42 protein-coding genes, 1 tRNA gene and 2 pseudogenes are annotated in these 42,375 nt (G+C 35.7%); 35 read left to right on the top strand and 10 right to left on the bottom strand.

Annotated features, from left to right (window positions below):
• Nucleotides 1-56 precede the first annotated feature (56 nt).
• The 21 genes from holA to LE180_RS00460 all read left to right on the top strand — a co-directional run bounded on the left by holA (nucleotide 57) and on the right by LE180_RS00460 (nucleotide 22,962).
• Complete coding sequence (holA, locus tag LE180_RS00560) at nucleotides 57-704, top strand: DNA polymerase III subunit delta (protein WP_374133550.1); 648 nt, start codon at nucleotides 57-59, stop codon at nucleotides 702-704.
• A 690-nt stretch (nucleotides 705-1,394) separates the two neighbouring features.
• Nucleotides 1,395-2,432 (top strand): heat-inducible transcriptional repressor HrcA, encoded by a 1,038-nt coding sequence (gene hrcA / locus LE180_RS00555; protein WP_374133548.1) that lies wholly within the window; start codon nucleotides 1,395-1,397, stop codon nucleotides 2,430-2,432.
• Between the two features lie 14 nt (nucleotides 2,433-2,446).
• Nucleotides 2,447-3,040: a nucleotide exchange factor GrpE gene (locus tag LE180_RS00550; protein ID WP_374133547.1), complete on the top strand. Its 594-nt coding sequence runs from the start codon at nucleotides 2,447-2,449 to the stop codon at nucleotides 3,038-3,040.
• Nucleotides 3,041-3,055: 15 nt separating this feature from the next.
• Nucleotides 3,056-4,924 carry a molecular chaperone DnaK gene (gene dnaK / locus LE180_RS00545; RefSeq protein ID WP_374133546.1) on the top strand — a complete coding sequence of 623 codons (1,869 nt, stop codon included), beginning with the start codon at nucleotides 3,056-3,058 and terminating at the stop codon, nucleotides 4,922-4,924.
• A gap of 528 nt (nucleotides 4,925-5,452) precedes the next feature.
• A complete protein-coding gene (gene dnaJ / locus LE180_RS00540) occupies nucleotides 5,453-6,589 on the top strand; it encodes a molecular chaperone DnaJ (protein ID WP_374133545.1) in 1,137 nt (378 codons plus the stop codon).
• Between the two features lie 171 nt (nucleotides 6,590-6,760).
• A complete protein-coding gene (locus tag LE180_RS00535) occupies nucleotides 6,761-8,611 on the top strand; it encodes a class I SAM-dependent DNA methyltransferase (protein ID WP_374133544.1) in 1,851 nt (616 codons plus the stop codon).
• Entirely contained in the window at nucleotides 8,601-9,605 is a 1,005-nt protein-coding gene (locus LE180_RS00530) for a restriction endonuclease subunit S (protein WP_374133543.1), read from the top strand. The genes LE180_RS00535 and LE180_RS00530 overlap by 11 nt, the downstream gene beginning before the upstream one ends.
• A gap of 124 nt (nucleotides 9,606-9,729) precedes the next feature.
• Entirely contained in the window at nucleotides 9,730-9,972 is a 243-nt protein-coding gene (locus tag LE180_RS00525; protein WP_374133542.1) for a pyridoxal-phosphate dependent enzyme, read from the top strand.
• A 36-nt stretch (nucleotides 9,973-10,008) separates the two neighbouring features.
• Nucleotides 10,009-10,239 (top strand): hypothetical protein, encoded by a 231-nt coding sequence (locus LE180_RS00520; RefSeq protein WP_374133541.1) that lies wholly within the window; start codon nucleotides 10,009-10,011, stop codon nucleotides 10,237-10,239.
• Between the two features lie 126 nt (nucleotides 10,240-10,365).
• On the top strand, nucleotides 10,366-11,694 hold the full coding sequence (locus LE180_RS00515; RefSeq protein WP_374133540.1) for a competence/damage-inducible protein A: 1,329 nt from the start codon (nucleotides 10,366-10,368) through the stop codon (nucleotides 11,692-11,694).
• Entirely contained in the window at nucleotides 11,691-15,221 is a 3,531-nt protein-coding gene (locus tag LE180_RS00510; protein WP_374133539.1) for a hypothetical protein, read from the top strand. The genes LE180_RS00515 and LE180_RS00510 overlap by 4 nt, the downstream gene beginning before the upstream one ends.
• Before the next feature lie 589 nt (nucleotides 15,222-15,810).
• The gene (locus LE180_RS00505) at nucleotides 15,811-16,521 is read left to right on the top strand and encodes a Bax inhibitor-1/YccA family protein (protein WP_374133538.1); all 711 of its coding nucleotides are present in this window, start codon (nucleotides 15,811-15,813) and stop codon (nucleotides 16,519-16,521) included.
• Between the two features lie 4 nt (nucleotides 16,522-16,525).
• Nucleotides 16,526-17,113 (top strand): ribosome biogenesis GTP-binding protein YihA/YsxC, encoded by a 588-nt coding sequence (yihA, locus tag LE180_RS00500; RefSeq protein WP_374133537.1) that lies wholly within the window; start codon nucleotides 16,526-16,528, stop codon nucleotides 17,111-17,113.
• A gap of 269 nt (nucleotides 17,114-17,382) precedes the next feature.
• Nucleotides 17,383-17,523, top strand: a complete 141-nt coding sequence (locus LE180_RS00495) for a hypothetical protein (RefSeq protein ID WP_374133536.1) — start codon at nucleotides 17,383-17,385, stop codon at nucleotides 17,521-17,523.
• A 199-nt stretch (nucleotides 17,524-17,722) separates the two neighbouring features.
• A complete protein-coding gene (locus LE180_RS00490; RefSeq protein ID WP_374133549.1) occupies nucleotides 17,723-17,944 on the top strand; it encodes a peptidylprolyl isomerase in 222 nt (73 codons plus the stop codon).
• A 211-nt stretch (nucleotides 17,945-18,155) separates the two neighbouring features.
• Nucleotides 18,156-19,247 carry a peptidylprolyl isomerase gene (locus LE180_RS00485; protein WP_374133535.1) on the top strand — a complete coding sequence of 364 codons (1,092 nt, stop codon included), beginning with the start codon at nucleotides 18,156-18,158 and terminating at the stop codon, nucleotides 19,245-19,247.
• A gap of 11 nt (nucleotides 19,248-19,258) precedes the next feature.
• On the top strand, nucleotides 19,259-20,209 hold the full coding sequence (gene pdxA, locus LE180_RS00480) for a 4-hydroxythreonine-4-phosphate dehydrogenase PdxA (RefSeq protein ID WP_374133534.1): 951 nt from the start codon (nucleotides 19,259-19,261) through the stop codon (nucleotides 20,207-20,209).
• Between the two features lie 279 nt (nucleotides 20,210-20,488).
• Complete coding sequence (gene rimI / locus LE180_RS00475) at nucleotides 20,489-20,914, top strand: ribosomal protein S18-alanine N-acetyltransferase (protein ID WP_374133533.1); 426 nt, start codon at nucleotides 20,489-20,491, stop codon at nucleotides 20,912-20,914.
• Nucleotides 20,915-22,003 carry a tetratricopeptide repeat protein gene (locus tag LE180_RS00470; RefSeq protein ID WP_374133532.1) on the top strand — a complete coding sequence of 363 codons (1,089 nt, stop codon included), beginning with the start codon at nucleotides 20,915-20,917 and terminating at the stop codon, nucleotides 22,001-22,003.
• Complete coding sequence (gene ispE, locus LE180_RS00465) at nucleotides 22,000-22,881, top strand: 4-(cytidine 5'-diphospho)-2-C-methyl-D-erythritol kinase (protein ID WP_374133531.1); 882 nt, start codon at nucleotides 22,000-22,002, stop codon at nucleotides 22,879-22,881. The genes LE180_RS00470 and ispE overlap by 4 nt, the downstream gene beginning before the upstream one ends.
• 10 nt (nucleotides 22,882-22,891) lie before the next feature.
• Nucleotides 22,892-22,962, top strand: a tRNA-Gln gene (locus tag LE180_RS00460).
• 421 nt (nucleotides 22,963-23,383) lie between these two features.
• Here the strand turns inward: LE180_RS00460 and LE180_RS00455 are convergent.
• Both LE180_RS00455 and LE180_RS00450 read right to left on the bottom strand, forming a co-directional pair.
• Nucleotides 23,384-23,823 (bottom strand): annotated as a pseudogene (locus tag LE180_RS00455) (TIR domain-containing protein).
• Between the two features lie 17 nt (nucleotides 23,824-23,840).
• Entirely contained in the window at nucleotides 23,841-24,173 is a 333-nt protein-coding gene (locus LE180_RS00450) for a hypothetical protein (RefSeq protein ID WP_374133530.1), read from the bottom strand.
• Between the two features lie 129 nt (nucleotides 24,174-24,302).
• Here LE180_RS00450 and LE180_RS00445 point away from each other — a divergent pair, with 129 nt between their 5' ends.
• The 7 genes and pseudogenes from LE180_RS00445 to LE180_RS00415 all read left to right on the top strand — a co-directional run.
• The gene (locus tag LE180_RS00445) at nucleotides 24,303-24,752 is read left to right on the top strand and encodes a restriction endonuclease subunit S (protein ID WP_374133529.1); all 450 of its coding nucleotides are present in this window, start codon (nucleotides 24,303-24,305) and stop codon (nucleotides 24,750-24,752) included.
• Between the two features lie 41 nt (nucleotides 24,753-24,793).
• Nucleotides 24,794-26,029 (top strand): hypothetical protein, encoded by a 1,236-nt coding sequence (locus LE180_RS00440; RefSeq protein WP_374133528.1) that lies wholly within the window; start codon nucleotides 24,794-24,796, stop codon nucleotides 26,027-26,029.
• A gap of 16 nt (nucleotides 26,030-26,045) precedes the next feature.
• A complete protein-coding gene (locus tag LE180_RS00435) occupies nucleotides 26,046-26,882 on the top strand; it encodes an ATP-binding protein (protein WP_374133527.1) in 837 nt (278 codons plus the stop codon).
• A 7-nt stretch (nucleotides 26,883-26,889) separates the two neighbouring features.
• The gene (locus LE180_RS00430) at nucleotides 26,890-28,272 is read left to right on the top strand and encodes a hypothetical protein (protein ID WP_374133526.1); all 1,383 of its coding nucleotides are present in this window, start codon (nucleotides 26,890-26,892) and stop codon (nucleotides 28,270-28,272) included.
• Between the two features lie 3 nt (nucleotides 28,273-28,275).
• Nucleotides 28,276-29,223 (top strand): Dam family site-specific DNA-(adenine-N6)-methyltransferase, encoded by a 948-nt coding sequence (locus tag LE180_RS00425; protein ID WP_374133525.1) that lies wholly within the window; start codon nucleotides 28,276-28,278, stop codon nucleotides 29,221-29,223.
• On the top strand, nucleotides 29,207-30,268 hold the full coding sequence (locus LE180_RS00420; protein WP_374133524.1) for a DNA adenine methylase: 1,062 nt from the start codon (nucleotides 29,207-29,209) through the stop codon (nucleotides 30,266-30,268). Before LE180_RS00425 ends, LE180_RS00420 begins: the two co-directional genes overlap by 17 nt.
• Nucleotides 30,269-30,569: 301 nt before the next feature.
• Nucleotides 30,570-30,797, top strand: a pseudogene (locus LE180_RS00415) (thermonuclease family protein); the annotation flags it as partial.
• A gap of 145 nt (nucleotides 30,798-30,942) precedes the next feature.
• Here the strand turns inward: LE180_RS00415 and trxB are convergent.
• The 4 genes from trxB to def all read right to left on the bottom strand — a co-directional run bounded on the left by trxB (nucleotide 30,943) and on the right by def (nucleotide 33,847).
• On the bottom strand, nucleotides 30,943-31,848 hold the full coding sequence (gene trxB, locus LE180_RS00410; protein WP_374133523.1) for a thioredoxin-disulfide reductase: 906 nt from the start codon (nucleotides 31,846-31,848) through the stop codon (nucleotides 30,943-30,945).
• Between the two features lie 208 nt (nucleotides 31,849-32,056).
• On the bottom strand, nucleotides 32,057-32,374 hold the full coding sequence (trxA, locus tag LE180_RS00405) for a thioredoxin (RefSeq protein ID WP_374133522.1): 318 nt from the start codon (nucleotides 32,372-32,374) through the stop codon (nucleotides 32,057-32,059).
• Nucleotides 32,375-32,402: 28 nt separating this feature from the next.
• Nucleotides 32,403-33,398 (bottom strand): methionyl-tRNA formyltransferase, encoded by a 996-nt coding sequence (fmt, locus tag LE180_RS00400; protein ID WP_374133521.1) that lies wholly within the window; start codon nucleotides 33,396-33,398, stop codon nucleotides 32,403-32,405.
• On the bottom strand, nucleotides 33,338-33,847 hold the full coding sequence (gene def, locus LE180_RS00395) for a peptide deformylase (RefSeq protein WP_374133520.1): 510 nt from the start codon (nucleotides 33,845-33,847) through the stop codon (nucleotides 33,338-33,340). Before def ends, fmt begins: the two co-directional genes overlap by 61 nt.
• Nucleotides 33,848-34,238: 391 nt before the next feature.
• Here def and LE180_RS00390 point away from each other — a divergent pair, with 391 nt between their 5' ends.
• From LE180_RS00390 to LE180_RS00365, 6 genes are all read left to right on the top strand, one after another.
• On the top strand, nucleotides 34,239-34,388 hold the full coding sequence (locus LE180_RS00390; RefSeq protein ID WP_374133519.1) for a hypothetical protein: 150 nt from the start codon (nucleotides 34,239-34,241) through the stop codon (nucleotides 34,386-34,388).
• Nucleotides 34,389-34,418: 30 nt separating this feature from the next.
• A complete protein-coding gene (locus LE180_RS00385; RefSeq protein ID WP_374133518.1) occupies nucleotides 34,419-34,550 on the top strand; it encodes a hypothetical protein in 132 nt (43 codons plus the stop codon).
• Nucleotides 34,551-34,654: 104 nt separating this feature from the next.
• The gene (locus tag LE180_RS00380; RefSeq protein WP_374133517.1) at nucleotides 34,655-36,274 is read left to right on the top strand and encodes a xylulokinase; all 1,620 of its coding nucleotides are present in this window, start codon (nucleotides 34,655-34,657) and stop codon (nucleotides 36,272-36,274) included.
• A gap of 42 nt (nucleotides 36,275-36,316) precedes the next feature.
• Entirely contained in the window at nucleotides 36,317-37,003 is a 687-nt protein-coding gene (locus tag LE180_RS00375; RefSeq protein WP_374133516.1) for an L-ribulose-5-phosphate 4-epimerase, read from the top strand.
• A 74-nt stretch (nucleotides 37,004-37,077) separates the two neighbouring features.
• On the top strand, nucleotides 37,078-38,589 hold the full coding sequence (gene araA / locus LE180_RS00370) for an L-arabinose isomerase (protein WP_374133515.1): 1,512 nt from the start codon (nucleotides 37,078-37,080) through the stop codon (nucleotides 38,587-38,589).
• 21 nt (nucleotides 38,590-38,610) lie between these two features.
• Nucleotides 38,611-39,981 (top strand): sugar porter family MFS transporter, encoded by a 1,371-nt coding sequence (locus tag LE180_RS00365; RefSeq protein WP_374133514.1) that lies wholly within the window; start codon nucleotides 38,611-38,613, stop codon nucleotides 39,979-39,981.
• Here LE180_RS00365 and LE180_RS00360 read toward each other — a convergent pair.
• A complete protein-coding gene (locus LE180_RS00360) occupies nucleotides 39,973-40,113 on the bottom strand; it encodes a hypothetical protein (RefSeq protein WP_374133513.1) in 141 nt (46 codons plus the stop codon). The two genes, LE180_RS00365 and LE180_RS00360, sit on opposite strands and share 9 nt — an antisense overlap.
• A gap of 64 nt (nucleotides 40,114-40,177) precedes the next feature.
• Between LE180_RS00360 and LE180_RS00355 the strand changes: the two genes are divergently transcribed.
• Complete coding sequence (locus tag LE180_RS00355) at nucleotides 40,178-40,357, top strand: YfbR-like 5'-deoxynucleotidase (protein ID WP_374133512.1); 180 nt, start codon at nucleotides 40,178-40,180, stop codon at nucleotides 40,355-40,357.
• 263 nt (nucleotides 40,358-40,620) lie between these two features.
• Here LE180_RS00355 and LE180_RS00350 read toward each other — a convergent pair whose 3' ends face one another.
• From LE180_RS00350 to LE180_RS00340, 3 genes are all read right to left on the bottom strand, one after another.
• Nucleotides 40,621-40,758, bottom strand: a complete 138-nt coding sequence (locus LE180_RS00350) for a hypothetical protein (protein WP_374133511.1) — start codon at nucleotides 40,756-40,758, stop codon at nucleotides 40,621-40,623.
• 87 nt (nucleotides 40,759-40,845) lie between these two features.
• Nucleotides 40,846-41,316 (bottom strand): hypothetical protein, encoded by a 471-nt coding sequence (locus tag LE180_RS00345; protein ID WP_374133510.1) that lies wholly within the window; start codon nucleotides 41,314-41,316, stop codon nucleotides 40,846-40,848.
• A 148-nt stretch (nucleotides 41,317-41,464) separates the two neighbouring features.
• Nucleotides 41,465-42,292: a hypothetical protein gene (locus tag LE180_RS00340; RefSeq protein WP_374133509.1), complete on the bottom strand. Its 828-nt coding sequence runs from the start codon at nucleotides 42,290-42,292 to the stop codon at nucleotides 41,465-41,467.
• Between the last annotated feature and the right edge of the window lie 83 nt (nucleotides 42,293-42,375).

Below are 42,375 nucleotides of genomic sequence, written 5' to 3'. Positions count from 1 at the left end.
ACTTCTATACAATGATAATTATAAAAAAGAAAAAATCTTAAAAAAAAAAGGAGTTAATAAATAAATGTATTTCTTCAAAAGAGTGCGTTTCAGTGGAATGTAGAAAACAATATGAAAGCGAAGTAAAAGACTTTATAAAAAATGAATTTGCTCAAAAAAGCAAGACAGCTTCTCAAGATGTAGTTGCAAGAATTATTGACGAAAATGGAACTGATTTGCTAAATATTGCAAATGAGATAGAAAAAGTATCGTTGTTTGTTGGGGAAAATAAAAAAAATATTACGCAGGAAGATTTAGAAAAAATTAGCGGATATACAAAAGAAGCAAATATATATTCTTTGTCTTCCGACATTGAAGCTAAAGATTTAAAAAAAGCGATGTTTGTTTTAGAAAAACTTTTAAACGAAGGTGAGGAAACTGTTATGATTCTTTCAGCAATTTCTTCAGCAGTAAGAAAAATGCTTAATGCAAAAAGCATGATTGAAGAGCAAAATATGTCCGCCTCTGAGGTTGCTTCATCGCTAAGAATACATAGTTTTTTTGCAAGAGCGTTTTTTACAAATCTTCAAAAACATAAAACAAAAACATTGAAAGAAAGTTTAAAAACAATATTAAATGCAGATATGGCAATCAAAACCGGAAGTGGTGACGCGATATCAGCTTTAGAAAAAGCTGTACTATTTATTTGCAAGACAAACGCATGAAAAATATATAAGAAGTTTGATCGAAACACCATGGTACGGAGTTAAATAAAAGAGTCTGATGGCTCCAAATGAAAGGTTCAAATAAAACCAGCAGGAAGATTTGTTTTGACGTTTGTTTTGTGTTGCGCTTTTGTTGGAGTTAGTAATGCGGGACAGAGAGTGGGCTGCAGGGACGCTGAAGTAGTGTGTCGCGAAGCTAGCAGGATCGATATAGAAGCTTACGAACTAGGTGCTCCCCTGGGGACGTTCATAGTTCTTCATTATTCTTCCTCTCTAGAAAAACAAGAGGGAGTTAAGAATACCAATAATCTAGGCGCAGGAACGCGAGAAAATTTGCGCCAAAGAAGAACCAGCAAAATAACTAACATTTGGTAAAGGGGGACATTCTGTGGTGGTTCGTCCTTTTTTGAGCCAACACAATGCGTCTCTACTAGAGCTAGTTAACTATCTCATTTTAGTCGTTTGAAGCGAAATCACCTATAAAGTCTATAAGATTCTTCGCAAGTTCTAAAATTGCCTAAAAAATGTGAAGGGAATGCGCTCAGCGGCAAGAATTTTTGGCGCTTTTGTTTTGTCTGACAAAAGTACGAAGAAAACTTGACATAAATTAATCTTAGTGCTACAATCTTAGCACTTCAGCAATATGAGTGCTAAGATTGATTGATTGCTGAATAACTTTTAAGAGGTAAAATGCGCCATATTGCATTGGAAGTTTTAAAAGAAAGAAAAGTTAAAATATTGAGCGCTGTCATACATCACTACATTAAAACAGGCAAGCCTGTAGGCTCGAATGTTCTGATAGAAGAGTGTGATATTTCTCTTTCCCCGGCTGCTGTTAGAAACTTAATGGCAGAACTTGAAGAAGAAGGGTACCTTACGCACCCGCACACTTCTGCAGGTAGAATACCCACGGACAAAGGTTATCGATATTATGTGGATAATCTTGTAAAGTTGCAGGGCTTCGCTGTAGAAGAAGAAGAAAGAATAAGAAAAGAGTATGAACAAAAACATAATGAGATAGAAGGATTGCTTTCCGAAACCTCTCGTATTTTGTCGGGTCTTTCTCGATACACAGGTTTTGTTATGACCCCTAAAACACAGTACGATGAGATAAGAAATATTGAACTTATGCAAATTGCTAAAGAAGAACTTTTAATCGTATTGCTGACCGAAAGCGGTATGATAAAACATAAGCGAATAGAAGCTTTTCTTACTCAAGGTCAGCTTAGTAGGCTAAAAAATTTTTTAAATGAAAAATTAAGAGGCGTGTCAGTTGCTCAGGCAAATAAAAGAATTGTTTCAGAAATAAGAGATTTTAGGCAAAATGAAAATGAAATTTTGAAAACAGTGAAAAAAATAAGTGACGTATTCTACAATATGCGAGATGATATTTATATAGACGGTACGTCTAATGTAGTCGCAATTCCGGATTTTAATGACTTTGAACCTCTGAAATCGCTTATAAGATTTAATGAAGATAAAGAAAAATTTATAGAGATAATAAATAAAGATTTTGACGATAACGGTGTAAATGTAAAAATAGGTTCAGAAAATACTTTGGCGGAACTTAAAGATTTAAGTATGGTAACGACGGTTTATAAAAACGGTGAACGTGTCGTTGGAGTTTTGGGTATTATAGGACCAAAACGTATGGAATATCAGAAGATGATGCTGCTTGTAAGCCGCGTTTCTGAAATATTAAACAAATTTTTTAAGGATAAAGAGTGATAAGGAGGAGCAATTTGAAAAACGAAAAGCGTGAAGTTGAAAATGAGCGGGAACAGAAGTCTCAAGAATGTGATAGTTGTGATTGTGATATCGCGAGAGACGAAAAAATATCTGAGCTTGAAATTTTGAAACAGTCTATCGAAGATCAAAAAAAATTAGCTCAAGATTATTACGACCAGCTTGTAAGACTTAAAGCTGATTTTGAAAATTACAGAAGACGATCCGAAAAAGAAAAGAAAGACTGTTTGGATTGGGGAAAAGAAAAAATTCTTGTAAAACAAATTAGTATTGACGATGTGTTGCAACAGGCTTTAGAGAGCGCGAAAGCAGGGAATAATATAGAGAGCATAATAGTTGGTCTTGAAATGATAAGCAAAGAATTTTCAAAGATGTTAAAAGAAGAAGGGGTTGAAGAGATACAGTGCGAAAAATTTGATCCTAATATGTGCGAAGCTTTAGACTACTCTGAAAGCGAAGAGGAAGATGGTAAAGTTTTGGAGATTTATCAAAAGGGGTATAAAATGAATGGCAAATTGATAAGAGTTGCAAAAGTTAAGGTATCAAAGAATAGTAAAGACAAGGTTGGAACTGAAATTAAAAATAATTAACACAGGAGGAAGTATATGGCAAAAATTATTGGTATCGATTTAGGGACATCAAATTCCGCAGCAGCCATTATGGAAGGCGGAAAAACCACTCTTATTCCTTCAGCTGAAGGCACAACGCTGGGAGGCAAAGCATTCCCTTCTTATGTTGCATTTACAAAGGATGGTCAGCTTTTAGTCGGCGAGCCTGCAAGGAGACAGGCAGTAACAAATCCGGAAGGTACAATAAGCGCTTTCAAAAGAAAGATGGGGACAGATTATAAATATAATATAAACGGTAAAGAGTTTACTCCACAGCAGCTTTCGGCTTTTATTCTTCAAAAGATTAAAAGAGACGCAGAAGCCTATTTGGGAGAAACGATAACAAAAGCTGTTATTACAGTTCCTGCGTATTTTAATGATAATCAGAGACAAGCTACAAAAGACGCCGGCGCAATTGCAGGTCTTGAAGTCGTAAGACTTGTTAACGAGCCTACGGCGGCTTCTCTTGCTTACGGTATAGATAAAGTTGGTTCGGAACAGAAAATATTGGTTTTTGATCTTGGCGGCGGGACCCTTGATGTAACCATTATGGAGATGGGAGCGGAAGGCACATTTGAAGTTCTCTCAACTTCCGGAGATACGCAACTTGGCGGAACCGATATGGACAATGCTCTAATCGATTATATAGCTGATGAATTTAAAAAGACAAACGGTATAGACTTACGCAAAGATAAAATGGCTGTTCAGCGTCTAAAAGAAGCTGCTGAAAAAGCAAAGATTGAACTTTCAAACGTTTTGGAAACCGACATAAATCTCCCGTTTATCACGGCAGATGCATCAGGTCCTAAACATTTGACTATGAAATTTACAAGAGCGACTCTTGAAAACCTTGTAAGATCCATCGTTGAAAGATGTAAAACATCAATAGATCAGGCTATAAGCGACGCGAAACTTACGGCTGAGACAGTTACAAAAATCATTTTGGTCGGCGGACCTACAAGAATGCCTATCGTTCAGAAATTTGTTGAAGATCATGTAAGCAAGAAAGTAGAACGCGGAATAGATCCTATGGAATGCGTATGTTTTGGAGCGGCGGTTCAGGCGGCGGTATTAACCGGAGATGTTAAAGACATTCTTCTTTTGGATGTTACTCCGCTTACTCTCGGACTTGAAACTATGGGTGGCGTAAGGACCGCTTTAATAGACAGAAATACTACAGTTCCCGCTAAGCGTTCTCAAATATTTTCAACAGCGGCAGACAATCAACCCAGTGTTGAAATAAATGTTCTTCAAGGCGAGAGACCTATGGCAAAAGATAATTTGTCGCTAGGCAGATTTATGCTTGACGGAATACCGCCTGCGCCGAGAGGAATGCCCCAAATTGAAGTTACTTTTGATATAGACGCAAATGGCATTTTACATGTTTCAGCAAAAGATAAAGGGACAGGCAAAGAACAGTCAATTAAAATATCATCGTCAACAAAACTTTCAAAAGACGATATAAATAAATATGTGAAAGAAGCGGAGCAGTATGCTTCTGAAGACTCGAAGCGCAAAGAGGAAATTGAAGTAAAAAATGAAGCCGACAATCTCGTTTACTCGGTTGAAAAGAGTTTAAAAGAACATGGCGATAAAGTTTCTTCAGATGAGAGACTTGCAATAGAACGGGCTTTGACCGCGACAAAAGATGCTCTAAAAGGCAACGATGTTGGGGCGATTAAATCAACAAAAGAGGCATTGACAACAGCTTCTCACAAGCTTGCCGAGGCAGTATATAAAGCTTCTCAGGCGCAAGGCGCGGCTCAGGGCACACAACAGGGACAATCTCAGGGAGATGCTCAGCAGGCGGCTAATAATGGAGACAAAGTTGTTGACGCGGAAGTTGTTGATGATAAGAATAAATAAAAGTTGTTCTTGCTAGGAATAGAATGACGAAGCAATCCAAAAAAGGATATGTTTACATACTTTTCAACAAAAGAAGCTGGATTGCTTCGTCGCTTCGCTTCTCGCAATGACTAGGTAGCGTTAAACTTGTGGCAGTGTCTGTAGCCTTGTCAGCGCTGTCTTTGCTAGGAATAGAATGACGAAGCAATCTAGAAGTGGAAGGATTTGTATGAATGTGTTTTATAGAGGGTGAGGATTGTAAGGCTGGATTGCTTCGTCGCTTCGCTTCTCGCAATGACTAGGTAGCGTTGTTAAACTTGTGGCGATGTCTGTAGCGTTGTCAGCGCTGTCTTTGCGAGGAATTGCTCGAAGCGTTGCGTCGCTGATGGGAAAAATAAGAAACATATACTTGGGATTTTGAAAGACGTAGTCTCGAAAAGAATGTTAACGGTTAGAGAGATGTCAGCGTGAGGTGTAGAATACAAGAGTGATAATTTTAAAATATAAAAGTATAAGTCAGTAATTGTATTGTGTGGGGAACAAAACAAAATGAAACGCGATTATTATGAAGTGCTTGGTGTTGCTAAAACTGCCACGACCGATGAAATTAAGTCGGCTTACAGAAAGCTGGCTTTAAAATATCATCCTGACAAAAATCCTGGCAACAAAGAAGCGGAAGAAAAATTCAAGGAAATAAACGAAGCTTATGAAGTATTGTCTGACGCGCAGAAGAAGCAGCAATATGATACTTTTGGACATGATGCCGCAGGCGGTATGGGAGGTGGGCAGGGCGGTTACACGCAATATAGCAGTGGCGATTTTTCAAATATGGGAGATATTTTTGAAAATATATTTGGAGATGTTTTTGGCGGTAGTCAGCGGAGTGGACGCAAAAGCGGCAGATCTTCGCAGAGACGTGGCGAGGATTTGCGTTATGATATAGAGATTTCTTATCTTGAAGCAATGAAAGGCGCTGAAATTTCTATCGATATACCCAAAAAAGAGACATGTTCTACTTGTCATGGTACAGGTAGTAAAGACGGTTCTGCGCCGAAACAATGCCCACAGTGTAAAGGTAAAGGTCAAGTGAGATATTCCCAAGGGTTTTTCTCGGTTAGTCAGGAATGTCCACAGTGTAAAGGCACGGGAGTTGTTATAAGCAATCCATGCCCTGAATGTAGAGGTGAAGGAACTGTAAAGAAGAGGAAAACTATTAAAGTAAGAGTTCCTGCCGGAGTTGACGAGGGAACTTCTTTAAAAGTTACTGGTTCAGGTAATGCGGGTGCCAACGGCGCTTCATCAGGTGATCTGTATGTTGTAGTTCATATGAAACAGACTACTGGGTTCAAAAGAAGCGGTGATGATTTATATACCGAAATTCCAATTTCTTTTTCACAAGCCACAATAGGAATGGAATACGATGTTCCCGTTATAGAAGGTTGTGTAAAAGTAAGAGTTCCTGCCGGAACTCAACCCGGAACAACTTTGAGAGTACGTGAACAAGGTTTTCCTGTGTTGGGTAGAAAAAACAGAGGAGATCTTTACGTTAAAATAAATATTTCAGTTCCTAAGTCTATGAGTGACGAACAAAAGCGCGCTCTGTTTGAATATGCAAAGGCTATGGGTGAAATTCCAAAAGACGCTAAATATCAAAGCGACAATTTCTTTAAGAAAATCTTCGGATAAGTAAAGTTTATCATTGTTGATTATATATCCTCAATAAAGTACAATACCTCTTAGAGATTTATATATAGTCAAATCGCTTTAAGTTGCGCTGTTAAGTTTTAATGCCACTGATGCAACTTAAAGCGATTTGACTATAGTAGTAATTGCATTTTAAGATACGGAAAAGAATTTATGGAAAAGAACGAAACGAATACAGAAACAATTTTTGAGAATTTTATCAGCAAATATGCCGATTCCGTCGCTCTTGGGGCAACACAATACGACTGGATTTATGAACGGCAAGCCAGTAAAAACTACAAAATTAAAAAAATGTTGGTTTGCGCTTCTAAAAAAGATGGTAGTGGTAAAGGTTATCCTGATTTTATAATTCAATCTCGCAAAAATTCCGATTTTATCATTGTCGTAGAATGTAAGGCTGATATTAAAAAACATGAAAGCAAAACAGGTGACCGATATGCCGATTATGCCATTGATGGAGTAAAGTTATATAGTTCATTTCTAGCCAAAGGCTTTGACGTCTTGTCCATTGCCGTAAGTGGCGAAAATCTAAAAGAACTAAAAGCGTCTTATTTTCTACAACTAAAAGGCGAGCAGATTGCGACTACAGTCTTCGATAATAAACTTTTACCTTTAAACGACTTGTATGATGGTTACATCAAGAGTCCTGCAAAGTTTCGCCAAGATTATCAAACTTTGCTTGTATTCTCCAAGACACTTAACGATAAATTACATGAAAATAAAATCGGCGAAGATGAACGAGCATTTTTAATTGGTTGCGTTCTTATTGCCCTTGAAGATGATAATTTTTCCAAAACCTACGCAACCTATGCTAATGCCAAACAACTTGCCGACTATCTTGTAATCACTGTGAGAAATGCCTTTGAAAATGATAAAATAAGCGGCAGAAAGTTGGAGGTGCTGGATGCTCGTTTTTCTCTTATAAAGACCAACGCTACACTTTCCAAAAATTTGGAGGTGTTAAAAGAACTGATAACTGATATTAAGGACAATATCCAAAATTTTATCAAAACGCACGAATATTTTGATGTTTTAGGGCAACTTTATATTGAATTTTTGCGGTATGCTAACGCTGATAAAGGTTTGGGAATTGTCTTAACGCCGCCGCATATTACAGAGTTTATGGCAGAAGTTGCAGAAGTCAATAAGGATAGTGTTGTTTATGACAATTGTACTGGTACTGGTGGATTTTTGGTTTCTGCGATGAGTATTATGATAAAAGATGCCAAGGGCGACAAAGAAAAAGAGAAGTCTATAAAATCTAGCCAAATTATTGGAGTAGAAGAGCAAGCCAAAATTTTCGTTCTAGCTTGTACTAACATGTTTATTCACCAAGATGGCAAAAGCAATATTTATTATGACAGTTGTTTTGACCAAAATGTTACAGCCGATGTAAAAACTAAAAATCCCACGGTTGGTTTGCTGAATCCGCCTTACAAAAGCAACAAAAAATCAGATAAAGATGAATACGAGTTTATTTTAGCTAACTTGGACTGCTTACAACAAGGCGGTCGCTGTGTAGCAATCGCACCGATGTCAGAAGTATTGGCAACAAGCGGTAAAATCTACGAATTTAAAAAACAAGTTCTAAAATTACATACTTTGGAAGCCGTCTTTTCTATGCCTGACGAACTTTTCTTCAATTCCAAAGTAGGCGTCGTTTCTTGTATTATGGTATTTACGGCTAAACGGGCGCATCCAACAAATAAAGAAGTGTATTTTGGCTATTATAAAGATGATGGTTTTGTAAAGAGAAAAACAAAAGGTCGTATTGATTTATTTGGTAAATTTGAAAATGAAATTAAAAATCAATGGATTGCTAACTATCGTAATCGCAAAAGTGTTCAGGGTCTTTCGGTTCTTAAAAATGTAACCGCTGATGATGAGTGGTGTGCCGAAGCATATATGGAAACGGATTATTCCAATTTAACCATTGATGATTTTGCTGAAACAATTAAACAATTTGCGTTATTCAAGTTAGGATTAAACAAAGATGAAAAATAAAGTAGATACAACGACTTGGCAAAACTTTAATATCTCTGATTTATTTGATATTAAAGGTAGCAAAACAACATCATTATTGGAATTGCAAGAATATGGCGTTGGAGGTTTCCCGTTTATAACTACACAAGCCGCCAACAATGGTACAGAAGGATTTTACAATTTTTCAACTGAAAAAGGTGGTGTTTTAACTGTTGATAGCGCGGTTTTGGGCTATTGTTCTTATCAAGATACAGATTTTTCAGCCAGTGATCATGTTGAAGTTTTAACGCCAAAATTTGAAATGACAAAAAATATAGCAATGTTTCTTGTCGCAATTATGAATAAAGAACAATATCGCTATAGCTATGGTCGCAAAGCTAGCCAAGAGCGCTTAAAATCTTGCTCAATAAAGTTGCCAGCTAAAAATGGCAAGCCAGATTGGGATTTTATGGAACAATTTATTGACACACACACACATAATTATAACTTCGCTACAAAACCGGTTAAAAACTTACCAACACCAGAGTTAAAAACCGCTGATTGGCAATTTTATAAATTAGACGATTTATTTGATGTGAAATATGGCGTTAATTGTGAACTTGTTAATTTGGAAGAAACAACAAAAGACGAAAAAAATAGTATAAGACTAGTTTCTCGCACGGACACTAATAACGGTATATCCGCTTTTGTAAAAATGGAGGAAAAAGCGCCAAACCCAGCGAATACAATCTCTGTTGCTAGTAGCGGTTCGGTTTTAGCAACTTTTTCGCAGACTGAGGAGTATTATAGCGGGCGAGATATTTATTATTTACAACCAAAGACAAAAGTAAATAATGCGATTTTATTATTCCTTATAACTCTTATTCGTAAAGAAAAATATCGCTATAACTATGGTCGACAAGCCAATCGCACGCTTAAATCTCTAAAAATAAAACTCCCAACGAGGGACAATAAACCAGATTGGGATTTTATAAAGAATTTTATGGAAACATTACCGTTTAGTTCGCAAATTTGATATGCGTGTGATTTTTGGTTAAGGTTGTATATAAATCCCAAATTTTTAACACAAGGAAGTTTGTAAAAAAGCCAAAAACTTTCAACAATACAAAGTTTGATTATATGTTGCGATGACATAGAAAATGATTTACAAGGGTTTAATTGAAAAATACAAAAAAAATTTACCAATTAGCGATGCTACTTCGCTCATATCTCTTTATGAGAGAAATACCTCTCTGATGCCTGCAAGAAATTTGTCAGAAAAACTCGAATTTAACGGTGAAATACATTTTAAATTTGAAGGAATGAATCCTACAGGTTCTTTTAAAGACAGAGAAATGATAACAGCTGTTTCAAAAATTGTTGAATCAGGAAGTCTAAGATGATGGGTTTTCGAATAGTAGGCTCAGCGCCTATAGTTGATGGGCATCCTATTTGCAATTTCTGAAACAATAGCGACTGCTATAAGAATAGGGAATCCTGCTTCGTGGGAAACTGCTGAAGAAGCAAGAGATGCGTCAGGTGGCGTTATTGATAAAGTAACGGATGCAGAGCTTGAAGCATATAAACTCGCGACTGCCACAGAAGGTGTTTTCTGCGAGCCTGCTTCGGCTTCTTCAATAAAGGTTATTTTAAGAATACAAATCCCTTAAAAGTTATTTGCATACTTGCAGGACATGGTTTAAAGTATCCGGATACTGTAGTTGCAAGCGCTGTTAGACATGGAAAAGTTAAAGCAAACATTAATGATATTGTCAGTGTGATAGGAGTCTAACCCTGTGAGAATAGAACTTGTTTGTACCGGTAGCGAGCTACTTGCCGGTAAAATTAATATTGATGCCGCGTACGTAGGTTCAAAACTTGCCACCATAGGTCTTGACTTGTCGTCCGTTGTAGATGTCGGAGATAAAAAACAAGATTTATTGCAGGAATTTAAAAGAGCTTTTGAAAGAAGCGATATTATTATTACGACCGGCGGGCTTGGTCCCACATTTGACGATATAACTGTTGAAACAGCTGCGGAGTGTTTGAATCTTGAAACATATTCAGATGAAAAAGTTTTAAAATCAATAAAAGAATATTTTGCAAAACGTGCAATAACTGCAATGCCTAAGATAAATGAAAGACAAGCGAGTATTATCAAAGGAGCGAAGGTTTTAGAGAATCGTTTTGGCACGGCTCCCGGACAAATGTTGCATTTTGAATTTAAATACGGAGATAGAAGACTTCGCAAAACTTTATTTTTACTTCCAGGTCCTCCAAGCGAAATGAAGCCGATGTTTGAAGAAAATGTCGAACCGTTTTTAAAGAGCTATTCTGTTGGCATAAGAAAAAATACAACTTTACGAGTTTTTGGAATTTCGGAATCTGCCGTTGTAGAAAAGATAAAGCCTGTTATGGAAGAAGCTCAGCTTGGCTATGGGCAATCTGTGGAATTTGGTATTCTTGCAAATGATTCCATTGTTGATGTAAAATTTTCTGTTTCAGGAAAAGACGAGCTTTTTGTTGATGAAACCGCGAGCAAACTAAAATTTGAAATTAATAATGTTTTAGAAGATAATATTTTTGGTTGCGATAATGATACGCTTGCTTCTGTTGTCGGTCGTCTTTTACTTGAAAAAAACAAAACGGTTTCTTTCGCAGAATCCTGCACAGGCGGTAAGGTAGCGGCTGCGATTACAGATGTTGCAGGGAGTTCATTATATTTCAAAAATTCTGTTGTTGCATACTCAAATGAGTCAAAAATAAAACTGCTTGGTGTAAAAGAAGAAACTTTAATAAAATTTGGCGCTGTAAGTGGAGAAACAGCCAAAGAAATGGCTGAAGGTATTTTGAAACTTTCAGGCTGCGATTACGCTTTATCAATTACAGGAATTGCGGGACCCGGCGGCGCAACAAAAGAAAAACCGGTAGGACTTATATATGTAGGTTTTGCCGATAAAAAGAAAACGGAAAGTTTTAAGTTTAATTTTAACGGTTTAAGAGAAAGTATTAGAGAAAGAACCGTTAATACAGTTTTAGATTTGTTAAGAAGAAAGTTGATCGCTCAATTTATTAAAAAAGAAGCTAAAGTTTTACGATATAGAAAAAACAGGATACTTTTATGAGCAGTTTTGACGATATAACCCCATCAAATACAGAACCTATAGAATATGTAGAAGAATTTTTAGCTAACAAACTATCTCCCAAGCAAAAAGAAGTATCAGCCTTTTTAAAAAAAATCAATTCTGATGCTTATGATTTGTATAGAGCAGGAATCTATCATTTTATTAACAAAGATCTTCCTTCTAGAAATTTGATACTAGCTTGTTGTTTTTTTGAGCTAACAAATGTTTTTATTGAAAGAGACGAAGAAGAGTATAAAAAACAATTTAGGACCGCTTTAGAAAGTATGGAATTTGGCAAGCAAGGGGAAAATAGAGATAAAGTTATAGGTGATATTATTAAGAATGGAAAAGTATGGAGGGAAATAGAAAAACTGGAAAATCAGAGGTATAGATTACAATGTTTTGCAAAGCAATTTCGTCCAAAAATAAAAGAATATGAATTAAAACCAATGATTGATAACGTGAAAAAAGCTATAAGTGATTTTCATGAGTTCAGACATTGGAATAAAACAAAATCTAGTACAGTTGATTATAATAACAGCATAGGCTATATTGAGGAATTTATTCTTGCTTTGAAAAACCCGCCGGATGTAGAACAAAAAGAGATTTTAGATGACATCTTGCCAAAAATCAATGAAAGCTCTTGTCAAGAACCAACAGAAGAAGAAATAAAAAGTGTTACAGACAATTTAAAAGGCAATCCTACGCTTAAAGAAAAAAACTTGCTGTATTTCTCCCGAGCTACTGGTGAAAATGAAAATGATATTACAACTTGGGATGCACTGCTATATCTTATTAAAGCTACTCCCGAAAAACCGGATGAAGTTCTTGATATAATTGAGCCATTTTTAGCAGACTTAAGTAAAAATAATAATATTAACATACGGATTTTACTTCAAGTCTTTGAAATTGGCATGGCTATGGCGAAAAATAAAAAAGAAAATTTGCGCAAAATATCCGATGCTTTTTTATCATGGTTAAAACGAAAGGATTCTGTTGTTGATGACTCGTTTCGGTTTGACCGTAAGGTTGTTTTAAAGTTACTGCAAACATTGACAGGATATAAGTATGAGGAAAATGCTCTTAATATATTTTCAGAGTTGTTAAGGTTGCGTATTGAAGTTAAGGAAAATGACTTTTCATTTGATGGTTTTGATGGTAAAGATTTTATTATAGTTACTAAATTTGGCGCTAATGATAGTATAGCAGAACATTATTATAAAGAAATTCTAAATAATGGCAGTGAAATTTTTAAGAACGATCCCAAAGAATTATTTAGGAGATATTTCAATTTAATAAAAAATTTATTGACGGATAGTGCGTTAATGGATAAAGAAAATACTACTAGTTCCTCATACAGAATAAATTATCAAAGGCGTGCTATTGAAGATCATCAACAAAATAATTACAGTAAAGATGAACCGTTTAATATAATATTATCTGCTCTTCGCGATGCTTCTTCAGAAATTTTGTTAAAGACCAATGAGAAAGATAATAGTGGTTTTATATTTAGCGCTTTGGAAGAAATGAAATCCCCAATATTTATCCGTTTAATTTTGCATTTGTTAAGATTATTCCCTAGCGCCGATAAAAAACTAGTTGAATCATATCTTACTGAGAAAATTTATTTTGATAACTATGAAATACATCATGAATATTACTTGCTGATGCAGCAAGAATTTAAAAATTTACCTGACGAAAAACAAAATATAATTTTTAATTTTATTGATAACGGTCCGAAAGGTGATTACTATCAAACCAGTGATGAACATTGGACATCTGAGCAAAAGATACGCGCTTGGAAACTTAAAAAATTAGAGCCTATCAGAAATGACTTGCCGGAAAATATGAAAGAAAAATACAAAGATATATTAATTCAAAATGGCAAAGAACAACACTACGGGGAGCATCCTGATTTCTTGGACTATTATGAATTCTCATGGGGAACAGTTTCTCCTATAGAAGATAGCGTAATGAAGAATATGCCTATTGACGAAATAGTTAAATATTTGCAAGATTGGAGACCTTCTGACAAGCAATCTCTGAGGGGACCTACCGTTAGAGGATTAGCGCAATCATTAGAAAAAGATGTCAAACAAAATCCGCAAAAATACCTCGACAATAATAATTTATTGAGATTTAGAGAAATAACAGAGCCTGTATATATTGGTTATTTATTTAGCGCTTTATCAGATGTTGATAAATCTGTGCCTCAATGGGAAAACATCATAGAGCTTGGATTGTGGGCGTTGAAACAGCAGTTGCCGAAAGATAGAAAAAGAGATTTTTTTGAAGGATACATCGATTGGAATGATACGTATATAGACATGCTCAGATTATTTAAACGAATATACGATAAAGAACTGCAACTTAAAGATGAAACAGCGCAAAAACTTTTTGGTATTATAAGTGATTTGGTATTTGTTCCCGACGAGTATTTGTCGTCAAGAGAAACAAGGGATGACGACGATTATTATGGCAACGCAGTAAATAGTTTACATGGCGTTGCAGTGCAGTCGTTAGTAGAGTACTCGCTATGGCAGAAGAAGTGGCAAAAAAAAGATATTGAGTATGAGTATATTACTGAAATTTTGAATAAATTGTTGAATACAAGTAAATATATGGAAACGTGGGCTGTGTTGGGACGATTTTTGCCTTGGATAGACATGATGTTTCATGATTGGACAGAAAAAAATATAGATAAGATACTGCCTGAAAATGATAGAAGTAAATTTGATGCCGCATGGATAACGTACATCAAATATGTTGATATATTTGGCAATATGTTTGTACTGCTAGAATCTAAATTTGAATATGTACTGCAGAATAAGCCATACAAACAAGAAGTAAGAAATACCGGCGAGCATATTGCCGTATATTACGCGACAGAAAAAATTAATTTAGACGGTGAGATTATAAAATTATTGTTTGATAAACCCGAAAACGCTTTGGAAAAACTTTCGTTTATTAACTTTATTGGAAACTCTTTGAAAGGTAGTAAAGTTCCTGAAGAAATTATTGATAGATTTAAATCATTGTGGGATTGGTTGATAAAAAAAGAAAAAACAAAATTAGGAGCTGCCGATGCTGAAACGCTAAAAGAATCTAAATTGTGGGATTGGTTGGAAACCAAATTAGGTGACGTTAACGACGAAACGCTAGAACAGTTTCAATCGTGGTATAGCTGTAAGCGCTTTGAAAGAGAATGGGCTATCGAGCAGATTCATAATTTAATTGTAAATCATAAAATTTGTATGGATATGGCTCTGATTAAAGAAGTCCTGTTAGAAGATTTACCCAACTACACAAGGGAAGTATTTGAGATTGTAAAAACTTTAAGCATGAATAACGAATATTTTGATTTTGAAACCCAAATAATAATAATAACAGAAGTGGTGAAGTATATTAAGAACAGTCCAAATGATAGCGCGCTAAAAAAAGAAAAAGATGATTTTATAAACAAATTTTCAGAGAGGTTGCATGATGGTCCCGTATGGATTGATAAATTACAAAAATATTTGGAATGATTTTGTTTCCAAGAGAATTTGTTATAATACTGATAAGAAAACAGCTTGAAAACCTACAAATATTTGCAAAACAGTCCAGAAAATGAAATGATTGCAGTGTGCAATATTCTCTTACAGTGTGCTGCTTCGGTGCGGTTGATAAGTGGTTAATAAAGTAGGAAAAGGTTTGTAAATGCTAAAAGAATTTTCATGTGGCGCTGTGATTTATAAGACGGAAAACAACAATCCCGTATTTTTGCTTGTCCTATCGAAAATAAGCGAAAAATGGGGTTTCCAAAAGGGCATGTTGAAAATGGCGAGACTGAAATAGCAACTGTAAGGAGAGAGATTTTTAGAAGAAGCAGGAATTAAAAATCTTAAATTTATTAATAATTTCAGACATGGAAACGTTTATATAATGAAAGGCGTGGCGATTGAAAAGCATAATATATATTTCCTTGCGATTGCTTTTGAAGAGCCGTCAAGTTTTGATAAAATGAAATATCTAGAATGGGATGGACAGACATAAGTCGTGCAGAAAAAACGCTTTATTTTAGCAGTTAGAGAGAAATTCTAAAATTAGCGTATAAATTAATTATTGGAGGATAGTATGAGTAACCCGCTTTTAAAAGATAGTGTTTTTCAGTCGCCTGTAAATAGTAATGAAGTTATGACGATGTCAGGAGTAATAAATAAAAGTATAATTTTGTGGGTACTGCTTGCGACAAGCGCATTTTATTCGTGGACGCACCCTAATGTAATAACGCCTTTGGTGATGCCTATATTGCTTGGCGGTTTTGTTTTGGCAATGATTTCAATATTTAAACAAGCAGCGTCCCCCTTTTTATCGCCGATTTACGCTATATGCGAAGGTTTAGCGCTTGGAGCAATATCTTTATATTTTGAAAAAGCGCATACGGGGATCGTAGTAAATGCGATTCTTTTAACAGTTTGCGTTTTGTTTTGTATGTTAGCTGCTTACAAAACCGGAATACTTAAAGCAACGCCGAGATTTCAAAGAGTTGTGATATTTTCAACATTAGCGATAGCCCTTGTGTATATAGTGAATTTATTGTTAAATCTTTTCGGAGCAGGAAGTTTTCCGTATCTGCACAATTCCTCAGGACTAGGTATTGTTATTAACCTTGCGATAGTTATTGTTGCATCTTTAAAGCTTATTATTGATTTTGATTTAATTGAGCAGGGCGTACAGTATGGCGCTCCTAAATATATGGAATGGTATAGCGCGTTTTCTCTTATGATAACACTTGTATGGCTTTATATTGAAGTATTAAGACTTTTGTCAAAGTTGAGAGATTAATTGCGTGTTAGAAAAAGCAGTTTTTTTTAGAGGCGCCTCGAAAGCAGATTCTTTGCCACAAAGCGTCGTTGAAATTGTTCTTTCAGGAAGATCGAACGTAGGCAAAAGTAGTGTTATAAATGCCTTGTGTTCGCAGAAGAATCTTGCAAGAACGTCAAAAACCCCGGGAAGAACAAGAAGCATAAACGTTTATAGCGTTGCAATGAGAAAATGGATAATAGATTTGCCTGGCTATGGATTTGCCAGGGTAAGTCGTCAGGAAAAAGATCTTTGGAACAAGATGATAGAAGAGTGTATTATCCAAAGAAAAAGCAAGAAAGTAATTTATATCATTGTTGACGCGTTCGTAGGCCCTACAGAATTAGATTTTGATATGGCTCATTGGCTTAGCGATTATAGCGTTCCGTTTAAAATTGTTGCAAATAAATGCGATAAAATGCCTAAAGGCATTACTGAGGATGAAATACAAATCAAAGCTGCAGAATGTTTTGGAATAGATAAAGTAAATGTTTTTGCTGTCAGCGCAAAAAAAGATAATGGATTTGGTAAGCTAAGAATAGACATTGTAAAATTTCTCAGTTGTAAGGGTTAAATGCCCTAAATAAAAAAGGAAGATGTAAATGAAAAAAATGTTTCTAGCGTTGTTTGCAGTTGCTTTCTTTGTGAGATAAGGTTGCTGCTCCTCAGGACAACTCCATAAATGGTTTGGGAATCGATATTGGAACATGCGCTTCTTTCAAAAACAGTCCATTTTAACTTTGTGACGCCAGTTGCGGTGACAGATAGTCTTCAAGAAAGTTGACTAACGTGAAATAAATTTGTAAAATTCTCGGTGTGTTCGGTTGGAGGAGTTTATTGCTGGTGACTATCGTATATCAAAAATATGCGACGGCGCCTTTGGGAAGAAAACGATTTATCGATGCTGTTGTTGGAGAAGCAATCGTCAGGGAAGTAGCTAAGAGAGAAAGAATTGAAAAACGGGTCGAATATAAAAAGCAGTAAGTGATTTTAATGAGGAACAAGATAAGCGGTTTAGCGATTATAAGAATGATTTGCTCATAGAAACGTGCGATTGAAGAGGTTCATGAAAAGATAAAGTCCGCAGACGAAGATATTCAAAAGTATTGTGACGGTAATAAAGATTCGTTTGAGAATCCTGTGACTTTATATGGTAAGACATATTCTCGTCTCGGACATATAGATCGCTCAAAATGCTTATGAAAGACTCCGAAGAGGCGAATCTTTTGAAAGAGTAGCCAAAGAAGTTTCTCAAGGTACAGGTTCTGTCGCAAACATGGGGCTTATCAAATTACTTAGAGGAGGTGCTTTAGTACCGGAATTTGGAAACATGGTTGTAAGTCTTAAAGATAATGAAATGTCAAGCGTTGTTGAATCTCCGTATGGATATCACAGTAATGCTTAAAATTTCAGAGCAGAAACTTCCTACAATATCTTTTGACGAAGCAAAGGAAAGAATCAAAAGAACTTTGAAAAAGGATAGATTTGACGCATGGCTTACTCGAAAATGACGGAAACTTGGAGTTGAAGTTAACTATGACATTGCAGTACCTATTTCTGTGGATGAAAGTCAAAATAAGATTACGTCGCTTTAAATCTAAAAAGGGGCATACAACATGAAAAAATTTGTTGCAGGATTGATGTTGGTAGTATTTGTAGCAGTGTGTGTTTCGGCAACGTCGCAAGCAGTTGATAAACCTGTCGTTGATAAGGCAGCATCGCAAGCTGCTAGTAAAGTCGTTGTTGATAAAACCTTGGTCGTAGTAAACAGCAAAACTATTTTGGAATCGGAGTTTAACAGTGCTTTAGAACAATGGAAGCAAATCATACCAGCTTCGAACCAAACAGCCCAAAGAGAAACCGAGTTAAAGGAGATTGTTTTAAATAGTCTGATTGGAAGTGTTCTCTTGGAGCAAGAAATAAGCAAACAGAAAATAAAAGTTTCAAAGAAAGAACTTCAAGATGCAGTTAACGGAGAGAAGAAGAGATTTGGAAACGATTCAGCGTTTGCGGCCAAGTTGAAAGAAGAAAACATGACAATGGCTGATTTTGAAGAGGCGCTTAGCAAAAATATTGCGATGATTAAACTTAAAAAACAATTTGTAGATCATAAAATTAAAAAGCCTTCTGAAACCGAAGCGAAAGATCTTTATGATAAGGTTGTTATGAAGATGAAAGGTACAAAAGTGAGTCTTTCCCCTGAAGAAGATGCCCTTGTGAGTGATATTGCCGAAAGTATAAAAAGAGCGACTGCAGAGCGGGGAAGATTGAGACAAATTTTTGTCAACTGTCGTAAGGGTGCTGATGAAACTACGGTAAAAGCAGCTCAGTCAAAAATTGCGACGATAAAAAAAGAACTCCAAAAACAGGCTTTTGCAGATATAGCAACTCAATACTCTGAAGATCCGGTTTCTAAAACAAGAAATGGCGATTTAGGAATTGTTGTAAAAGGAGATCTCGCTCCATCTATAAACGAGATTGTTTTTTCAATGAAAGTCGGCGATTATACAAAAGACCCTATAAGGACAGATGACGGATATTATTTTATAAAAGTAGAAGAAAAACGCGCTAAGCAAGATATGACTTTTGCCGATGTTAAAAACTTTATATCCACAGTTTTACATACAGCTAACGAGAGAGAAGCGTTCGCAGATTACATCAATGCTTTAAAATCAAAAGCAAGTATTAAGATAAATAAGACTTGGTAATATAAAAAGTCATGGCAAAGCCCCGTATAGCGATTACTTTGGGGGATCCTGCTGGTATAGGTAGCGAAATAGTTTTCAGGGCTGTAGATTCTTTGACTGTAAAAAGAATTTGCAGCCCTGTCGTTTTTGGCGATAAGCAAAGTTTAAAGCAAATTTTACCTAAGTCGTTTAAAGGCAACCTCCCTTTTGAGTTTGTGGAGTGCTCCAATGTCGGTGATTTTATAAAACTAGGCGTTCCTTCAAAAATATCAGGCATAATTGCTGTGTCCGCCATTGAGAAAGCAGTAAAATACTGCTTATTTAAAAATACTCTTGCGCTTGTTACAGCGCCCGTATCAAAAGAATCGTTCAAAATGGCAAATGTAAAGTATCAGGGACACACAGAACTGCTTGCAACACTCACAAAAAGTGAAAATATAGCAATGCTTATGACTTGCGGTAAAATACACAGTGTTATGATAACAAGACATATTCCCATTTCCAGAATATCTAAAGAATTAAAAACGAAAGACATTGTTGACACTGTAAAATTAAGCGTAAATTTTATAAGAAAATTTGGTAAAAAAGACATAACGGTCGCCTTATGTGGATTAAATCCTCATGCGGGCGACAATTCAATCTTGGGTAAAGAAGAACATGAAATCATATTGCCTGCATATAAAATACTAAAAAAAGCCGGCATCAATATAACAGAACCTCTTCCGGCAGATTCCGCGTGGCTCAAAACAAAAAATGGGAAATTCGATTTGATATGTGCAATGTATCACGATCAGATAATGATAGCCTTAAAATGTATTAACTCTTCAAAAATAGTAAACGTAACGGCAGGACTTCCTTTTGTAAGAACGTCTCCGGGTCACGGAACAGCATTTGATATTGCCGGCAAAAATAAAGCAGACGCCAACGCAATGATAGAAGCAATTTTATATGCTGTACAATATAGCCAACTAACTTTATATTGATACAATTACGCTACTTAAATTTTCGAGGAAATTTTAGCCGTTTTATGAGAGTTGAACATATTGACCAAATAAAACAGGCAAAATTTACCAAAAAGGACGTAGTCCGCCGTATGGTTAGCCCAAAAATAGCGTACGTACTGTGTCGTTGGACTTCCTAGCAAGAGGAATGCGCTATTGCTTTGTCAGTTCGCCTCGCATTGCATCTATTTTTGAGCTAACGTAATGCAAATGCGCCGATATAAAGTTAGTTGACTACACATAAAAAATGGAAAATGAATAGTGGAAATAGTAAACTTTGAAGAGAAATTTTTAGATGATATAATTAAAATTGAAAAGAAATCTTTCATAAACCCTTGGACTAAAGACATGTTTTTAAGTTCTGCAAAAAACAGCGCTGTGAAATTTAGGATTTTAATTAAAAATAAGACAGTAGTTGGGTACTATGTAATTAGTTCTGTCGCAGACGAAACAGAGATCCTTGATATAGCCGTCAACCCTGATTTTAGAAAACAATCTTTAGGTAAAAGCCTGCTCGAAGATATAAAAAAGGAAGCTGCAGGCAAAATTTTTCTTGAAGTACGCAAAAGCAACGTTGCAGCGTTAAATTTGTATAAACTTTTCAATTTTGAAGAGATAGCCATTAGAAAAAGATATTATAAAAATGAAGATGCTTTAATACTACGATTGGTTAAGGAAATTATCTAAGTGAACAGAAAATTATCGGTTTTGATTTTAAGTTGTATATTATTTTTGAGCAAAAATTTGTTAGCGGCAAACTATGAAGCTTATAAAATTTTTCTCCAAGGCGCTTTTGATTTAAAAGCAGGGCGTATAAATGCCGGAATAAAAAATTATGAAAAAGTCATATCTTTGGATGAAAACGCTCTCATGGTGTACAAAGATTTGATACATCTGTACTGGCAATCAGGCAACTACGATAGAGTTTTTCAATTAGCTGGCAAAGTAAAAGCAAACAATTTTGACGCTAATAATCCTCAAACAACAAATTTTTTAGCTACGTTTTATAAGCCCGATATTGCCGAAAAACTATTGGCTGAGCATATTGGTCAAGATGCTATCACATACAATCATTTAGGAGATACTTACGTTGCGCTTGAAAAGAACAAAGAAGCATGGTCAGCGTATTCATTGTCATACAATTTCAAACAAGATAAAAATGTTAAAAAGAAATTAAATATTGTACAGTCAAAAATACCGCAGGAAGATTTATATAAACAGATGCTTTTAAGAAGCGAGAGTAATTACGACAAAACATTGTCTTTTAAAACAGGATATAAAGCAAAATTAAGCTCAAACCTTTTCAGTAGAAAATTTTACATTCTGTTTACGTATGCTAAAGGCAAAAACATTAGAATAGATTTTCCAGCAACGTTTGTCATTGGAGGAATGTCTCTCACTATAACAAACGGCGTTGCGTCAATATTGCCAAAAGCAGCCGAAGAAGAAATTCCACGAGAATTATCATATATTGTTGCGCAATTATGTAAGATATTTAGCGGTAATTTTTATAAACAATTTTCAGACGCAAAAGTAACGAGAAACGGGAAACATCTTACGTATTCTACAGACAACGCAGAACTAACATTAAATATGGATACTGCATTAATAGAACAATTCTCACAAAACAATATAGTTGTTAAGATTGTAAAACATGAAAATCTTTTTATCTCAAAGATTCCGGCAAAAATTAAATTTGTTTCTTCAGACTTAAACATAAATGGAACATTAGAAGTAACAAAAATTACGCTAATAACGGATACAACAGAACAATGAAAATAAACCTTAAAGCTCCGGCAAAAATCAATCTTTTTCTTGAAATTAAACATAAAAGACAGGATGGATACCATAATCTAGAAAGCATTATGCAAACAGTAAGCTTATACGACGAACTTTCTTTTGAACTTACAAACAGAGATATTTCTCTTGAATGCAACAATAAAAACCTTGCCTGCGATGAAACAAATGTTGTTTATAAAACTATAACAGCGGTAAAAACTCGCTTTAATATAGACAGTGGTGTGAAAATATACTTAAAAAAAGGAATTCCCATGGAAGCCGGTCTTGGCGGAGGCTCTTCCGATGCCGCAGCAACGCTTGAAGCTTTGGTTAAATTGTGGAATATAAAAATCGCAAAAAGCGAATTAGAGCAAATTGCAGCAACGCTTGGCGCAGACGTTCCTTTTTTTCTTACAGGAGGAACTGCCTTGTGCGAAGGTATAGGCGAAATAGTTACGCCGTTAAAAAAAATCGACAATCTAAATGTAGTTCTTGTAAACCCGGGTTTTGGTATTCCCACTGCAGGAGTATATAAAAAAATCAAGTTTCCTTTGACAAACCAAGTGAGAATTCATACAATCAAATCCCTGATTTGCGACGGTTCCTTTAATACGCAAAATGCTTTTAACAGTTGTTTTAACAGGCTTGAAGAGTTTGTTTTTCCAGATTATCCTGAAATAATAAAAATTAAGAGCGTTTTAAACAAATTAGGTTGCGTAAGTCTTATGTCCGGCTCAGGGGGAACAGTTTTTGGAATTTTTGATTCCAATACTAAAATTGAAGCAGTAAAATTCTGTTTAAATAAGTGTAATTGGGAAACATGGTTTGTTTCTACGACGGACATCTCTTTTAAACCGCAACTTTCAGATATATAAATCACAGAATTCCGGGATTGTGTAAAGGTAGCACAAGGGATTTTGGATCCCTTTGTCTAGGTTCGAATCCTAGTCCCGGAGTTGCCATGTACGAAATGCCATTTGATGTGTTGCTATCTACATCGAAGAGCTTTTTATTGAAAATTCAACATCTTTCCCCTTCGTCTTAAAGTTAGAACCAGCAAAATTTAAAATCTGCCTTTAATGCTCACAGTGCAAACTTTCAAACAATTTATGAGCATCTTTGAACACACTAGCCAGCGAAATATTAACCTCATTATCCTCTTGGCTGCAATGTTGAGGTTTATAGTTAATCTCTTCCTTTTCCTTCTGTTTCTTCCGACTTTGACAGTTACAATTGACAAAAAAGACTAAAATTATCGAAAATATTGTTGACGATTTGGGGTACACCTAGTTCATACTAAAATTACTGGATGTTTAGATTTTTAGCCTCATTGGATTTTCTATTTTCCGATTTGCTTTTAATAAAACACATTCAGACCTATTCGTACGTAATCAAATGAGCTTGTTGCTGTCTATAACTAATTGCTCGTTCTATCATATATTCTAAATTATTTGCTATATCATTGTAAGCATCATTTACTTTTGGATTAAAGCAGTATACGTGCGAAGATAATTTCTGACCATTATTCAAAGAAACATAGTCAAATGGATTACTTCCCTGACAACAATATCCTTCACGTGCACATTTGATATTGTGAATGTAAATACCAAGAACTCCTTTCCTATCATCCCACGCTTTTTTAATCTCATATTTAATCCACTCTCTTTTAGCCGTATCTTCCCCTATTAAAACAACAAGGCAAGAGCAACCACTCATATTTTTGTCAATCCACCTATCACTCCGATATTTCTAATTGTTGAAGCACGCATAACATCTTTTTCATAGTGAAAACTATAAAATACTCTTCTTTTTCTCATAAAACACGCTCCTTTTATTATTTTGCTATAAGGTAGAAAATTGTAAATTCAAGTATAATCAAAATGTAAAACCATAAAATAGTTTTTGAAAACAATGTACTTAATAAACTAAATTTTCTGTCTTTCTTAGCGGTGTATCGATTTATTGGCATCTCATATGGTTTTACAGTATTGATTTTTTTCAATCCAACAACATCCTCATATATTCCTATAAATTTTCGTTCTTGTTGTAGGTAATAGGCATCTAAAATCCACAGAATTACCGTAGGTATAACAGCAACGAACAAAATTTTAGAAGGCTTATCTGTAGCATATATGGCGAGAACAGCAGTGGCTAATAAAACAGCCAATTATACAATGCCAATTATGAAAACACAAAAATTAAAGGATATATGCGCTGATATATTTGCCGGTCAGCTGTATTTACCAACGATAGTCTTTCACGAGATTGTAAAGATGGCTGATATGGAGTTATACGATTGGCATATATTCAAAACAACGAAATATTTTTTAAGGATTGTTTGTTTCATAATACGTCCGATTACAGGGAAAATAGGTATCTTTTACAAAACAACGATATTTTAATATCTTCTCGCGGAACTATTTTTAAAATTGCTGTCTTTCAAAAAGAAGATGCACATAAAACAATCTCTTCTGGCTTTCTAACCTGTATAAGATTAAACCCTGAATTAAATGTATCTGTTAATTATATTGCGGCCTATTTAAGACATAAAGAAAATACTATAATATTGGGTGATAAAAATATAAAAAAATCAGATGACAAAAAACCCAAGATTAAATTAAAACTCTCTGACATTTACAATATAGAAATCCCAATCGTTTCAGCTAAAGTTCAGAAAGAGATAGATAAATTATCATCAGAAGCAAGTAGCTATTTAAAAAAAACACTGAGAAGACAAAAGAGATAGAGAATATACTGAAAGAGCATTAAATAAACGGGGTAATTGGTATGAGTGAACTGGAAGAAAGAATTAAGATTATTGAAGAACAATGGAAAGAGGTTTACGAGCAATGCTCTGCAAACCCAACTTTATATAAGTCATATCTTATAGAAATTACAATTGATGATGTTGGCAGTGTTGTTTTGATTGTATTAGAGTGGTTGAAAAACTCTAAAGATAACGCCATAGGTAAAACCTATGCTTTATCCAAACAAGTTATGATTACCTCTTTGAAAAATACTCTTGCAGATTTAAATAAACTTTATACAAAGCAATATAATTTTTTTGGTTCATTTACAACAAATTTAAACCAACTTCTAATATCTTTATTTCCTCTGACATTCTTAAATAGAAAATCAGTAATTCCAGCAGAAATTCAACTTAGAAATTCAGAAAATATTGCCACATTAAAAGATTTATCAGAAAAAATAAGTAATGAAGAAACTCAATATAAGTCTATTTTGGAGTATGGTAAAGAAATTAATAGCCAAAAATCAGAGATAAAAGAAATCTTCACTTCCTCAAAATCTGAACTTGAAAAATTAAATAAAACAAAAGAAAAAATAGAAGAAGAATTATCTGCGATATCTGAAACAATAAGCACGATAAAATCAAGTCGTAAAGAAATGGAAGGATTTAAAGAAGAAGCAAAAGAACTATTAGATGATAATAAAACTGTGCATAAACAGTTAGAAAAATCGACATCTGAATGTGAAGAATTGAAAAAGAGGGTTTCTGATTTATTACCCGGAGCAACATCTGCTGGATTAGCTTCTTCATTTGCTGAAAAGGTAAAAACTTTAAGCAAGAGTAAATTGTATTGGACTGTTGGATTTGTTGTTAGTATCATGATGTTGATTGTTTCAGTAATATACTCCATTAAAACTCAAACTTCGACAGGGAATATATGGATAGATTTAATAAGCAGATTTCCAATTATATTTCCGGGTATTTGGTTAGCTTGGTTTTGTGCGAGAGCACAAGGGCACGCAGCAAGACTAGAAGAAAAATATGCTTTCAAGGAAGCAATGTCTAAGGCATTTGAAGGATATAAAAATCAAATGCAAGATATTGATACCATCAATAAAGAAAGTATGGCGCAAGCATTGTCTGCCTTAATAATTTCTATCTTATCTGAAAATCCATCAAATGTATTTGAAAGAGCTTGCTCTGATGAAACTCCATTTCACGGTGCTATGAAACCATTTGTGGATAAGGCTCTTAATTTTAGAAAAAAAGAATAGTGTATGAAATAACATTATGTCAAAAAATGAATTAGAACTTACTTTCACTTCTCTTCAAACAGAGTTAGCAGGGTATAAATATGAGCCTCTTAAATGCTTATTTGAATATCTGTGGAATTCTTTTGACGCAGGAGCAACAGAAATAAAAATAAACTATATTCTGCCAGAAACAGGTATTGGTGATATATATTCTATATCTATTGAAGATAATGGATTGGGTTGGGATTTTGAAAATGAGACATTAGAACCTAAACACTTGCAAAAGGTTTTAGATAAGAATTTTTGGATTTTTGGAGAGCAGTTTAAATTGTTTGCAAGCACAGAGGGTGCATTAAGGAACACTTTGTTAAGATATGCAAAAGATGTATTACAAATAGAAGACACCACAATAACAACAACTTCAAGAAAGGAAGTTGATTTATTTCTTATCAAAACACTATCTGAAACAGAAACTTGCCAAAGAAATATTATCATCGAAATTAAACGACCATCAAAAATTATTGGCAAAGAAGAATATGACCAAATTAAGTCGTATTCTACTGAAATAATGAAAGAATCTATTTGTAATTCTACAAATACATATTGGGAATTTTATCTTGTTGGAAATGGTTATGACGGTACTATAGATGATGCAATTGAGAACGCAAAGAATCACGGAGAAGCTCAGAAAGGCTTAACAGAAAACATTAAAAATGGTAGAGTTAAAATATATGTAAGAAAATGGAGTGATATTTTAGAAGTTGAATGGAAACATAAAATGGAATATCTAAAAGAGAAAATACAAACACAAGCGAAAAATATACATTATGAAAATCCACAAGAAATAGTAGAACAATATACTAAGACTAAATAGGAACTTTATGAACCTTTGGATACTGACGGAAGAGCGCCCCAAAATAGAAGTTTTAAAGCAAATTTTAAATAAATTTGCGACAGATAAACAGTTTTGCGCATTTATTGATAATCTGCGAATTTTACCTGTATTAGAAAATGGCAAATTTTCATTTACTTATGAACTCATCGGACTCAGATGTAATAAAGTCAGCAAGGTTTTTATAAAAACTGTTAGCGGACATTCAAGTTTTGTAGATTTTCTTGTGTTTTTTCAAGATAAAGAACCGACAATAAAAGATACTCCAATTTATGCTATTGAAGAAACAAAGACTGACGATAGCGAGAGTAGAAATACAGGAGTTTATCAGAGATGTTCTAAATTTGTATTTTTACATTATTATTATCCTGATGTTAAAATGATAATGCTTTATAATTTGCAAGTTCAGCAGAAAAAAAAGCCAACACAAACTAATATATTCGGAACAAAACTTCTTGTAACACTTGGCGTTGAGATTTTAGGTAAAGAGTTAGATTTAGATATCTTTATCCCGTTTTATTCAATAAAAGAATTGATAGATTTTAAGAAAAAAATGCGTTCTGCTCCAAAAGGCAATGTTCCTATTTCCATTAAACAAAAAGACGACAAAATAGAAATATCAGGCAGGCTTATAAAAGCAGATAGTTTATCACACGACCCTAACATTGGAGCTTTAAGTATTATTAGCGCCGTTTTAAGGAAATTAGGCTGGAATAAAGATTTAATTATTACAAAACACGGCTTAAAACCCCAACATATGAAGGGCAATAATAAATTTATACTTATTGCTAATAAATTAAAGATTCAGCTTAAAGGATTAGTGTTGCCAAAAGCAGAACTGTATAGTGATTATTGGCACTACGATAAAGATGGCGAGAAATTAGGAACTATTTTTGTTCATATAGTAGTTGAAAGTTTTACAAAAGGTTATTCTATTTTTGAGAACCACGCCGGAAGTGAAAAAGGGTATTTTATAACGGCAAAAGGCGATCATATACCTCTTGCAAAGTATTCTGAGAGAGCAAAATACAAAGCAGGTAATAAAGATGAAATTATACATATACCTGATTTAATTCTGATTGATTTTGGCAGAAGTGGAGTGATAAATATTGAAGGTAAAAAATATAAATTTCGCCAAGAGGGAATAAAAGAGCTTGAAAATTATGATTTTATTGAAAAGAACTATGTTAAAAAATATTATCCCAAATTCAAAGTGACAAGAACTGTTGTTTTGTACGGCAGTAAAGAAAACAAAATCATAGAAATTGAAGTAGGATTTTTACTAAACGAAGAAGGCAGTTTGATTTTAGGCATTAAAGCCCCTGAATTATTTAAAGAAGCAATTAAAAATTTATTGGACTTTTGGAAATAAACAATGAATGAAACTTTTATAAAATCACCATTGAACTATGTCGGTGGGAAGTATAAAATACTTCCCCAAATAATACCTTTGTTTCCAAAAGATATAAATTGTTTTGTTGATTTGTTTGCAGGCGGAGCAAATGTAGGGTTAAATGTTAAGGCTAAGAAGATAGTGTTAAATGACAATTTAACCTATGTAATAGATTTATATAGAAAATTAAAAATAACCTCTCAAAAAAAGGTTTTAGAGTATATATATAATAGAATTGATAAGTATGCTCTATCTCTTACCAATCAAGACGGGTACATCAGTTTAAGGAAAGAATACAACAAGGCAAAAAATCCGTTAGATTTATTTGTTCTAATTGCTTATTCTTTTAATCATCAGATAAGATTTAATAATAGCCACGAATTTAACAATCCCTTTGGTAAAGATAGAAGTTGTTATAATTCTTCCATAGAAAGTAATCTAAAATCTTTTATCAATAAATTGCAAAAGATAGACATTGAGTTTTATTCGACCAATTTTGAAAGTTTTGATTTATCATTACTAAGCGATAATGATTTTGTATATTGCGACCCGCCATATCTTATAACCACAGGAACTTATAACGACGGAAAACGAGGCTTTACAGGCTGGAGTGAAGAAGAAGAGTTGGCTTTATTAGATAAATTAGACATCCTTAACGATAAAGGTGTTTCTTTTGCATTATCTAATGTTTTGAGGCATAAAGGCAAAACAAACACAATATTAGAAAAATGGATGTCTGATAATTCTGACTATGTAGTCAATAATATAAAAATGGATTACGCAAACTCAAATTATCATACAAAAGACAGGGATAAATTATCTACAGTTGAAGTGCTTATAACAAACTATATTCCTACAAATACAAGCCTATATGGGCAGCTTCCATTACTACCACATCAAAGAGAATATAATAATGAGATTTATAGGTAACAAAGAAAACTTACTTAATAATATCCACTACACATTAGATAAAAGAAATATCAAAGGGAATTCTTTTTTTGATTTCTTTTCAGGCACTTCAAATGTCGCCCGTTTTTTTAAGAAGAAAGGATATAAAGTTTGTTCTTCGGATTTACTCTATTTTTCGTATTGTATGCAGTATGCTTATATAAAAAATAATTCTTTGCCCAAATTCAAAAAAATCTTACCTTTAATAGACACACAACAGATTAATCTAATTACTTCTCCATTAGATTTAGTTTTAGATTTTCTCAATAACATAGAACCGATTAAGGGGTTTATTTATAACAATTACTCAATGGGCGGAACATCTGCTTTAGAAAAACCAAGAATGTATTTTTCAGATGAGAATGCTCAAAAAATAGACTCTATAAGAACACAAATTGAAGAATGGAAAAGCAATAAATTATTAACAAAAGATGAGTATTTTATTTTACTTACTTCTTTAATAGAAAGTATTTCTTTTTATTCTAACATCTCGGGGGTTTATGCCGCCTTCCAAAAGAAATGGGATGAAAGAGCATTAAAGAAATTCACACTGAGACCGATAGAGTTAGTTTTTAATAAAGAAAATAATGAAGTTTTTAATGTTGATAGTATGACCTTAATTAACGATATAAAAACTGATATTTTGTATTTAGACCCACCGTATAATGAAAGACAATACGCTCCAAATTATCATATACTAGAAACCATAGCAAAATATGATAACCCCATTGTTAAAGGCATTACCGGCATGAGAGATTATCACGATCAAAAATCTTCATTTTGTAATAAAGACATGGCATTGCAATCATTAAATAATATCGCTAAAAATGCAAAATACAAGCATCTTGTTTTAAGTTATAATTCAGAAGGTATTATGCCATCAAAAAAAATAATAGAAGTTTTGAGTAGATATGGTAATGTTGAATTAGTTGAGTTTGAATATTTAAGATTTAAGAGTAATAATAATGGTGAAAGTAAGACTAAAAAACATATATCGGAACAATTATATATATTAGCTAAAAATTAAATTTTCAAAATTAAAAACTTTTTTATATGTAATACTAATGACCGGTAATAAGAAACTTAATTTATGGCTAAAAAGAAAGCCTCTATAAAGAAAATCATTAAATTACTTGCCCAATAGTAGTTTCAGGCTTTTTTGCCAAAGAAACTGTTGTAAAAGACTATGCTGAACCTGTTAAAGGAGTTATTGCCGACAAAGTAACCAAAATTGCCGATGGCGATACTTTAACTATCCTAAATTCGGATAACAAATTGGTTAAAATAAGGCTTTATGGCATAGACGCGCCTGAAAAACCAAGCAAGAATTTGGTTCAAGGTCAAAAGAGTTCTTATCAAGCCAAATAAATGGCAAATACATAACCGTTGATGTTATAGACATTGATAGATATAAACGCTCTGTTGGCGGAGTTTTCCTTGACGATTTAGACACTAACAGAGAAATGATTGAAAATGGCTATGCTTGGGTATATTCTCGATATATGAAACTCCCAGAAAAATCAGAATGGGAAAATCTACAAACAATTCCCACATAACCCGCAGCCCACAAACTCGCTTCTTTAATTATTAAGTATTGGCTATTTAATTGCATTCAACTCTCTAATTTATCTAAACGTGGATTCCCGATTAAACCGTTTGAGAATGACAAACTACAATAACTCAATATTGTCAGTTGTTAGTTTAGTTTTCTATGTAATGTTGGGCGCTTACGGCTGCCTGAGCGCCGTCCGATGCGGCTGTTACAACCTGTCTTAATTGTTTTTTTCTTATATCACCGCAGGCAAAAATACCCGGGATAGATGTGTTCATATTTTCATCTGTTATAACATAGCCATTTTTATCAAGTGTAAGATTTGAAAGAAATAATGTATTTGGAATTAGTCCTATAAAAACGAAAATGCCGTCAACTTGCAAATCTTTATCTTCATTTGTTTTTGTATTTGTTATTCCTATTTTTTCAATAGAATCGTTACCAAAAATTTCTTTTGGAATAGAGTCATATATCACAGAAATGTTGGCGCGTGAAGCCATTTTCTCCTGCAAAATTTTTGTGGCTCTTAATGTGTCTCTTCTATGCACGACAATTACATTTTTTGCAAAATTTGACAAATATATTGCTTCTTGAATAGCAGAATCGCCACCGCCAATAACCGCTACATCTTTACCTTTATAAAAAGGAGCATCACATATGGCGCAAAAAGATACGCCTCTGCCTATAAATTTTTCTTCGCCGGGAATATTCATTTTTTTTACGCTGGTTCCTGCCGCAACAATAATGGTCTTGGTTTCACAAGCTCCATTTACAGTAATTACTTTTTTAACCGCTCCATTTTCAATACTTGTAACTTCATCATACATTATTTCTGTTCCAAAATCTCTCGCTTGCGTTTCCAGTTTTACGGCAAGGTCAAAGCCGTTTATTCCGTCGTTAAAACCGGGGTAATTTTCAAGTAAATCAGTCACTGTCATTTGACCGCCACAACCGTTTTTTTCTACGAGCAATGTTTTTAATCTTGCCCTTGAAGCATAAATAGCCGCAGACAACCCCGATGGTCCGCCACCAATAATAATAGCATCATACGTCATAATAGATCCTTAATTTGCAAATATCGAAGATATGAGATATCTTAACTTCGTTTCAGATAACAACAGACAAACGTGCAACCAACATGGATGCTTTGCTACGCTTAAGTATGACAACCATGACTGTCTGAAAGCCAAAGACCTGAAGAATCCATGCCGTTGTTGTCACCTCGAACAAAATGAAGAACCACTCCTAATGAGATAATAACTTTTAAAGAGCGCTGTCTATAATCTTTTTTATATCGTTTTTAGATCTAAAGCCTGTTATTTTTTGAACAATTTCTCCATTTTTAAACAAAATCAAACATGGAATAGAAGTTATTTGAAACTTTGCTGATAAAGCCATATTTGCATCTGTATTAACTTTACATATTTTTGCCTTTCCCTCATATTCAGATACAAGCTCATCAACAATAGGAGAAAGCATTTTACACGGTCCGCACCACGGAGCCCAAAAATCAACTAGCGCCGGTTTGTCAGACGACAAAACCTCTTTTTCAAAATTACCTTCATTAATTTCAATTGCCATGGAAAATTCCTCCATAATTGTTGGATTATTAAAACTTATCGTTTATTGAAAGCTGCCCGCCTTGAATAAATGCCCACGCGGACATAACAGGTTTATTTTCAGGCTGTACCTTTGTGACTAATATTTTACCAATGGAACATGACACTGTAAAGCCCTTGTTTTTTTCTATAGAACACAAAACGCCAAAATCTTTGTTTTCTGAAGTCTTTTCAAAAAGTTCTATATCTATAAATTTAATTCTTTTACCTGCAAGTTTACCTTTGGAAACTATTGAATATATTCCGGGCCAAAGATATAATCCTCTAAATTGATTATAAATTTCATTTGCGCTTTTATGCCAATTAACCAAGCCTGCTTCTTTTCTAAAAATTGGAGCAAAACTAGGCTCGCCCGCTTGCGCAACTGCATTAACACTATCAGCTCTAAACAAATCAAGCGTTTTATTCATAACATTTATGCCTAAAGGTACAAGTTTGTTAAACAAGGTCTCAGCATTATCTTTTACAGCTATATCGAGTTTTTTTTGAACTATTATATTCCCCGTATCAAGACCTTCTTCGATATAAAAAGCCGTTACGCCTGTTTCAGTTTCTCCATTACATAAAGCATACTGTGCAGGAGCTGCGCCTCTGTATTTTGGAAGGAGTGAAAAATGTATATTAAAAGTTCTATGCTTTGGAAGATTAAAAACAGTTTTTGGTATAAGTTTACCGTAAGCTACGACAACCCCGGCATCAGCATTAAAAGTTTTTATAATTTCAATAACATCAGAAGTAAATTTTTCAGGCTGTATAAATTTAATGTTGTTTTCCAATGCGTAAACCTTTACCGCAGGCGGAGCAAGCTTTTGCCCTCTTAAAGCAGGCTTGTCTGTCACTGTTATTATAAAAATTTCATGATTATTTTTATACAATTCTTCAAGATAAGTTTTAGAAATTGAAGCTGTGCCAAAAAATAAGATTTTCACCACCGACCTGCTTTTTTTCTTCTCTTTATTTTTTTTTCGATAGTCTTTCTTTTCCATTCCGACAAATAATCTATAAAAAGTTTTGCGTCTAAATGGTCTATTTCATGTTGAATTGCCCTAGAAAGAAACCATTCTTCAGATTTAATTTTTATTTTTTTGCCTTTTAAATCGACGTACTCTGCAACAACATTGCCAAACCGTTTTACAGATTCATAACAATCTGGGAAAGACAAACATCCTTCTTTTGCAAATACTTCATTATCTCCTGCAATGACTTTAGGATTTATCATTATGAGAGGAGATTTTCGATCCTGAGATACATCAATAACGCAAAGTCTTAACGAAATGCCTACTTGCGGAGCTGCAAGACCAACGCCCGGAGCGGCATACATAGTTTCTAGCATATCAACAGCGAGTTTTTCTATGTCTTCAGTGATTTCAGAAACAGCGATCACTTTTTTTCGTAAAACGGGTTCGCCGTATTTTTTTATTTCTAGTTTTGCCATAGCGATCTTATTCTATCAATTTTTATGCTAGAAAATCTATTTTGTGCATCATATCATGTAAAATGACGCCAAAAAAGAGCAAAATATGCTACTCTAATCACACTCCTATCCTAAACAACAAGACTCTTGTTCTATTGATATTGTTGTCCACTGAAAAAGTGGTGTAAGAAGTTCTTGAAAAAGAATATAATCAAGCGTGCATATAAGCTTTATCAAGGTAAAACTGTTTGCAACACATTGTCAACAATGGCTAATAATTTATGCATGACGGCTAACAAAGTCATATTGGATTTTTAGGTATAAACAGTATCTTTTTGGTTTTGCGTTGACAAGATCTACATGGAACATTATATAAAATTATCGAAATTTTATACAATAGTGGCTGAGTGTAATGTCTCAGGAGGGGAATATAAAAGATGAATATAAATTATGGATTACTGCAGCGCTTTTAGTTGTTGTGTCAATGCTTTTGACAAGCGCTATGCTTAAGACAACTCCGAAAAAGATTTCTAATTTGTCGGCGCATAAAAACTCGCAGTAAACACAATTCGACGATACCACACCGGAACAAATGGCTCAAGATGAAAACACTCATTCGGACGAATCAAAGTCTGATATAAAAGAAGAAACTGAGGATGAAGAAGAACAACTTGAAGCTGATGAAAGTATAAATGAGGGCATATCGGTTGATGGCAGTTGGTAGTTTATAGGGATTACTTCTTCAATCGTAATTTGGATAGCATGAGGAATTCACTTATAAAGAGAAAGAAACGGGGAAATAAATCGATAAGGCAGGAGGAATAAAAGATGAAAGATACATTAGAAGCAGATATAAATAAAGGGAAGACGTACTTGGGGATAGAGTTTGGTTCCACTCGCATCAAATCGGTGTTGATTGACAGCCATCATAATATAATAGCATCTGGAAGTCACGATTGGGAAAATTGCATAATAGATGATGTGTGGACATATAATCTTAGCGATGTGTGGATTGGATTACAAGATTGTTATAGTAAACTACAAGAGGAAGTATATAGGTTGTATGGAACGACTGTCAACAAGATAGGCGCTATTGGAATTTCTGCGATGATGCACGGATATCTTGTATTTGACGATAAAGGGAAGCAACTTGCGCCGTTTCGCACATGGCGCAATACGATGACAGAAGAAGCGGCTGGTCTTCTTACTAAGAGGTTAAAATTCAATATTCCACAACGGTGGAGCATTGCGCATCTTTATCATTCCATGTTGAACAAAGAGACACATGTTAAGGATATAGGTTTTATGACTACTCTTGCAGGCTATGTTCATTGGCGTTTGACAGGGGAAAAGACGCTCGGTATAGGCGACGCAGCTGGAATGTTTCCGGTTGATGAGACGTTGAACAACTACAATCCATGGATGTTGAATGAGCTTAATGAAATAATTTTATCCATGGGTTACAGATGGAAACTAGAAAATATACTGCCTAGGGTCCAAGTAGCGGGAGAAAAAGCTGGAACATTAACTTTTGAAGGTGTAAAACTATTGGGAACGACTACGTCTTTGCAGGTGGGTATTCCGTTTTGTCCACCTGAAGGCGATGCCGGTACTGGAATGACAGCTACCAACAGTGTAAAAAGGTGTACTGGCAATGTGTCAGCTGGGACATCTATTTTTGCAATGGTTGTGCTAGAAAAAAAGTTGTCAAAAGCATATACGGAAATTGACATGGTTGCAACGCCAACAGGAAAGCCAGTTGCGATGGTTCATTGCAATAACTGTATGGGCGACGTCGATGCATGGATAAGATTTTTTAACGAAATAATAGAACTTATAGGTACAAAAATTGAAAAGAATGAATTGTACATCGCTTTATATAATAAAGCGCTGGGAGGTGATATTGATTGCGGCGGACTTTTATCGTACAATTACTACAGCGGTGAGCCAATAACTGGTCTCAAAAAAGGATGTCCGCTTTTTGTGCGTAATGCAGTTAGTCGCTTTACGCTGGCTAACTTTATGAGAATGTTGCTTTTTGGGACATTAGCGACATTGAAGCTAGGTATGGACATTCTGACGGAAAAAGAGAAAGTGTGTATAAAGGAACTTCTTGGGCATGGAGGATTGTTCAAGGTAAAGGGGGTTGGGCAACGTTTTATGGCTGCAGCGCTTAATGCGCCGGTTACAGTTATGGAATCGGCTGGGGAGGGTGGAGCGTGGGGTATTGCGCTTCTTGCGGCATATATGGCGTACACTCAGACGAAAGAAGATGGCGCTAATAAAACTCTTGAATGCTACCTTGAACAGAATGTATTCGTTGACATTAAAGGTGTTCGCATGTTTCCAAATGCTAATGATGCGCGAGGTTTTGCAGAATTTATGAACCGCTATACTAATGGGCTGGTCGTAGAAAAGTCGGCTGTGGAAAATTTTATTTATGCCTAGACAGCATAAAGCGCTTAAAAAAAACAAACGTGAGGTATTCACATGACTCTAAAACAGTGCGCTCAAAAAGTTCAAGACGAAGTAACATCAGTTCGCAAAATAGTTAGTGATTTACACGCTAAACTTACAAAGGAGGGATTAGTCGTTTGGAGCGCCGGAAACATTTCGCAACGCTTGAAATCTGCCGATTTATTCGTTATAAAACCATCAGGTATAGCTTATGATGAATTAACGCCTGAGTCAATGGTGGTTTGTGATTTGAATGGCAATTTAGTGGATGGAACGCATAATCCATCTTCCGACACTGCAGCTCATGCTTATGTTTATCGGAACATGTCTGACTATGTCTATGGCGTTGTTCATACGCACTCAACTTATGCTACCGCTTGGGCAGCCGCAGGTGAAGAAATACCATGTCATTTAACAATGATGGCTGATGAGTTTGGCGGACAAATACCGCTTGGACCTTTTGCAATCGTTGGCGACGATTCAATTGGTCGTGGTATTGTTGATACCTTGAAGGGGTCAAAGTCAGTTGCAGTCTTGATGCAAAACCATGGACCTTTTACAATTGGCAAAGATGCTAAATCGGCAGTTAAAACGGCTGTAATGTTAGAAGAAGTTGCTAAGACAACATTTATTGCTAAACAGATTGGTAGCTTAGTTCCCATTCCGAAAGAAATAATTACTAAGTTACATGATCGCTATCAAAATGTTTATGGGCAATAGTTTCCAAACTTCCGTAACTGTATTGCGCATTTGATTTGTGCTTCGCAAAATTTGTGAAGCAAGGAGAGTGTCATATGAAAAATCCTTTTGAAAATAAAGAACTTTGGTTCTTTGTTGGAAGTCAAGATTTATATGGAACAGAAACGTTGCAAAAAGTTGTTGAACAATCTAAAAAAATTTGCGACGCGTTAGATGCATCGGCAGACATTCCGGTTAAGATTATTTTGAAGCCGACTTTAAAGTCGCAAGAAGCAATTTTGCAAGCGTTCCATGACGCAAATAGAAATGAGAATTGTATTGGCATTATTCTATGGATGCATACATTTTCTCCTGCTAAAATGTGGATTCGCGGTCTAACTGTAAATACAAAACCTCTTTTGCAATTAAGCACACAGTCCAATGTTGAAATCCCTTGGGATAGTATCGATATGGATTTTATGAATCTGAATCAATCTGCGCATGGCGATCGTGAATTTGGCTATATCATGACTCGTTTGAATATTGCTCGTAAAGTCGTGGTTGGTCATTATTCAAATTTGCAATTCACTGCTCGTATTGGGAAATGGGCTCGCGCTGCTACCGGTTGGGACGCGTTGAATCATTTGAAAGTTTGCCGAATTGGGGATAATATGCGCGATGTGGCAGTGACTGAAGGCGATAAAATTGAGGCTGAAAACAAATTTGGCGTAAGAGTTAACACTTGGAGCGTTAATGAATTAACAGCTAGAGTTAAAACTGCCAGCGACAAACAAGTTCAAGCCGTAGTTGACGAATATTTTAATAATTACAATGTCGTTCCAGAGCTTTGTCCCGGCGGTAAAAAACATCAATCATTAATTGATGCTGCGCGCATTGAAGTTGGGTTGCGCTCCTTCCTCGAAGAAATAGGCGCGGAAGCAGTAACGGATACATTTGAAGACTTGGGCGACTTAAAACAACTCCCGGGGGTAGCAATTCAGCGGCTTATGGCTGATGGTTATGGTTTTGGCGCGGAAGGCGATTGGAAAACAGCTGCGCTAGTGCGTTTGGCTAAGGTAATGGGATATGGTATTCCTGGCGGCGCATCGTTGATGGAAGATTACACATACAATTTAGTACATGGGAAAGAAGCAGTTCTTGGCGCCCATATGCTTGAGATTTGTCCAACGTTAACAAGCGCGAAGCCAAACATGGAAATACACCAGTTGGGCATAGGCAAAAAGTCCGATCCAGTACGTTTAGTGTTCAACGCTGATGCTAAAGAAGGAGCGCTAGTCGTTACATTGTTACATTTGCGTGATAGATTTCGCATGGTAGCAAATATTGTAAATGTAATCCGCCCGGAACACGATTTGCCAAAACTTCCAGTCGCAAGAGCTCTTTGGCAACCGGAACCCTCATTGGAAGTTTCGACTGAGTGCTGGATTCTAGCAGGAGCTGGACATCATTCGGCTATGACAACTGCAACTGATTATGAAATTTGGGAAAATTTTGCGCGTATTGCTCAACTAGAGTTTGCGATTATTGACAAGAATACAACTTCGCGAGATTTTTGCCAAACGTTAAAATTTAATCAGGCATATTATAAATTTGACAAAGGATTCTAAAGAAGTTAAAGGGGCAACGACATGAAAACAAAAAAAATTCCTGTTTGGTTGGTGTATGTTGTGGGAGCTTTCGGCGGTTTTCTTTTTGGTTATGATCTTGGCATTATTGCCGGAGCGCAGCCATTTTATTCGGTTGAATTAAATATGAGCGCCATCCAAGAAGGATTCATGGTAACGTTTTTCTCGCTTGGAGCAATGTTAGGCGCTTTCTTTATGGGAGGACTTTCCGACAAACTCGGTCGAAAAAAAATGTTAATGGCTGCATCAATTATATTTGCAATAGGAGCAATCGGTTGTGGTTTGGCATGTAATATTTGTGTTCTTTTAGTATTTCGCGCATTCCTTGGATTAGCAGTTGGCGGCGCATCAGCGCTTGTTCCAATGTATTTATCGGAGTTGTCCCCTGCTCATGCGCGTGGTAAATTATCAGGATTAAATCAGTTGATGATTGTGTCCGGTATGTTCATTGCTTATTTAACAAATTTTGTACTGGCTGATGCTGAGTACGGTTGGCGTTTGATGTTGGCTGGCGCAATTATTCCAGCAAGTTTACTTTTAGTAGGTAGCTTAATTATGCCAGAGTCTCCTCGTTTCTTAGTTCGCATTGGTCGCAAAGAACAAGCAAAAGAAAATCTAAGCATTATGCGCGACACGGAACAAGAAGTTAATGCAGAAATTGAAGAGATTCAAAAAACCAATCAGGTACCTCGAGGAACAATTGCGCAATGTTTCACCGGTTTTGCGCTTCCAGCAATCGTTGCCGGTTGTTTCTTAACACTGTTCCAACAATTAACAGGCGCGAACTCTATTTTTTACTTCGCGCCAAAACTATTCATGTCAGCGTTGCATATTCCTGAAAAAGATGCAATTTTGGGTAATGTTATTGTTGGTGGCGCATTTTTGTTGGCAACCGCTATTGCTTTACCTTTGATTGACCGTTTTAATCGCAAATCACTTTTTCTAACTGGTGGTATTGGCATGGCAGTTTGTTTGTTTGCAATGGCATATTCATTTCATTTGAGTAGCCAAACCATGACAACATCAATTGCTGGTACGCTTTCAATTATATTTACTTGCGGATTTGTATCATTCTATGCGTATTCGTGGGCGATGACTGTTTGGATTGTAGTTGGTGAAATGTTCCCTTTACATATTCGTGGCGTTGGAGTTGGTATTGCAGGATTAGTCAACTGGTTAGGCAATATTATTGTTGGACAATCATTCCCAATGCTTCTTGATTCAATTGGCGCCCCAGTATGCTTTATTGGATTTGGCGTAATATGTGTCTTTATGGCATTTGCTTCACAAAAAATTCTTTATGAAACCAAAGGAAAAACATTAGAACAAATCGAAAATTATTTACATCAGCAAAACAATCGCAAATCATTTTAACGTATTTTCTATATCCTTGCCAAAACTTAGATTTGAAATTGTGACTAATTTCTCTTCATCTGTATAGTGGTAATACATTCGTTCTGTCATCGCAATACTTGCATGACCTACTATTGCGCTAATCTTTTTCATTCGACTTCAAAATCAGACACTATATAATCTTGTGTTTTTGTAGGAAGTTTTAATAATTTCGTAAATGGTGAATAATTTTTATTCTGCTTTGTTTCATGATCTTCCTGAGATTCTTACAAAAGATATAGTGTCGCCTGTAAAATCTTCAATATCCGGTCTTGAAGATATAATAAAACAATACGAAAGGAAACAGGTTGACGAAAAAATATTGCCGTTGATACTCCAAGCTGGCATACAGAAATGAAATACTTTATAGAATCTGATTAAATCAAAACAAAAGCTTTACGACAAGTGCGCCAAAATCAAAAAAAATAATTTAAACTTTAAACAACTATTCGACTATTTTTGCTAGCGATGTAGCCTATCTTGAGAATCAATAGGCTTCCTGCATAAAATATTTTGAACTCTTCATCCTCATAGTATAAAACTATATCTCCTTCGCCACCGTCTTATTCCTTCCTCAAGCATCCTGCCATTTTTGCCATATTGCTACATAAAACAGACAGATTATTTTTCCTTCATCTCAGTTCTCATCGCATCCATCGACACCTCCAACACACCCATCATCACCTCCATCAGCCTCTTCCTCATCTCCGCCTGCGCTACCTGCATCTTACCATCCATCCACACCTTCGGCGTCGCCAACAGCAATAGCGTCTTATCCGCTTGTGCTATCGACAAGTTCGACATATTCGCCTTACTCAACTGTTCCTTTCAATTCTCCACCAGTAGCTACACCTTCATATTTTCTTTTATCCGATCTTTCATATCCCAATCTAGCACATCATTCATACTTGTATTCGCAAGCACAAGGTACATATACGATTCACCAACATCATCGTAGTTGTTTTCTTTGAATTGTGTCGAGGAGTTCTCCTTCGCCGACATCGCATCATTCACCGCCCTCTCCGCCTCCCACTCAATACCAAAGTGCTTACCAGTATTCTTATTCTTCTCCATCACATCATCCACCACCTGCCTCACTTCATCCACCCACGTCTTCGTTAACCTCTTCTCCACATTTATCACCTCCGTTATCAACTTCTCCTTCGTTTTCGTTTTCGTTCTCGCCACCATCAACGCCTCCCTCCCAGCATCCGCCACCGCCCACGTTATATCCGGAACATGCTCACTCTCACGTAGCCTCTTCTCCGCCACGTTTTGTATCCACATCTCCCCATCCGCCACCGCCACACCCACCATCCAATCCTCATAATCCGTTAGTACCACGACGGGTGTGCTTGGTCGTTTGGGATTATCTTCTTTCTCTTTCTCTTTCTCGCCACCTCCGTCTGCACCGCCACCTGCGACATCCTCTTTCTTTTTCTCAACACCGCATGTGACAGTGGTGTCAGTTGTTGTTGCCGGCCACCACTGATGATGACGATAATGATGAAGAACTAGTAGAAGATGATGATGTTGATGATAGTGGTGATGGTGGTGGTGATGTGCTATCTGATGACGATGACGATGACGACGATGATGAAGAACTAGTAGAAGATGATGATAATGATGATGCTACTGATGCTGCTGGTGCGCTAAATAGTGATGCGCTAAATGATGACGATGATGACGAGCTTGAAGAGGAGCTGGAGGACGAACTAGATGAGAAAGGGGAGGAAGGGGAGGAAGGGGGAGGAGCAAAGCTAGTTGTTGTTATCGACATTGCATTCACCGCCACCTCTCTCATCGCCTTGATCGCCTCTTCCTCCTTCTCCCACCTCAGCGCCTCCACCTCCTTCTTCATCATCATCTTCTGCTTCTGCTTCTCCCGCTTCATTATCAGATCCATTGCTATCTCCATCGCCTCCTGCTTCACCGACTTGTTGACGTTCCACATATAATCCTTCCCCAGTAACGCCTGCATCTCCTCCTCCTCCACCTTATTCCCCATCTGATCTATCGTATTAGCTATATCACTCTTCGCACGCTCCACATCATAACTCTGGTTAGCAAGATAGTCACCAAACATCTCGCTTGTAAGCGTTGCCGGAGGTGGCGAGGCTGGTGGCGGTGGCGACATCAGACGCTCCATCGCCACCTCCACCGCCTGCCACACCTTAGGACGCTGAGACCATATGTTCATCTCACTAAGCTCCGCCTCAGCCGCCGCTGCTTCCGCCACCTCCGGCACCTTCGTCCTCGCCGTATTCCTAAAGCTCGTCTCCACATTCTCCATACCCGACATCAAATTCTTCTTCGCTTTCGTTCTCTTCTTCTTCAACGCCTTCTTCGCCGCCCTCATCTCCTCCTTCTCCGCCG

This window comes from Candidatus Endomicrobiellum pyrsonymphae (genome assembly GCF_020328025.1).
GTDB lineage: Bacteria > Elusimicrobiota > Endomicrobiia > Endomicrobiales > Endomicrobiaceae > Endomicrobiellum > Endomicrobiellum pyrsonymphae.
This window is presented reverse-complemented; position numbering and strand designations above follow the sequence as displayed.

Coding starts and splice junctions, on each gene's coding strand:
- LE180_RS00390 (WP_374133519.1), top strand. CDS start 34,239: ATGTCTCAGGAGGGGAATATAAAAGATGAATATAAATTATGGATTACT.
- def (WP_374133520.1), bottom strand. CDS start 33,847: ATGGCAAAACTAGAAATAAAAAAATACGGCGAACCCGTTTTACGAAAA.
- LE180_RS00510 (WP_374133539.1), top strand. CDS start 11,691: ATGAGCAGTTTTGACGATATAACCCCATCAAATACAGAACCTATAGAA.
- LE180_RS00385 (WP_374133518.1), top strand. CDS start 34,419: ATGGCTCAAGATGAAAACACTCATTCGGACGAATCAAAGTCTGATATA.
- LE180_RS00360 (WP_374133513.1), bottom strand. CDS start 40,113: ATGAAAAAGATTAGCGCAATAGTAGGTCATGCAAGTATTGCGATGACA.
- araA (WP_374133515.1), top strand. CDS start 37,078: ATGAAAAATCCTTTTGAAAATAAAGAACTTTGGTTCTTTGTTGGAAGT.
- LE180_RS00340 (WP_374133509.1), bottom strand. CDS start 42,292: ATGGAGAATGTGGAGACGAGCTTTAGGAATACGGCGAGGACGAAGGTG.
- LE180_RS00525 (WP_374133542.1), top strand. CDS start 9,730: ATGATTTACAAGGGTTTAATTGAAAAATACAAAAAAAATTTACCAATT.
- LE180_RS00380 (WP_374133517.1), top strand. CDS start 34,655: ATGAAAGATACATTAGAAGCAGATATAAATAAAGGGAAGACGTACTTG.
- LE180_RS00485 (WP_374133535.1), top strand. CDS start 18,156: ATGAAAAAATTTGTTGCAGGATTGATGTTGGTAGTATTTGTAGCAGTG.
- ispE (WP_374133531.1), top strand. CDS start 22,000: ATGAAAATAAACCTTAAAGCTCCGGCAAAAATCAATCTTTTTCTTGAA.
- LE180_RS00345 (WP_374133510.1), bottom strand. CDS start 41,316: ATGGTGGGTGTGGCGGTGGCGGATGGGGAGATGTGGATACAAAACGTG.
- dnaK (WP_374133546.1), top strand. CDS start 3,056: ATGGCAAAAATTATTGGTATCGATTTAGGGACATCAAATTCCGCAGCA.
- LE180_RS00365 (WP_374133514.1), top strand. CDS start 38,611: ATGAAAACAAAAAAAATTCCTGTTTGGTTGGTGTATGTTGTGGGAGCT.
- LE180_RS00440 (WP_374133528.1), top strand. CDS start 24,794: ATGAGTGAACTGGAAGAAAGAATTAAGATTATTGAAGAACAATGGAAA.
- LE180_RS00505 (WP_374133538.1), top strand. CDS start 15,811: ATGAGTAACCCGCTTTTAAAAGATAGTGTTTTTCAGTCGCCTGTAAAT.
- LE180_RS00355 (WP_374133512.1), top strand. CDS start 40,178: ATGGTGAATAATTTTTATTCTGCTTTGTTTCATGATCTTCCTGAGATT.
- LE180_RS00420 (WP_374133524.1), top strand. CDS start 29,207: ATGAGATTTATAGGTAACAAAGAAAACTTACTTAATAATATCCACTAC.
- hrcA (WP_374133548.1), top strand. CDS start 1,395: ATGCGCCATATTGCATTGGAAGTTTTAAAAGAAAGAAAAGTTAAAATA.
- trxA (WP_374133522.1), bottom strand. CDS start 32,374: ATGGCAATTGAAATTAATGAAGGTAATTTTGAAAAAGAGGTTTTGTCG.
- LE180_RS00375 (WP_374133516.1), top strand. CDS start 36,317: ATGACTCTAAAACAGTGCGCTCAAAAAGTTCAAGACGAAGTAACATCA.
- fmt (WP_374133521.1), bottom strand. CDS start 33,398: ATGGAAAAGAAAGACTATCGAAAAAAAAATAAAGAGAAGAAAAAAAGC.
- LE180_RS00530 (WP_374133543.1), top strand. CDS start 8,601: ATGAAAAATAAAGTAGATACAACGACTTGGCAAAACTTTAATATCTCT.
- LE180_RS00435 (WP_374133527.1), top strand. CDS start 26,046: ATGTCAAAAAATGAATTAGAACTTACTTTCACTTCTCTTCAAACAGAG.
- pdxA (WP_374133534.1), top strand. CDS start 19,259: ATGGCAAAGCCCCGTATAGCGATTACTTTGGGGGATCCTGCTGGTATA.
- LE180_RS00520 (WP_374133541.1), top strand. CDS start 10,009: ATGGGCATCCTATTTGCAATTTCTGAAACAATAGCGACTGCTATAAGA.
- LE180_RS00425 (WP_374133525.1), top strand. CDS start 28,276: ATGAATGAAACTTTTATAAAATCACCATTGAACTATGTCGGTGGGAAG.
- dnaJ (WP_374133545.1), top strand. CDS start 5,453: ATGAAACGCGATTATTATGAAGTGCTTGGTGTTGCTAAAACTGCCACG.
- LE180_RS00430 (WP_374133526.1), top strand. CDS start 26,890: ATGAACCTTTGGATACTGACGGAAGAGCGCCCCAAAATAGAAGTTTTA.
- LE180_RS00535 (WP_374133544.1), top strand. CDS start 6,761: ATGGAAAAGAACGAAACGAATACAGAAACAATTTTTGAGAATTTTATC.
- trxB (WP_374133523.1), bottom strand. CDS start 31,848: ATGACGTATGATGCTATTATTATTGGTGGCGGACCATCGGGGTTGTCT.